Source organism: Clostridium sp. Cult3, from assembly GCF_021655115.1.
In the GTDB taxonomy this organism is placed as follows: Bacteria; Bacillota; Clostridia; order Tissierellales; family Tepidimicrobiaceae; genus PPXY01.
Genome location: NZ_PPXY01000019.1, coordinates 115,343 through 173,013 on the forward strand (window position 1 = coordinate 115,343; position 57,671 = coordinate 173,013).

Annotated in this window: 59 protein-coding genes and 1 riboswitch (2 of these 60 running past the window's edge); of the genes, 11 read left to right on the top strand and 48 right to left on the bottom strand. The window is 33.6% G+C overall.

Annotation, left to right across the window (positions count from 1 at the left end; all coding sequences use genetic code 11):
* A protein-coding gene (locus C3E88_RS04635) for a response regulator transcription factor (protein ID WP_236908994.1) crosses the window boundary here: on the top strand, positions 1-600 show its 3' portion. It extends 63 nt beyond the left edge of the window; 600 of the gene's 663 nt are visible here — the last part of the coding sequence; the start codon falls outside the window, past its left edge; it ends in the stop codon at positions 598-600.
* The gene (locus tag C3E88_RS04640; protein ID WP_236908995.1) at positions 597-1,958 is read left to right on the top strand and encodes a sensor histidine kinase; all 1,362 of its coding nucleotides are present in this window, start codon (positions 597-599) and stop codon (positions 1,956-1,958) included. The genes C3E88_RS04635 and C3E88_RS04640 overlap by 4 nt, the downstream gene beginning before the upstream one ends.
* A gap of 25 nt (positions 1,959-1,983) precedes the next feature.
* Here C3E88_RS04640 and C3E88_RS04645 read toward each other — a convergent pair whose 3' ends face one another.
* From C3E88_RS04645 to C3E88_RS04655, 3 genes are all read right to left on the bottom strand, one after another.
* Entirely contained in the window at positions 1,984-5,229 is a 3,246-nt protein-coding gene (locus C3E88_RS04645) for an ABC transporter permease (protein ID WP_236908996.1), read from the bottom strand.
* Position 5,230: 1 nt separating this feature from the next.
* The gene (locus tag C3E88_RS04650; RefSeq protein WP_236908997.1) at positions 5,231-5,938 is read right to left on the bottom strand and encodes an ABC transporter ATP-binding protein; all 708 of its coding nucleotides are present in this window, start codon (positions 5,936-5,938) and stop codon (positions 5,231-5,233) included.
* A 230-nt stretch (positions 5,939-6,168) separates the two neighbouring features.
* Complete coding sequence (locus C3E88_RS04655) at positions 6,169-6,774, bottom strand: TetR/AcrR family transcriptional regulator (protein WP_236908998.1); 606 nt, start codon at positions 6,772-6,774, stop codon at positions 6,169-6,171.
* Positions 6,775-6,963: 189 nt separating this feature from the next.
* Here C3E88_RS04655 and C3E88_RS04660 point away from each other — a divergent pair, with 189 nt between their 5' ends.
* From C3E88_RS04660 to C3E88_RS04670, 3 genes are all read left to right on the top strand, one after another.
* Positions 6,964-8,241 (top strand): transposase, encoded by a 1,278-nt coding sequence (locus C3E88_RS04660; protein ID WP_236908999.1) that lies wholly within the window; start codon positions 6,964-6,966, stop codon positions 8,239-8,241.
* A gap of 359 nt (positions 8,242-8,600) precedes the next feature.
* On the top strand, positions 8,601-9,311 hold the full coding sequence (locus C3E88_RS04665) for a radical SAM protein (RefSeq protein WP_236909000.1): 711 nt from the start codon (positions 8,601-8,603) through the stop codon (positions 9,309-9,311).
* A complete protein-coding gene (locus tag C3E88_RS04670) occupies positions 9,298-9,774 on the top strand; it encodes a QueT transporter family protein (RefSeq protein ID WP_236909001.1) in 477 nt (158 codons plus the stop codon). The genes C3E88_RS04665 and C3E88_RS04670 overlap by 14 nt, the downstream gene beginning before the upstream one ends.
* A 101-nt stretch (positions 9,775-9,875) precedes the next feature.
* Here C3E88_RS04670 and C3E88_RS04675 read toward each other — a convergent pair whose 3' ends face one another.
* Complete coding sequence (locus tag C3E88_RS04675) at positions 9,876-10,406, bottom strand: DUF5698 domain-containing protein (RefSeq protein WP_236909002.1); 531 nt, start codon at positions 10,404-10,406, stop codon at positions 9,876-9,878.
* Positions 10,407-10,793: 387 nt separating this feature from the next.
* Here C3E88_RS04675 and C3E88_RS04680 point away from each other — a divergent pair, with 387 nt between their 5' ends.
* The 3 genes from C3E88_RS04680 to C3E88_RS04690 are packed head-to-tail and all read left to right on the top strand — an operon-like array spanning position 10,794 to position 11,932.
* The gene (locus C3E88_RS04680) at positions 10,794-11,318 is read left to right on the top strand and encodes an RNA polymerase sigma factor (protein ID WP_236909003.1); all 525 of its coding nucleotides are present in this window, start codon (positions 10,794-10,796) and stop codon (positions 11,316-11,318) included.
* Position 11,319: 1 nt separating this feature from the next.
* A complete protein-coding gene (locus tag C3E88_RS04685; protein WP_236909004.1) occupies positions 11,320-11,664 on the top strand; it encodes a hypothetical protein in 345 nt (114 codons plus the stop codon).
* 13 nt (positions 11,665-11,677) lie between these two features.
* Complete coding sequence (locus C3E88_RS04690; RefSeq protein ID WP_236909005.1) at positions 11,678-11,932, top strand: hypothetical protein; 255 nt, start codon at positions 11,678-11,680, stop codon at positions 11,930-11,932.
* Positions 11,933-12,277: 345 nt separating this feature from the next.
* Here C3E88_RS04690 and hcp read toward each other — a convergent pair whose 3' ends face one another.
* The 43 genes from hcp to C3E88_RS04905 form a co-directional block, all read right to left on the bottom strand.
* The gene (gene hcp, locus C3E88_RS04695) at positions 12,278-13,930 is read right to left on the bottom strand and encodes a hydroxylamine reductase (RefSeq protein WP_236909006.1); all 1,653 of its coding nucleotides are present in this window, start codon (positions 13,928-13,930) and stop codon (positions 12,278-12,280) included.
* Between the two features lie 148 nt (positions 13,931-14,078).
* Positions 14,079-14,492: a hypothetical protein gene (locus tag C3E88_RS04700; protein ID WP_236909007.1), complete on the bottom strand. Its 414-nt coding sequence runs from the start codon at positions 14,490-14,492 to the stop codon at positions 14,079-14,081.
* Positions 14,482-14,691, bottom strand: coding sequence for a helix-turn-helix transcriptional regulator (locus C3E88_RS04705; RefSeq protein ID WP_236909008.1), 210 nt, complete (start codon positions 14,689-14,691; stop codon positions 14,482-14,484). The genes C3E88_RS04700 and C3E88_RS04705 overlap by 11 nt, the downstream gene beginning before the upstream one ends.
* A 140-nt stretch (positions 14,692-14,831) precedes the next feature.
* The gene (locus tag C3E88_RS04710) at positions 14,832-15,074 is read right to left on the bottom strand and encodes a hypothetical protein (RefSeq protein ID WP_236909009.1); all 243 of its coding nucleotides are present in this window, start codon (positions 15,072-15,074) and stop codon (positions 14,832-14,834) included.
* A 90-nt stretch (positions 15,075-15,164) separates the two neighbouring features.
* On the bottom strand, positions 15,165-16,226 hold the full coding sequence (locus C3E88_RS04715) for an ATP-binding cassette domain-containing protein (RefSeq protein ID WP_336513060.1): 1,062 nt from the start codon (positions 16,224-16,226) through the stop codon (positions 15,165-15,167).
* Complete coding sequence (locus C3E88_RS04720) at positions 16,213-16,914, bottom strand: GTP-binding protein (RefSeq protein WP_236909010.1); 702 nt, start codon at positions 16,912-16,914, stop codon at positions 16,213-16,215. Before C3E88_RS04720 ends, C3E88_RS04715 begins: the two co-directional genes overlap by 14 nt.
* 11 nt (positions 16,915-16,925) lie before the next feature.
* Positions 16,926-18,152 (bottom strand): ABC transporter substrate-binding protein, encoded by a 1,227-nt coding sequence (locus C3E88_RS04725; protein ID WP_236909011.1) that lies wholly within the window; start codon positions 18,150-18,152, stop codon positions 16,926-16,928.
* Between the two features lie 132 nt (positions 18,153-18,284).
* Positions 18,285-18,755: an HAD family hydrolase gene (locus C3E88_RS04730; protein WP_236909012.1), complete on the bottom strand. Its 471-nt coding sequence runs from the start codon at positions 18,753-18,755 to the stop codon at positions 18,285-18,287.
* Positions 18,756-20,528, bottom strand: a complete 1,773-nt coding sequence (locus C3E88_RS04735; protein ID WP_236909065.1) for an ABC transporter ATP-binding protein — start codon at positions 20,526-20,528, stop codon at positions 18,756-18,758.
* Positions 20,529-20,574: 46 nt separating this feature from the next.
* Positions 20,575-22,323, bottom strand: a complete 1,749-nt coding sequence (locus C3E88_RS04740; protein ID WP_236909013.1) for an ABC transporter ATP-binding protein — start codon at positions 22,321-22,323, stop codon at positions 20,575-20,577.
* 110 nt (positions 22,324-22,433) lie between these two features.
* Positions 22,434-23,672 carry a metal-dependent hydrolase family protein gene (locus C3E88_RS04745; protein ID WP_236909014.1) on the bottom strand — a complete coding sequence of 413 codons (1,239 nt, stop codon included), beginning with the start codon at positions 23,670-23,672 and terminating at the stop codon, positions 22,434-22,436.
* Between the two features lie 77 nt (positions 23,673-23,749).
* Positions 23,750-23,977, bottom strand: a complete 228-nt coding sequence (locus C3E88_RS04750) for a MoaD/ThiS family protein (RefSeq protein ID WP_236909015.1) — start codon at positions 23,975-23,977, stop codon at positions 23,750-23,752.
* Positions 23,978-24,116: 139 nt separating this feature from the next.
* Positions 24,117-25,949, bottom strand: a complete 1,833-nt coding sequence (locus C3E88_RS04755) for an aldehyde ferredoxin oxidoreductase family protein (protein WP_236909016.1) — start codon at positions 25,947-25,949, stop codon at positions 24,117-24,119.
* Positions 25,950-26,109: 160 nt separating this feature from the next.
* Positions 26,110-27,927, bottom strand: a complete 1,818-nt coding sequence (locus tag C3E88_RS04760; protein ID WP_236909017.1) for a sigma 54-interacting transcriptional regulator — start codon at positions 27,925-27,927, stop codon at positions 26,110-26,112.
* Between the two features lie 3 nt (positions 27,928-27,930).
* Positions 27,931-28,371 (bottom strand): MOSC domain-containing protein, encoded by a 441-nt coding sequence (locus tag C3E88_RS04765; protein ID WP_272878419.1) that lies wholly within the window; start codon positions 28,369-28,371, stop codon positions 27,931-27,933.
* Between the two features lie 16 nt (positions 28,372-28,387).
* Positions 28,388-28,861: a cyclic pyranopterin monophosphate synthase MoaC gene (gene moaC / locus C3E88_RS04770; protein ID WP_272878420.1), complete on the bottom strand. Its 474-nt coding sequence runs from the start codon at positions 28,859-28,861 to the stop codon at positions 28,388-28,390.
* A gap of 2 nt (positions 28,862-28,863) precedes the next feature.
* Entirely contained in the window at positions 28,864-29,820 is a 957-nt protein-coding gene (moaA, locus tag C3E88_RS04775; protein WP_236909018.1) for a GTP 3',8-cyclase MoaA, read from the bottom strand.
* Positions 29,821-29,919: 99 nt separating this feature from the next.
* Positions 29,920-30,213, bottom strand: a complete 294-nt coding sequence (locus tag C3E88_RS04780; protein ID WP_236909019.1) for a hypothetical protein — start codon at positions 30,211-30,213, stop codon at positions 29,920-29,922.
* A gap of 91 nt (positions 30,214-30,304) precedes the next feature.
* Complete coding sequence (locus C3E88_RS12425; protein ID WP_236909020.1) at positions 30,305-31,630, bottom strand: ATP-binding protein; 1,326 nt, start codon at positions 31,628-31,630, stop codon at positions 30,305-30,307.
* A gap of 2 nt (positions 31,631-31,632) precedes the next feature.
* A complete protein-coding gene (locus tag C3E88_RS04790) occupies positions 31,633-32,343 on the bottom strand; it encodes a LytR/AlgR family response regulator transcription factor (RefSeq protein WP_236909021.1) in 711 nt (236 codons plus the stop codon).
* Between the two features lie 140 nt (positions 32,344-32,483).
* Positions 32,484-32,609 (bottom strand): AgrD family cyclic lactone autoinducer peptide, encoded by a 126-nt coding sequence (locus C3E88_RS12430; protein WP_236909022.1) that lies wholly within the window; start codon positions 32,607-32,609, stop codon positions 32,484-32,486.
* Positions 32,569-33,195 carry an accessory gene regulator ArgB-like protein gene (locus C3E88_RS04800; protein WP_236909023.1) on the bottom strand — a complete coding sequence of 209 codons (627 nt, stop codon included), beginning with the start codon at positions 33,193-33,195 and terminating at the stop codon, positions 32,569-32,571. The genes C3E88_RS12430 and C3E88_RS04800 overlap by 41 nt, the downstream gene beginning before the upstream one ends.
* 167 nt (positions 33,196-33,362) lie before the next feature.
* Positions 33,363-35,249 carry a molybdopterin biosynthesis protein gene (locus tag C3E88_RS04805; RefSeq protein ID WP_236909068.1) on the bottom strand — a complete coding sequence of 629 codons (1,887 nt, stop codon included), beginning with the start codon at positions 35,247-35,249 and terminating at the stop codon, positions 33,363-33,365.
* A 47-nt stretch (positions 35,250-35,296) separates the two neighbouring features.
* Positions 35,297-36,523 carry a molybdopterin molybdotransferase MoeA gene (locus C3E88_RS04810; protein WP_236909024.1) on the bottom strand — a complete coding sequence of 409 codons (1,227 nt, stop codon included), beginning with the start codon at positions 36,521-36,523 and terminating at the stop codon, positions 35,297-35,299.
* A 1-nt stretch (position 36,524) separates the two neighbouring features.
* Positions 36,525-37,157 carry an ABC transporter ATP-binding protein gene (locus C3E88_RS04815; RefSeq protein WP_236909025.1) on the bottom strand — a complete coding sequence of 211 codons (633 nt, stop codon included), beginning with the start codon at positions 37,155-37,157 and terminating at the stop codon, positions 36,525-36,527.
* Position 37,158: 1 nt separating this feature from the next.
* Entirely contained in the window at positions 37,159-37,848 is a 690-nt protein-coding gene (locus C3E88_RS04820) for an ABC transporter permease (protein ID WP_236909026.1), read from the bottom strand.
* A 76-nt stretch (positions 37,849-37,924) separates the two neighbouring features.
* Positions 37,925-38,758, bottom strand: coding sequence for a substrate-binding domain-containing protein (locus tag C3E88_RS04825; RefSeq protein WP_236909027.1), 834 nt, complete (start codon positions 38,756-38,758; stop codon positions 37,925-37,927).
* Positions 38,759-38,832: 74 nt separating this feature from the next.
* A riboswitch (molybdenum cofactor riboswitch) is annotated at positions 38,833-38,952 on the bottom strand.
* The gene (fdhD, locus tag C3E88_RS04830; RefSeq protein ID WP_236909028.1) at positions 38,920-39,702 is read right to left on the bottom strand and encodes a formate dehydrogenase accessory sulfurtransferase FdhD; all 783 of its coding nucleotides are present in this window, start codon (positions 39,700-39,702) and stop codon (positions 38,920-38,922) included. Its footprint overlaps the riboswitch before it by 33 nt.
* A gap of 2 nt (positions 39,703-39,704) precedes the next feature.
* Complete coding sequence (gene mobA / locus C3E88_RS04835; protein WP_236909029.1) at positions 39,705-40,334, bottom strand: molybdenum cofactor guanylyltransferase; 630 nt, start codon at positions 40,332-40,334, stop codon at positions 39,705-39,707.
* Positions 40,324-40,812 carry a MogA/MoaB family molybdenum cofactor biosynthesis protein gene (locus C3E88_RS04840; protein ID WP_236909030.1) on the bottom strand — a complete coding sequence of 163 codons (489 nt, stop codon included), beginning with the start codon at positions 40,810-40,812 and terminating at the stop codon, positions 40,324-40,326. Before C3E88_RS04840 ends, mobA begins: the two co-directional genes overlap by 11 nt.
* A gap of 1 nt (position 40,813) precedes the next feature.
* Positions 40,814-41,314, bottom strand: coding sequence for a ferritin-like domain-containing protein (locus tag C3E88_RS04845; RefSeq protein ID WP_236909031.1), 501 nt, complete (start codon positions 41,312-41,314; stop codon positions 40,814-40,816).
* A gap of 4 nt (positions 41,315-41,318) precedes the next feature.
* A complete protein-coding gene (fdhF, locus tag C3E88_RS04850) occupies positions 41,319-43,997 on the bottom strand; it encodes a formate dehydrogenase subunit alpha (RefSeq protein WP_236909032.1) in 2,679 nt (892 codons plus the stop codon).
* A gap of 16 nt (positions 43,998-44,013) precedes the next feature.
* Entirely contained in the window at positions 44,014-44,949 is a 936-nt protein-coding gene (locus C3E88_RS04855; protein WP_236909033.1) for a 2Fe-2S iron-sulfur cluster-binding protein, read from the bottom strand.
* Positions 44,950-44,959: 10 nt separating this feature from the next.
* Positions 44,960-46,750 carry an NADH-quinone oxidoreductase subunit NuoF gene (locus tag C3E88_RS04860; protein WP_236909069.1) on the bottom strand — a complete coding sequence of 597 codons (1,791 nt, stop codon included), beginning with the start codon at positions 46,748-46,750 and terminating at the stop codon, positions 44,960-44,962.
* Positions 46,751-46,867: 117 nt separating this feature from the next.
* Positions 46,868-47,353, bottom strand: a complete 486-nt coding sequence (gene nuoE, locus C3E88_RS04865; protein WP_236909034.1) for an NADH-quinone oxidoreductase subunit NuoE — start codon at positions 47,351-47,353, stop codon at positions 46,868-46,870.
* A 337-nt stretch (positions 47,354-47,690) separates the two neighbouring features.
* Positions 47,691-48,131: a hypothetical protein gene (locus C3E88_RS04870; protein WP_236909035.1), complete on the bottom strand. Its 441-nt coding sequence runs from the start codon at positions 48,129-48,131 to the stop codon at positions 47,691-47,693.
* Between the two features lie 11 nt (positions 48,132-48,142).
* Positions 48,143-48,493, bottom strand: a complete 351-nt coding sequence (locus tag C3E88_RS04875; protein ID WP_236909036.1) for a hypothetical protein — start codon at positions 48,491-48,493, stop codon at positions 48,143-48,145.
* Between the two features lie 3 nt (positions 48,494-48,496).
* Positions 48,497-48,676 (bottom strand): hypothetical protein, encoded by a 180-nt coding sequence (locus C3E88_RS04880; protein WP_236909037.1) that lies wholly within the window; start codon positions 48,674-48,676, stop codon positions 48,497-48,499.
* A 317-nt stretch (positions 48,677-48,993) separates the two neighbouring features.
* Positions 48,994-50,316, bottom strand: a complete 1,323-nt coding sequence (locus C3E88_RS04885) for a glutathionylspermidine synthase family protein (RefSeq protein ID WP_236909038.1) — start codon at positions 50,314-50,316, stop codon at positions 48,994-48,996.
* 1 nt (position 50,317) lies between these two features.
* Positions 50,318-51,619 (bottom strand): glutamate--cysteine ligase, encoded by a 1,302-nt coding sequence (locus C3E88_RS04890; protein ID WP_236909039.1) that lies wholly within the window; start codon positions 51,617-51,619, stop codon positions 50,318-50,320.
* A gap of 110 nt (positions 51,620-51,729) precedes the next feature.
* Entirely contained in the window at positions 51,730-52,206 is a 477-nt protein-coding gene (gene ybaK / locus C3E88_RS04895; protein ID WP_236909040.1) for a Cys-tRNA(Pro) deacylase, read from the bottom strand.
* Positions 52,207-52,233: 27 nt separating this feature from the next.
* A complete protein-coding gene (locus C3E88_RS04900; RefSeq protein WP_236909041.1) occupies positions 52,234-53,877 on the bottom strand; it encodes a hypothetical protein in 1,644 nt (547 codons plus the stop codon).
* 3 nt (positions 53,878-53,880) lie between these two features.
* A complete protein-coding gene (locus C3E88_RS04905; protein WP_236909042.1) occupies positions 53,881-54,669 on the bottom strand; it encodes an ABC transporter ATP-binding protein in 789 nt (262 codons plus the stop codon).
* A 168-nt stretch (positions 54,670-54,837) separates the two neighbouring features.
* Between C3E88_RS04905 and C3E88_RS04910 the strand changes: the two genes are divergently transcribed.
* On the top strand, positions 54,838-55,041 hold the full coding sequence (locus C3E88_RS04910; protein WP_236909043.1) for a TOBE domain-containing protein: 204 nt from the start codon (positions 54,838-54,840) through the stop codon (positions 55,039-55,041).
* A gap of 81 nt (positions 55,042-55,122) precedes the next feature.
* Here C3E88_RS04910 and C3E88_RS04915 read toward each other — a convergent pair whose 3' ends face one another.
* Positions 55,123-55,809, bottom strand: a complete 687-nt coding sequence (locus C3E88_RS04915) for a phosphoribosylaminoimidazolesuccinocarboxamide synthase (protein WP_236909044.1) — start codon at positions 55,807-55,809, stop codon at positions 55,123-55,125.
* A gap of 186 nt (positions 55,810-55,995) precedes the next feature.
* Here C3E88_RS04915 and C3E88_RS04920 point away from each other — a divergent pair, with 186 nt between their 5' ends.
* Together C3E88_RS04920 and C3E88_RS04925 are read left to right on the top strand one after the other, a co-directional pair.
* Positions 55,996-56,667: a response regulator transcription factor gene (locus tag C3E88_RS04920; RefSeq protein ID WP_272878421.1), complete on the top strand. Its 672-nt coding sequence runs from the start codon at positions 55,996-55,998 to the stop codon at positions 56,665-56,667.
* Positions 56,642-57,671, top strand: partial view of a sensor histidine kinase gene (locus tag C3E88_RS04925; protein WP_236909045.1) — the 5' portion only. It continues 380 nt past the right edge of the window; the window shows 1,030 of its 1,410 coding nt (coding positions 1-1,030); its start codon is at positions 56,642-56,644; the stop codon falls past the right edge of the window. Before C3E88_RS04920 ends, C3E88_RS04925 begins: the two co-directional genes overlap by 26 nt.

A 57,671-nucleotide genomic window follows, 5' to 3' on the forward strand; every position in this document is an offset into this window, starting at 1 on the left:
TTAGAAAAGGAAGGATGGCAAGTATCTTCCTTTTTAACAGGAGAGGATGCTAAAAAAAACATTGGTAATCCTCCTGACCTTTGGATACTGGACATCATGCTTCCAGATATAGATGGATACCAACTTTTGCAAGAAATAAAGTTGACATCACCAGATATTCCTATAATATTTATATCTGCAAGAGATGCGGATATAGATAGGGTATTGGGCTTAGAACTAGGTAGTGATGATTACCTACCTAAACCCTTTCTCCCTAGGGAGTTGGTCATTAGGACCCGTAATCTATTAGAAAGGGTATATGGTTCTAGTCCTCAAGTTTTAAACATCCCCCCCTATACTATAGATGAAAATAGTAGGAGAGTAAAATCACAAGATGGTTTAATAAACTTAACATCTAAAGAATTCGATCTATTGATCTATTTTGCTAAAAACCAAGGCATAGCCCTTTCAAGGGAGCAAATCCTTAAATCCATTTGGGGCTCCGATTATTTTGGAACGGATCGAGTAGTAGACGATCTGGTAAGACGGTTACGAAAAAAAATACCTAAGCTTAATATTGAGACTATTTATGGATATGGCTATAGGATGATTAAATCATGAATATAAAAAACTTACCATTATCTATTCAAATATGGCTAGTATTTGCTATTATAACCCTATGTATATCCATATTGTTAGCTATTATTCTACCATTGACTTTACGAAACTTTTTTACTAAAGAGATCTATGCTAATATCGAAAGTGCCCAAGATTTAATGTTGAATCGGTTTAATAGTCAGTCCTTTCGGGATTTTTTCGAATCGGAATTTATGAAGGATCCTAGACAAGCTATGGAAAATATCCGTACAGTCAATCATTTTATAATTTATGATGACAATAAAATTATATTATCTTCATCTTTACCTATGGACTTCTTAAATGGGGTAATAAAAGAAGCAATGGTTCAAAAGGATACCAGTAAACGATATAGTGGGCAAGTTAGCAATGAAAAGGTGTTTTATGTTATTACTAAGGGACAATCTTTAAATCAAGATGTTTATTTAGTATCCTATATGTGGGATTCCTATAGGGAAGACTTAGTACAGACCTTGTTTAAAAAGTTAATACTGCTTATGGCTATAGTTTTTCTATTAAGCTGGATACCAGCTATTGGCTTATCTAGATATTTATCTAGTCCCTTGGTAAATTTAGAAAGACGAGTTGGAAAACTTGCAAATCATGAATGGGATGAACCAATAGAACTGGAAAGAGGGGATGAAATAGGTAGATTAGGTGAATCTATAGAACAGCTTAGAAATCAGCTAATATATCAAGATGAAATGCAACAATCCTTTCTCCAACATGTATCCCATGAATTAAAAACCCCTGTAATGGTTATCCGTAGCTACTCCCAGGCTATTAGAGATGGTATATATCCTAAAGGGGATTTGGATAACTCAGTTCAGATTATTGATGAGGAGGCAGCGAGACTAGAAAAGCGTATACGAAACCTACTCTATTTAACTAAATTAGACTACCTATCTAATCATGAAATCTCTAAAGAAAACTTTTCTCTAGATAGATTGATAGAGGATGTGGTTGAAAGACTAGCCTGGAGTAGGGTTCAATTAGATTGGCATTTAGACCTATATCCTATAGATATAGATGGGGATATGGAACAGTGGAGGATTGCCATAGAAAATCTACTAGATAATCAGATACGATATGCCGATAGCAAAATATCTATATCCTTAAAGCCTAAAGATAATGACAAGGTCCTACTGACATTTTGGAATGACGGCCCCAATATCGAACCTAAGGTTATGGATTCCCTATTTAGTAAGTTTAATAAAGGATATAAGGGAGAGTTTGGTCTTGGATTGGTCATAGTATATAGAATTATAAATCTACATCAAGGCAAGATTTGGGCTAAAAATGAACAAAAGGGCGTATCCTTTTATATGGAAATACCAGTATAAAAACCCAGTGGATTTTCACTGGGTTTTAATCTACAGATTTTAACGACTCAACCATATCTATTTTCTTCAATTTAAAATACATTACAAAATCAACCAATACTGCAAACACCAAGGTTAATACAGCTGAATATAGGAAGGATACACCTCTTATTTCCCTTCCAAACATTATGAATTCTATCTCCGTAGTAATTATGATAAACTTGTGCAAAAATACTCCCAGTGCCAATCCCAAAAGGGTCCCTATTATGGTCAATATCATATTTTCCCTATCTACATATCTAGAAACTTCCTCATCATAAAAACCTAAAACCTTAATTGTGGCAATCTCCCTAATTCTTTCTGAGATATTTATATTGGTCAAATTATATAATACTACAAAGGCTAAAGCTCCAGCAGAGAATATCAAAACCATGATTACCTTATCTAAACTATCTAATGTATCATTAAAATCCTTGCTAATTCCAGTAATAAATTCTATGGAGCTTATATCATCATTTTTCAACAGATACCTGGACAATTTATCTTCAAATTCCTTATCTACTTCAAGAGTTCTAGCTAAAATCCTTTTATATTCTATATCTTCCCCAAACACTTCTTCATACAGATTAGATGATATATAGACATAGTGATTAGTATAGTTTTCTGTAATGCCTGTGATCTTAACTGTTCTCTTTATATCACTTTCATCTTTTATATATATTTCATCACCAATTTCTGCATCTAATAGCTCAGACATTTTCTCCGTAAGTATTACCCCATCGTCTTCTATAGACAAGCTTTCTCCAGTTTTCCTATCTCGAAGTATAATAAAATCTTTAAGCCTTTTAATATCTTCTGGTACTATAATATTAGCAGACTCTTCAATATTTCCTTTTCCTATATCCATTAACTGTTCTTTTATTAATATATGATCTTCTATTCTTGAGTCTTGTTTGAGTGTATTAATGGATTTAGTGCTTTCTCCTGCTCCAAGACTGTCTTTTAAATCTATAATCATCTCATATTTGTATATCTCATCAAATTGTTTACTAGCAATGGCTGTGATAGAATCCTTTAGACCAAATCCTGCTACCAATAGTGCGGTACAGCCAGCTATACCGAGTATAGTCATAAAAAGCCTTCTCTTATATCTAAACAAATTTCTTGCAGTTACCTTTTGGGAAAATTTAAGTTTTGACCAGATAAAATCTATTCTTTCCAATAAAATTCTCTTCCCAGGCTTTGGGGCCTTAGGCCTCAATAAATTGGCCGGGGTATCCCTTAGCTCTCCATAGGAAGCTATTAAAGCTGCCAAGGTTGTAGTAATAACTGCCACTAAAGTAGATAATATAGCATAATGTGAATTATACTCTATAATAATATCTGGCATAATATACATAATCCTATAAGCATTAAATATAGTAGTAGGTAAAGCCCAAAATCCTATGGCTAATCCCACTATACTACCAGCAATACTTGCTATAGCTGCATATATTATATATTTGGAAGCTATGGCTATATTTTTATATCCTAAACCTTTTAAACTACCTATATAAACCCTTTCCTCATCTACCATACGAGTCATAGTAGTTAAAGATACTAAAATAGCTATCAGGAAAAAAAATACTGGAAACACCTTAGCCACTGCATCTATCCTATCAGCAGCCATCTCATATTCAATAAAGTCCTTAGTTTGGTTTCGCTTTATAATATACCATTTAGGTTTTTCTAGCTTACTTAACTCCTCTTCCCCATCAGCTATTTCCTTTTTAGCCTTAAGAATTTCTTCATCAGATTCTTTTTTGGATTTTAGATATTCTTCATAGCCTTCATCATACTCTTTTCTTCCATCTTCCAATTCCCTGCGGGCTTTTTTAAACTCCTTCAAAGCTGATTTTTTAGAATTTTCCAGCTTGACTCTTTCACTTTGTAATCTAATCTTCCCTTCATCTATAGCTTTTTTAGCATTTTTTAGTTCCTGTTCTCCTGCTTGTAATTTGTCTTTGTTTTTTTGTAATTCTATTTTAGAGAGGGAAATTTCTCTCTTTCCATTTTCTATTTCCTCTTCTCCTGCTTTAATCATAGCCAATGTTTTAGCCTTTTCTTCTTCATCAGTAATATAGTCTAAACCTAGTTTGGCTTGTTCTAATTCTTTTTCTTTTGCTGCTAATTCCTTTTCTCCATTGGCTATTTGTATTTCTGCCTGTTTAAATTTTTCATTTGCTAATTTTTTAACTTCGTTAAAGTCATTGAGATTTTTATAGTATTCATCTTCACCAGTTTTAAGTTTACTTTCTTCTTCTTTTAATCTTTCTTCTGCCGATGTAATGGTTTTATTAAATTCTCTTTCCTTATCTTTTAATTCTTTTTCGCCTTTAGATATCTTCTCTTTTGCATCATTTAATTCTTTTTCTGCCTTAGCTAATTCTTCCTTCTGTTTTTTTTCTCCTTCTTTTAACTCTTTTCTTCCTTTTTCTAATTTTTCATTGACTTCTTCTTTTATTTCTTCATATCTAACCTTTTTCCTAATATCCCCAACATCCTCTAAATTCTTTTTCATAGGACTTAGTAAATCATCATATTCCTCATCAAAAGTCAAAATATCCCTAGCACCTTTTACCGTTAGATAAACATCAGTATAAACTGGTAACTTAAACTCTTCTTCTGGAACCATAATATAACTGTGAACCTTACCATTGCCAATGGTACTAGTACCCCTATCGAAGGCGATGTAGAGAGGATTTTCTACAAGACCTACTACTTTATATTTATCATTTTCTAGATTTTCCAATATATCTTCATCGGTACCAGAATCCAGCTTAATAGTAGAACCTAAAGGGATAGATTCCATACCTAAACTACCTCTTTCAGCCAGACATTCTCCAGATTTCTCTGGAAATCTTCCCTCTACTAACTTTGCTCTATTTATATAATCTTCATCTTTACTTTTAGCTTTATCCATAGATACGGAAATTAACTTTATCACCTTTTCATTATCTCCATCTTGAAATATTGCATCCATGGAATAGCTTGGGGCTATCCCTTCAATTCCTTCTAGTTTGGTAATTTCTTCTATATCCTTTTCATTAAATCCTAAAGTGGAAATTAACCAAAAATCCATCAATCTATAATCATCAAAGTATTTATCTGCAGTAATCTTCATGTCTGGTGCTGTAGCCTTAACTCCAGCAAAAAAACCAGTTCCTAATGCTACAATGGCAAATATAGCTAAGAAACGTCCTAGGGAATTTTTTATTTCCCTAAAGGTATCCTTTATTAGAGAGATTTTCATATTACCATTCTATCCTTTCTACTGGTAATGGATTTAGGTTTATTAGCTCTTCCTCTACCTGCCCATTCTTAATTTTTATCACCTTGTCTGCCATAGGCGCAATAGCTTGATTATGAGTAACTACTACCACTGTCATATTATGTTCACGGCTTGTATCTTGCAATAATTTCAGTATAGCCTTCCCAGTATTATAATCTAATGCTCCTGTAGGTTCATCACACAGTAATAGTTTTGGATTTTTAGCTAAGGCCCTAGCTATAGCTACTCTTTGTTGTTCCCCTCCAGATAATTGGCTAGGAAAATTATCTCTTCTATCCCTGAGGCCTACCTGTTCTAAGACCACCTCTGGTTCAAAAGGATCTTTGCAAATCTCAGTAGCTAATTCTATATTTTCAATTGCAGTTAAGTTTTGAACTAGATTATAAAATTGAAATACAAATCCTATATCATTCCTTCTATAAGTAGTTAATTCCCTAGAAGAATACCCGCTTATATCGTTTGCATCAACTATTAATTCCCCATGAGTTGGAGTGTCCATCCCTCCTAGAATATTTAATATAGTGCTTTTACCTGCTCCACTCGGCCCTGCCACTACTACAAATTCACCTTTACCTATGGAGAAAGATATATTATCCAAGGCTTTTATCTCCACTTCCCCCATTCGGTATATCTTTTCCACATCATTTACCTCAATATATTCTTGTGTCATAATATACTTCCTCATCCTTCCACACTAAATTTATAATCTTATACTCTCCTTTTTATTATCTATTAGAACATGCTGTTTGTTATATATTGTTATAGTTTTTTCCTCCTTATGCCTTATTTCTCATAAAATTTTTTCTTTGATTATCAGAAATAAGAATATACTTAAACAACCGTTTTAAACTTCTGTTTAAGTATATTCTATTCCTTTTATAATATAAAATCAACATATATTTATTTTTTCACTATAGTATCCACTAAATTTTCTATATATCTTTTCCTCTCACCTTCATTATTTAAATCCATAAACACCTTATTGGTATCCTTAATATTCGGTATCATCTGAAAAACAATAGGTCCAATTACTCCAGAAAATAACTGCATATATTTAAAATTTAAAATTTCTTTATCGTCTATATTTGTAATGGAATATATTGTTCTTTGAATATTATCTTTAGATTCTTTACTTCCTAAAAATTTATTTATAATCTCTGGATTATAGCTTTCATCTTGTAAAACTAAGCTGGTAACTAACATTATCAAAGCAGGATAATCTAATACAAACTTCATCAACGCCTCTGCCCAATCTATCAACTTTTCTCTAGGCTCTTTCACCTCATCAATTATTATTTCATTTTGTATATCATATAATAATCTAGAATAATGCTTCTCCACTTCCTTCAATAAATTATCTTTTGATCCAAAATGATAATTTATTGAGGCCACATTTACTCTAGCTTTTTCACAAATTTCCCTTACGGTTATATCCCCTTTTCTTCCATATAATTCAATAGTAGCCGATAATATTTTTTCTTTGGTATTTAAATTTTTATCATCCATCTTAATCACCTCTGTTGTTAATATTATATCATAGCGTTAATCATAATTCATAACGCTTGAAATCACTGTGTTGTAAACAGTGATTTTCCCCTATCACTCAAAATATTTCTATTTTCAAAAAGGATTTTCGCCCCACTATGTCGAATAATATAAGTACCACCAAATATTATATTAAGGAGGCGAAAGCCCTTGTATGAACGTCAATTAATCTTTAATAACATTGATTTGTTTGCCTCTAATAGCAAGACAAAGTTTTATGAAAAAATCTTTGATACCATTGATTTATCCAGCTTTTCAAAGTATATGCCATCAAAACTTGGACCTAAAGGCTACAATCGGCATGCTCTTTTTAGATCCTTTATTGTTATGAGAGCTGAGAAGTTATGTGAGGTTACTGAGTTGTGTAATTTCCTTGATACAAATCCATATATTGCATACCTTTGCGGATTTGAACCTTTTAAACCTCTACCATCTTACTCTGTATTTCAACGATTTATTAAGAATTTAAATAATGAATCTTTAAAAGAAATTATGAAATCTCAAGTGTTAGAACTTACAGAACTTGGATTTATTGATAATTCTTTTGTATCATGTGATGCCACCCCTGTATTTGCTAATACCAAACAAAATAATCCTAAGTCTTTTGCATCTAATAAATTTAGTAAGAAAAATCATCCCAAATCAGATTCAGACTGTAAATTAGGTGTTCATACTGCATCTAATTCTCATAACGAAAAGAAGTATGAATTCTACTGGGGTTACAAGAATGTTGTTTTAACTGACGCTATTTCTGGACTTCCTATTGCAGAAATTACAACAACTGCCGAAGTTTCTGAATCCTCTATGATTATTGATTTTCTAAAAGATACTAATCAATGGTTTTCTCTTAAAGAAACTTATTTTATTGGTGACAAAGCCTATGACACTAAAGATATTCATAATTTTATTCGTTATGGCCTTGATGGCCATGCCTTTATTCCACTCAATCCTCGTAATTCTAAGGAAAAGAAGATGTTAAATGATTCTAACGTCATCTGTGAAGCAGGGCTAGCCATGCACAAGGATGGTAAACAGTATTTCGATTCTTATATTAAGCAAAAATTTTGTTGCCCTTTTAGAACTAAGAAAGATGATTCTTTATGTCCTTGTAAACATCCTAAATATTTTAATGGTAAGAAAAATAGAGGATGCACCAGCTACATTACAATAGGTACTGATTATCGAGCTTCTATAAACCGAGAATCTATATTCTTTAAAAAAATTTATGCTTTAAGAACAGAGTCAGAAAGATATAATTCAAGATGGAAAAATCTTAATCTTGAAAAACCTACAGTACGCAATATTAATTCTATTACTAATTTAAATACTTTAGGTCACATAACATTATTATCTCTGGCTCTTGCGGCTATTGCTGATAATCAAAAGGATAAAATTAGATCTCTATCTAAGTTTAAAAAAGCTTCATAAGTTAATATGCATTTTTTTAAAAATTTAAGATTGGGATTCTTAACCCTTAGCTTTACTATGCCCTTTTTTCTTCATTTACCTTGTTAAATTCTCAATTTCCAAGATGTAAACAATTTCTTTCTATCTTTTCTAGATGAGTATATATTTGATGCTTAGTTTTATGGTTTTTATATTTAAATTTTATTAATTATGCTCATCTCTAAATATTATATCATTGAAAATGAAAATATTTCTATATAAAGTTAATGGATAGTATCTCCTTGTATTTTTACTTTACATATGATAAATTATAATAGCCTTTTAATATATACTTTAGTGTTTCCTTGGTACCCACTGAAAAAAACAAGGGAGTGATGTTAATGATAAGATACAATAGGATTTTGAGAAAAAACCCACGAGAAATTGTACTTTTAAAATCACGTCCCTGTCAATGGGGACGTTGTTTGTTTTGCGATTATATTAAAGATAACTGGGACGATGACAATCATATTAATCAATTTAATAAGGATATTTTAAATAATGTAACTGGAGAGTTTAAACAATTGGAGGTTATTAATTCTGCATCTGTATTTCAATTACCAAAGGAGACCCTTGATGATATAAGGGATATTGTCTATTCAAAGGGCATAGAAAGACTATATTTTGAAAGCCATTATAATTACAGACATAGGCTCAGTGAAATAGTAGATTATTTTAAGGGCATAGATATCGTATTTAAATGTGGAATTGAAACCTTTAATAACAACTTCAGAAACAATTGTTTAAACAAAGGAGTGTACTTTACTGACTATAGGGATGTGGCTAAATACTTCAAATCAATATGTTTATTGGTGGGAATCAAGGGGCAAACTAAGGAAATGATCTCAAAGGATATGGATATTCTGCAAGAGCATTTTGACTATGGATGTATCAATATCTATGTAGAAAATTCTACTCCTGTAAAAAGAGATGAGGAATTGATCCATTGGTTTAAAGAAAATTACTCTTATTTAGAGGAATATGATAATATTGAAATACTATGGAATAATACGGATTTTGGAGTAGGAGGAGATGCAGATGAACACAAATAGACTTGTAAAGGCGGGAATTATTGCAGCTTTATATGTGGTATTGACCTATGCCTTGCCTTCGTTAGCCTATGGTCCATTACAATTTAGATTCTCTGAAATATTGACACTGCTAGCTTATATAGATCCTTTTTATGTATTACCTCTTACTTTAGGTAATGCCTTGGCTAATATAGGTAGTCCTTTTGGAATAATTGATGTTGTATACGGTACTTTTTTAAGTTTCCTAGCATTGTATTCCATGAGTAAGACTAAAAACATATATATAGCTAGCCTTTGGCCAGCTGTATTTAATGCTTTCATAGGCTTGGAGATATATTTACTATCAGAAACTCCTGTTAATTTTTTTATAGTAGCTGGGCAAATAGCCCTTTCTGAATTTATAATAGTAAGTTTAATAGGTGTACCCATTTTTAAAATTATGGAAAAAAATGATTATATTATGGATATTTTAAAAAATAATTAATCAAAAGAGTATGGTGATTTTAACCATACTTTTTTTATATAAAAAAAGATACCCTTATAGAATATCTATCTCTTATTGGCAAATTTAAAGTTTCGATTTTATTAACTACTAGTTGTGGTGATCTTCCCATCTACTTTACTTAGATTCTTTACCTTTAAGGTAGGGGTATTTATGCCGCATTCCTCTATAATATCCTCAAGTATCCTAAATTCTTTTCGATTGATTACCACTTCTACTTTGTATCTCTTATTCCCATTGTTGCCACTAACTGAATAATTGTTTACCGTATATCCTTCCTCTCTAAGGTTTTCTGCTAATTCAATCATTTTATATTTATGATTTAAAAATACATCTACTTCTAAAATCCCTAAAGCTAATCTATCTTCTAATTTATTGCCTATGAAAACTCCCATAGATCTTCCCAAGGCATAGGCAATTGTAAACTGTATTCCATCTCCACTAGTTACCTTGCCAACTATTGTTGCAAAAATTATTGCATCTACAAATACTAAAATATATACTGGATTCATAATTTTCTTAGATATAAACATAGTTTTTAGCGTAGATAAAACATTGGTAAACGCAGTTATCAAAAATAAACCTGCAAGTGAAACTATTAAATTTTTTGTCATTCTAACACCTCCTCTATAAATTAATTTCAATTTCAATACAAAAATCTAACATAAAAATATGTTAGCAAATTATTCTTAATATTAAATATAAAATTTTATTTTTTATTTAATAATTAAAGTTTTGGTGGATTTCTATAAAGCAAGACAAGTATGTATCTCTTTGCCATAGATATTATACATGATAGGATAAAATTATGAAAAATATTTGTTTATACTATAATCCATTCCTTAACTAACTTGAATAGTGTATCATATGTATACACTTTTTGCAAATTGAACTAAAAAATATATTAAAAACAATTCTTAGTGCATTTTTATAATCTGAACTTATTTTGCTAAATATTTAAAAAAAATTGAACCTTTTCCACCTTTTATCCGACTAAGTATATGAAAGTAGCTTTTAGGGGGTATGTAGATGGGATAGAATTCGAACAACTAATATGGCCTTATACTAAAATCCTATATAATTATATCCTCTCAAAGGTTTCAAATGCAGAAGATGTTCAAGATATATTACAAGAAACTATGTTGGCAATTTGGCAGGGCATGGATAATTATAAAGGGAACTCTTCTTTTAAAACATGGGCTATTGGCATAGCTAGAAGAAAAATCGCAGACTTTTATAGGGGGCATTATAAAGATAAGGACTTTCATAATTTAGAAGATCTGGATATAGGAAGAATACCTGGCGAATCTAATCCCATAGATCATGCAATAAATTCCATAGATATAGAGAATAGCCTTAATACATTGCCATTAGAAGATAAGGAACTATTATTTTTAATTTTTAATGCTGGTCTTAACTATAAGGAAATAGAAAGTATAACTGGAATTTCGGAAGGAACTATTAAAAGTAGGGTCTATTGCCTAAAGAAAAAGCTTAGGCCACTATTAGTAGAAGGAGGGATTTAGGATGAGTGATGAGTGTAGATTAATGGAAGATTATATTATTCAATATACAAATAAAACTATAGAAGAACAGAACAAAATGGAGCTAATTAATCATCTTAAATATTGTCCTCAATGTAGAGAAGAATTAGCCTTTACTTTAAAACTATCTGAAATAGTTTCCAAAGATATGAAAGAGATTCCTGAGGAAATTTTAAACAATATGTTTTCTAAAATTCCAGAATCTAATGAGAAAGAAGATATTATAATTGTATCCAAGTTTAAATCTGCATTAGAACCTTTAGAAATTGTTACCCAAATATTGTCTACTGCTAAAAAGTCGGTAAATCTTGCATTTCAATTTGTTTAAGGAGGTTGTATAAATGGGCGAAGTTCACGCAAATGATGTAAAGGAATTAGCTGAAATACTAGACACAATTACAGATAAAATACCACAATTAATCACCGGGGTGGTTAATACTCTTTATTCTGCAGAGGCTGGTAAAAATATAGGTCAGGCTGTAGGGAGTTTATACAAAGAATTAGTAGATTCGGGAATACCTGAAGAGGCAGCACTAGATATGGCAAAATCCTATATGCTTTCCATGAAGGATATTTCTGCCATGACTAATAAATAAGCTATGAAAGCTAATGTAATTAAGGTTTTTTCCTGGATAAAGCTAATTATAAAATTTCTATTATATTTAATAATTCTCCCTTTTTGGCTTATTAATATTTTGATTAGGTATTGGAGTTTTAAATGTAATTTTAAGAAACAATTAAAATTAGCTGGATTGGATAATAAGGAAAGAAAATATTTAGCCAATGAATTAAATTTTACCATGCCTTTTAAAGAATTTATTTGATGCACCAAGGTTCGCCCTTGGTGCATCTTTTTGATTACAACTCCCACCCATATTCTTTACTTTCACTAACTCTTATATTAATTCCTCTTGTTTTCCATTCAATTCAGAATCAATTTATTATGCGTTCATAAACATTTCTATATCATCTTCCACATTAGAAATAGTTCCAATTCCGAAATTTTCTACCAATACTTTAGCCACATTTGGTGAAAGGAAAGCTGGTAGTGTTGGTCCTAGATGTATATCCTTAACTCCTAAATATAGCAATGCTAACAACACTATTACTGCTTTTTGTTCATACCATGCAATATTATAAGCAATTGGCAATTCATTTAAATCTTCTAATCCAAATATTTCTTTTAATTTTAATGCTATTAAAGCTAGTGAATAACTATCATTACATTGCCCTGCATCTAGTACTCTTGGTATACCATTTATATCTCCTAAGTTTAATTTATTATATTTATATTTTGCACATCCAGCTGTTAATATTACTGTGTCCTTTGGTAAGGCTTTTGCAAAATCTGTATAATAATTTCTAGTCTTATGTCTACCGTCACAACCTGCCATTACGAAGAATTTCTTAATAACGCCAGTTTCAACTGCTTCTACTATTTGATCTGCCAATTCAAATACTTGATTGTGGGCAAATCCACCTACTATTTTGCCTGTTTCTATTTCCGTTGGTGATGGTAATCTTTTAGCATCTTCTATTATTTCTGAAAAGTCCTTAGATTGTCCATCTACTCTATCTGGAATATGTCTAAATCCTGGATATCCTGAACTACCTGTAGTATATACCCTATCTGCATAGGATTCCTTTGGCGGTACTATACAGTTAGTAGTAAATAATATTGGCCCATTGAACTTTTCAAATTCTTCTTTTTGTTTCCACCATGCATTTCCATAGTTTCCAACAAAGTGATCATATTTCTTAAAGGCTGGATAGTAATGGGCTGGTAACATCTCACCATGGGTATATACATCTACACCAGTTCCCTTAGTTTGTTCTAGTAATTCTTCTAAATCCTTTAGATCATGGCCAGATATTAATATAGCTGGATTGTTTCTAACTCCTATATTGACTTCCGTTATCTCTGGATTACCATAAGTAGATGTGTTTGCCTTATCTAATAATGCCATAGTATCTACACCATATTTACCAGTTTCTAATGTCAATGCTACTAGATCATCTAATGTTAGACTATCATCTAATGTAGCTGCTAAAGCTTTTCTAATGAATTTTCCTATTTCAGGATCATAATATCCTAGATTGTCTGCATGTTCTGCATAGGCAGCCATACCTTTAAGCCCATAGGTGATTAATTCCCTTAAAGATCTTATATCTTCATTTTCTGTAGCTAAAACTCCTACCTTTTCTGAACTAGCCTTATACACTATTTCATCTTTGGAGTTTACCGTAAATGTAGCTGCATCAGCTAGTTCTTCTAATTCTACTCCCTTTTCTATTAACTGGGCTTTAAGCTCATCTCTTAATTTAAGAGCTTCTTTTATCTTTTCAAAAAATCTTTCCTTATCAAAATTGGCATTGGTGATAGTCATAAATAAACCTTCTATTATGAATCTATCTAAGCCTTCCATATCCATACCTATCTCATCAGCTTTAACCCCTAGTTCTGAAATTCCTTTTAAGGAATAAATCATCAAATCTTGAAGAGCTGCTAAATCCGCCGTCTTACCACACATACCTACCTTTGTGCAACCCTTCCCTTGAGCTGCCTCTTGGCATTGGAAACAAAACATATTCATAATTATTACCTCCCTATCTATACTGTAACAATATGATAATATATAATCCCTAGTATTTCGGTAACCTATGTTACAGAATTGAGGTTTAATTTTATCTTTATTCATCATAAAAGATAATAGATAGGATTTTCATTAAGTAATAAATATATTACATTTTTCTACTCCAGTAAAGCTTACTTAACTCCATTAAAATAATAAGCACAACTATTAATCCAGATATTAAATAGCTTAATTCATCATTTTGTTTGATTACGTTAACAAACCATAGTATTACCAAAATAGTTAATGTCATATTGTGAGTAAAGTAAGCGGCTTTATCCCTAATAATTATTAACCTTTCATCCTTTTCCAGTTGTTTTTCTTTCTCCCGCATTTTAGGATGTTTTCTATATTCATAAAGATCCAATAATGCACGCACTACAATAACAAATAGGATTCCAGATAATACCCTTAAGGTACTATTTTCATTACCTAATAAATCATATATTGTTACACCTAATAAGTAACCAAGTAGATTATAAATAAAATGTTTTACTTTTTTCTTCTTCAATCTATCTTCCATTTTCATCCTCCTCATAAATAAATATATCCTCTATGCTTCTTTCAAAATAACGGGCTATCTTAAACGCTAGTAGGATAGAAGGATTGTATCGTCCATTTTCTAATGAACTAATAGTCTGTCTAGAAACTCCTAGTATATCTGCTAATTCCTCTTGACTAAGCCCTTTTGATTTTCTAATCTCTTCTAATCGATTCTTCATCCAATAAATCCACCCCTTAATGTCAAGCTTACTTTACATCCATTATATCTTTTCTATGAGTTTTGTCAAGGAAACTTTACATGTTGTACACAAAAAAACAAACTGATAGATTTAAATCCTTCAGTTTGTTTTTTGATATATCAATAATCCTTTCCTGCTGCCATTACATTGTCAGGATCAAAGGCGTGGCAAGGGGTTACTCCATATACCATACCACAGTTTGGACATTTTCCCTCATGGCATTCCATTTCGAATTCTTCATCACATTCTGTGCATTTTATATATAATGGCATAGCCATAGGTTGATTGGCAAAGCCCATCATCCTTATCTTATCCACCACTTGTTTCCCGTTTTCAAAACTTCCTGAACATCCTTCGTGCATCATAATCATCCTTTCCTTAGGCGATCAAAAATCACCCCTGTTATTTGTCAAGCAAAGATCTATTTTCAGTAATCCCCAACTGTTTTTTCTTCAATAGGTTAGTAAGTTAGTGCCAGGCATCAATATTTGTTTTGTCAATTTTTCATTATCAATTGACAGACCATTTCTCAAATCATTTCTCATATTTTGAATTATGCCATCCACCTTTTCCAGTTCTCTTAAAACTTTCTTTTCGTCTTCACTAGTCTCTATAATCCTATCTATCCCACCATTTTTTATCACTATTCTCTTGTCCGCCATAAGGGCTAAAATTGGATCATGGGTTGCCATTAGAACAATTTTGTCGCTACTTACCAATAGTTCTAATGCTTTCTTCCTATCTATTCCTGCATTTTCAATCTCATCTATTAATACTATAGGCGAAGAGCTTAATATAGCTGTATCAGCAATCATAAGGGCCCTAGATTGTCCACCGCTAAGGCTGGTAATATTGGTATTTAACTGAAACTCTTCTCCCGCTAGACTATTGGCTGCCTTAATGATTTCTTGAACTACCTTATCTATATTTTCTACCATCCTACTTTGGGCATGGAGTTTTAAAAATTCTTCTACTGTTAAATCCATTACAAAATTCATATTTTGAGAAAGCTGTGCCACCAATCTATTGTTAGATGAGAATCTCCATTTAGTATCTGGTATCTCCCCATTTACATATATGGTTCTTCCTGTAGGAGTATCTCCTCTAGCTGCCCATTCTATATCAGCTAATAACCTAGATTTTCCAGAACCAGTAGGTCCCACTATAGATATAATCTGGGATTTATTTATGGTTAATTCCCCAAATTCCTCTGCTTTTCCATCCTTATTTCTACCTGATACTATAGTTAAGGACTCTACACTATTATTTTCTTCTATTCCTAAAAACTCTCTCATTCCATGGATATATTCCCATAAATCCTTTGCTATTTTTTCTTTATCTATAGCCCATTCTTCTATTTCCTCTTGGGTAAAATGATTTAAATACTCAACAAAGGTATTGTCTTCAAAGCTTTCTACATTTAACCTGTTTTCTTCAAAATAACTTATTACAAAGGGGTATTTTTGTTGTAATTGTCTTATTGACATGGTTTCTAGTATATTATTCATCTTCATCACCTAGTTTTATCTTCCTTACATTACCCATTTGATAATCCTCTCCTATGCGTGTCTCCCCTAAACAATAGGAACATAATGCTGATGGCATTGGGAATCTAAGTCGTTTACCTTGTACTGCATCTATATTTTGTTCTTCTTCATATAGCAGGGTACTAAGTTCAAATGCCCCTTGTCCTGTTAAACCATTTATATGCATAGCAATAGCCTTAGGGTTTACGGAGTTTACTCGAGATAAAAACACTTCCCTTTCAGCTTGGGATACTATATCTCCTTTGGTTATCACGACTATATCCGCTGCTTTTAACATAGGTCCTATTTTTTTAGGAGTATTTATTCCCGATAGATTGTCTATGACACATATGGATTTTATACCATCTATATAAGGGGAGCATCTATTACATAGTCCTGCAGATTCAGTAATCAAAAGGTCTAACTTTTCTTTCCTTCCCCACTGCACCACCTCTTCGATATTGGATACAAAATAATGGTCCGGACAAAGGGAGCCTGATAATCCTTTTATTACAGGAATATCTGCTTTTTCATACAATATATCATCATCAGTATAAAGACAGTCAAATTTCACTACTCCAACATCCATATCCCTAAGTTTTAATGCCTCTATAACCTTTAGTATAATAGAGGTCTTCCCCGATGAGGGAGGACCAGATACTGTAACTAAGTTCATATATACTCCTCCTATATTGATTCATTAAATATCCTTTCACATTTAGTAATCAAACTTCCAATATCATTTCCCTGTATAAAATCCCAACCAATCCACATATATTTGTTATCCTTAGATATTCTGTTATCCACTTCTGGATTGGTGCTTGGAAATCTTCCATTGTGAGATAGTATCTCCCCTACTTCTCTGGAGACAAAAAAGTTTACAAAAGGCTTTAACTTATCCTTCTTTGATTTCTTACTTAATAAGAATATTGGACTTATAATAGCTCCATCCTCTGGCCATACAGCTACCATAGGTCCACCTCTTTTGGTCATCTTCGTAAAGAAATAGGGCATAATGGTAATGGCTGGCCTTTCAGTCTTCATATGGGACTTTACCATCTCCGATGGGTGCATACTCTTAAGCAGAGATTTGCCCAGCCTCTTAATTCCTTCTTCTCCATATTCCTTGTATATGGTCAAAAGCATAGCATTAAATAGATCAAAGTCCTCTATTGGCAGGGATACAGAGTTTTCAAATTCAGGCTCTAAGATATCCTTCCAACTGCTAGGGATTTTTCTCCCCTTTAATTCTTCAGTATTTACAAGAAATACCGCTGGAACCACCCCTATTACCGTATATTCCTTCCTTGGATCTTGTAAACTTATATATTCATTTTGAAAATCTTCATTTAATCTATCCAAATCCGATATATCTTCAAAAGTTCCCTTTTCTTTAAATTTACCCATCAATTTCTTATCGAAGAATAGATCAAAACCAGCAGATATAAATAGATCTGATAAATCATCTTCGGATTCTGATTTTTGAATATCCCCCTTTATCCAGTCGATACCTCCAGCGGCAGCCTTAAGTTCATAATCGATCTTAAGACCTAATTTCATACCTTCTTCCTCCAGCCAAGTATTAAAAGCATCCATCAAGGGAACTCTAACAGGACAGGGAAGGATTCCATCAATTCTTATATCCGTATCTTCACCTTTCCTCTTATGAATTAAATCATAGTCTACCATTTGCCTATTTTGTTCAATAGCCTCTGTAAGCTTTTGTGTAAACACTTGAATATTCATATTTTTACTCTTTAAGGCCATTTCCAAGGAAATGGTCTTTCCCATAAGCTTTCTCATATTTTCATTACCTATTTGTTCAAATCCATTGGCTACAAATACATCTATAGTTTCTGGATACTTTTCTGTAATATGGTATATCTTATCCTTCATATCGAAATATTTAGTCATATTCAACCCTCCTAACCTCATCCTCATCTATTTTATGCTTTTTATTGGATATAGTCGGTAACCTATGTTACAAAAATAAAAAAAGCGCTGTAATTCTTATAATAATCACAACGCAGTAAAATTGACATACTATCAATTCCTCAAAGTAGCTTTAACCTTGTTTTCACTTAGTATAATCTCCAAGGCTTCCTTAATAGACCTTGCTACTATATGAGCATGAGATAACAATTTCCCACAAGCCCCTTCCCCTTCAATAACAGCTATGGATAATATGGACTCCTGAAACATGGGTATATCGTTAAACCCGTTTCCTACAACTAAGGTATTCTGTCCTCCTAATCTTTTAACTATATCCCTTTTGGATTCACCAGCATTTTCCTTTGGAAAAGTCCATACCTTTCCTGGAAGCCTGCTACATTCCTTTGCTACGGTACCATAGGTATCGGCAGTCAGTATGTAAATATCTACATGCTTATCAAGTTCTACGAAGAGTTCTTCTACACCTTCTAAAACCTTACCATCTACAGCTATAGTACCATTGTAGTCAAATACTACATTTTGAATCTCTATTTTTTCTCTTCCTGGTATTTCATATACTAACATTTATACCACCTCTCCTATATTCATAAATTGGCTCATATATAGATTATAATATTTGCCCTTTTTATCTATAAGTTGGTCATGATTTCCCTTTTCCACAATTTTACCATCATCTATAACCATTATTATATCTGCCTCTCTTATGGTACTAAGCCTATGGGCTATTATAAAGGTTGTACGCCCTTTCATAAGTTGAACCATAGCTTCTTGGATTTTTAATTCTGTCCTAGTATCTACACTGGAAGTTGCCTCATCTAGTATAAGTATAGATGGATCGGCTAATATGGCTCTTGATATGGCTATTAATTGTCTCTGTCCTTGACTTAAATTCATACCCCCTTCAGAAAGGATGGTATCATAACCCATAGGCAATCTACTTATAAAATCATGGGCTTTGGACATTTTTGCAGCCCTTTCTATCTCTTCATAGGTGGCATCTAATCTACCGTATCTTATATTTTCCTCTATGGTACCTGAAAACAGATAGGTATCCTGTAGTACCATTCCAAATATTTCTCTTAAACTATCTTTTTGATAGTCCTTTATGTTTATTCCGTCTATCAATATTTCCCCTTCTTCTATTTCATAGAATCCTGTCAATAAATTTACTATGGTAGTCTTCCCAGCGCCAGTAGCCCCTACTAAGGCTATATTGGTTCCTGGTTCCACCTTAAAGGAGATATCCTTGAGGACTGGTTCACCTGGCTCGTACTCAAAACTAACAAATTTGAATTCCACTTCCCCTTCAATATCTGTTGCTAGAATGGCTCCTTCCCCATCCTTTCTTTCTTCTTCTTCATCTAATATTTCAAATACCCTTTCTGCTCCAGCTATACCCGATTGTAGAGTATTAAAGGTGTTGGCCAATTCATTTAATGGCCTTGTAAACTGTCTCGAATAGAATATGAAGCTAGCAATTATACCTACGGATATTTTTCCCTTTACTGCTAATGCACCGCCCAATATAGCAATAACACCAAAGCCAAAGTTATTTATTACATTCATAAGGGGCATGATAAAGCCTGACCAAATTTGGGCCTTGACTCCAACCTCCCTTAATATATGGTTTTGTCGTATAAATTCATCTACCACCTTATCCTCCTTGTTAAATGCCTTTACTACATGGATTCCCCCTATAGTTTCCTCAATATGTCCATTTAACAATCCTAGGGCTTCCTGTTGTTCTTTAAACAACACTTTAGTCCTTTTTGCGATAGTTTTAGTTAGAAGATATACCATAGGTACGGTTATTAAACTAGCTATGGTCATAAATCCACTTAAACGTATCATCATAATTAAGGAGCCTACGATGTTTACCACCGAAGCCATAAATTGAACTGTAGATTGGGATATAGTATTACTAATATTATCTACGTCGTTAGTAAGTCTACTCATTAATTCCCCATGGGTCTGAGTATCAAAATAGACTATTGGAAGGGATTGGAGTTTGCCAAATAAACTTTTCCTTATATCGTGTACCACCTTTTGAGCAATTCCAGCTACTATATACTCCTGTAAAAAGGTTAGTCCACTATCCAATATATATATTGATAACAATAGAGCTGATATAAACTTTAATCTTCCAAACTCTACAAGATTAGGCCCAGGAAATATTGCATCTACAGCCTTCCCAATGAGAAATGGAACAAGTAGCCCCAATATTCCTGAGGTTAATACCAATAAAAAGGTAGCAGACAGTCCTATTTTCTCTTTCCTAAAAAAATCCCATAGCCTATTCAATGTATATCTGATATCCTTTGCTTTCTCTACAGGCATAATAGCTCTTCTTCCACCTGAAATACCTGCAGGTCTTCTACTACGTCTAGGATCCAATATATTCTAACCCCCTTCCCATCTGAGAATGATAGATATCCCTATAAACTTGAGAATTGTCTATAAGCTCATTATGGTTCCCTAATCCTACTATTCTACCTCCATCCATTACAAGGATTTTATCTGCATCCATTACAGAAGTTATCCTTTGGGCTATAAGTATAGTAGTGGTATCCTTTAGATAATCTTTTAATCCTTTTCTTATTTCCTTTTCCGTAATCATGTCTACAGCAGAAGTGCTATCATCTAAAATCAATATTTTAGGTTTCTTCAATAAGGCCCGGGCTATGGAAATCCTCTGTTTTTGTCCACCAGACAGATTAACCCCTCCCTGCCCTAAATAAGTATTATAGCCCTCATTAAAGGATAGGATGAAATCATGGGCTTTTGAAATTTTAGACACCTTTTCTACTTCTTCATCGGTGGCTTTTTCATCTCCCCATTTAATATTCTCCTTTATGTTCCCAGTAAACAGCAGGGTCTTTTGGGGGACTATGGCAATATTTTCCCTTAACTCATGTAGGTCCATATCCTTTATATCTATTCCATCTATTTTTATGCTTCCTTCCGTTGGATCATAAAATCTAGGTATTAAATTGATTAGCGTAGATTTTCCCGATCCAGTGGAACCTATAATCGCCAAAGTTTCACCTGGATTTACTGAAAAGCTTATATCTTCCAAAACATATTTGTTGTTTTCATGATATTTAAAATATACATTGTGTAACTCTAGCTTTCCCTTTATATCCTTAAAAGGAAAGGGCGTTTCCTTTGTATATATAATATTTTCCGTACTAAATACCTCTCCAATTCTCTCAGCAGAGGCTTTAGCTCTAATATACATATTTAATATTCTAGTAGTCATAACTAGAGAAAACAATAGCCTGTTCATATAGTTTACAAAAGCCATTATCTTACCAACTTCTAAATTCCCACCATTGACCCTTAGTCCTCCTACCCATAGGATTAATACAATACCTATATTAACTATCAAGGCTACAATAGGATTAAACAAGGCCACTATTCTCATACCCTTTAAGCTTACATCCCTCAAATTATTATTTACTTCCTCAAAACGAGATTCTTCATAATCAAATCGATTAAAAGCTTTTACCACTCTTATACCTGCTAGGTATTCCCTCATAACTCCATTGACCTTATCTAAAGCCTTTTGAATCCTTGTAAATATAGGATAGGATATCCTAAGATTTATCAATATGGTAATCCCTACTATTGGAACAATTCCAATGAGTATAAATCCCATTTTGGAATCCAGTAAAAAGGTCATCACTATAGCCCCTATTCCAAGTATAGGGGCTTTAACAAATACCCTCATCATTCCATGGGCAAAATTTTGCACCTGATTTACGTCATTGGTAAGCCTAGTAATCAAGGTAGCGTCTTGAAACTTATTTATATTTTCAAAGGATAGACTCTGTATCTTAATATACAGGTCTTCCCTTAAATCTGCACCAAAGCTTTGAGACACTTTAGAAGACACTATATTTCTAACTACTGCAGAAATAGCCCCTAATCCAGTGACCAAAAACATTAGTCCTCCTAGTTTAAGCACATAATCCATATCTTTGTTTTTTACACCAATATCTATTACCTTAGACATGATAGTAGGCTGAATTAAATCCCCCATGGCTTCAAGTATCAAAAAAATAAGGGCTATAAAAAACTCCTTCTTGTACTTTTTTATATATTTATTTAAATAATCCATATTTCCATTCATAAGCTTCTCCACCTATGTCTTTTTATTATATTATATTATTTAGATACCCTAAATACAAATAAAACCGAGTTGATTTTACAACTCAGTTCTATTATCACGCTGTAGTATTATTAGATTTCCTTCTTTACAAAATGTCCCTCTTTCATAATCACTTTCATATTTTCAACAGTTATGTGGTGAATATCTTCAAGGGGATTTCCTTGGATAACCAATAAATCGGCAAACTTACCTTCCTCAATGGTTCCAGTAATATCATCTATCTTAAGCATCTCTGCACCGTTCTTAGTGGCTGCTACTATTACTTCCATCTCCGTCAACCCCGCCTTGTTTAAAGCATACATCTCAGTAATAGCATACTTTCCATAAGGAGTTAAACTGCTACAGAAGGAGTCCGAACCTACGGTTATTCTAATGCCTTTACTATTAGCATTTCGAAGATTGTCTATAATACGGTTTAATTCTTTTTCAGCAGTAGTTTCTCCTGGATATTTATCGTGGATAGGCCTATAGGGTGGCTCATATACTGTAAACCATTCGTAAAAAAACTGCAGCGTAGGACAAAAGGTAATGTCCTTTTCTTTCATTATATCTAGACATTCTTCATTTAACTCTTGACCATGGATAATTGCAGATACACCTGCTTTACAAGAATTCAATGCTCCTTCATAGCCTTCTGCATGGGACCAAACTGGTAATCCTACCATATTACATTCATCTACTACCGCTTGGATTTCTTCCATGCAGTAATGGGTATCTGCCTTAGCGTCATGTCTCCAGATGCCTCCCCCTGTGGACCAGATCTTAATGGCATCTGGGTTTTCTCGAATTCTCCCTCTAATGGCCCTTCTCAACTCCCAAGGTCCGTCTACTCTTTCTGCCCAAGGATGGGAATCATCATTGTATTCCAGTGGTAACTTATGAGAGTCCCCATGACCAGCAGTCCTACAAAATCCAAGACCTGTTGCAACAACTCTAGGACCAGGGATTATTCCCTTTTCAATCATATTTCGAATATGTATACCTGATCGAGAAATTTCACCTACAGATGTAAGGCCATGTTCTAGTGCTTCTTGAGCTTGGGCAACTGCTACTATTGTCTTCTGGATAACAGGTTCCAAAACCCATTCCGTATCATCATCGCTAAGATTTCCACTAAAATGTAGATGGGTATCGATTATACCTGGCATAATAGTTTTCCCTGTAATGTCAATAATTTCACAATCCACATCTACATCTACCTTTGGTCCTGCATATTGAATCTTTTTACCATCAATTATAATAAGGGAATCTTCTACTGTTTCTCCAGTCCCATCTATCAACATCCCACCCTTAAATGCAACCTTAGTCATCCCATTACCTCCCTATACTTATATTAATTTGTCCATATATATTTTATATTATATTTTAAACCTTATCAAGAAGTGTATTAACCTCCACCAACAGGAGGAAATAGGGCTACAATATCTCCATCTTCTATTTGTCTATCTAAGGAACCATCTATTCCATTGAGCAAGGCTATGCTTACCTCTTTTTCATCTATGTTTAAAGCCTCTATTACCTGGGATATAGTAGTACCTTCTTCAAACTCCATTATCTGTTTCTTTTCTCTTCCTTCCCTAAAGTAGGCAAATAACCTAACTTCTGCTTTTATCATAATACGCCTCCTTTCACCATTATTATATAATATAGACTTGCATAATGCATCAATTAATTGACTCAAAATCTATATGAATAAAATAAGATGGCAGACCATCTTTATAGCCTGCCACCCTTTTTATGGATATCTACCTGCTTTATTTGTCAGCCAAACCTAAATATTTCTTGTAATCTTCAAGACCTAATCTCTCTAAAGTATCTTCCGTTGGTATACCCTTCTCATCCCAGCCTCGTACAGAGTAGTATTCAGGAAGTAATTTATCAAGATGGTGTACATGGCCTTTCGTAGGTCCATTTACTACAGGGTCTTCTAATAGTCTCTTTGGAAGTTTGTCATGAGAACTATCTATACCTTCTCTTAAGTTAAATAGTTTTTCTAAGTTCCAAACCCTTTCTCCTGCTTCTAACAGTGTTTCGTCATTATATATATCCCCGCATACTGCATTATACATATCTACATAGTCAGGTAAACCTAATCCAAAGGTACTGAATACGCAAAGTCCTATAGAGTCTATAACAGCAGTTAAGTCATGGAAGGTCTTAGCATAAGCTGCTTTTCCTTCTAAGGATAGTCTATCTAACTTTTCTGGATATCCTAATATTTCAGGGCTTATCATATATCCTTTAATATGACAACCACCTCTGTTGTTTACAGCGTAGGTAATACCATGTCCTTGAACTCCTCTTGGATCATATGCAGGAAGTTCTTGTTTCTTAACGGTCATAGATATTTCTGGAGCGCCATAGGATTCTGCTAATCTATAAGAACCTTCAGCTAACTTGTCACCAAAGCCTTCCCTTAATACCATCTTCTTTGTCCAGCCTAATACAGCGTCTGCATCTCCCCATTTTAGACTTAGACCATCTGCAGCTATCTCTTCATCTTTAATATATCCTTTTTCATAAAGTTCCATAGCAGCGGCTATAGTTGCACCAGCTGAAATTGTATCCAATCCATATTCGTTACAGAGCATATTACATTCATTGATTACATCATAATCATAAACATCACAGTCTGCTCCAAAGGACCATATAGTTTCGTATTCTGGCCCACCGACTACAGTGCCATCAGCTAATTTTACTATTCTACCACAAGCAATAGGGCATCTAAAACAAGGATGCTTTCTAACAAGATGTTTCTCCGTCATAGTTTCCCCACTTATTAGATCTGCCTTTTCAGTATAGGATTCTTGGAAATTTCTAACTGGCATTACACCAGATTCATTTATTATATTTACTAAAACTGCACTACCATAGGAAGGTAATCCACCACCAGCTACTGGATCTTCTCTTAATATTTTAATCTTCTCTTGGGAAACCTTCTTAGTCCTCTCTTCGTCAAATAGAGAAACTTTATTCGTCCCCTTTACTACTACAGCCTTTAAGTTCTTTGAACCCATAACAGCTCCTACGCCACCTCTACCTGCTGCTCTGTCTATATCATTCATTACTGAAGCCATTGGAGATAGCTTTTCTCCTGCTGGGCCAATGCAGAGGACTTTCACCTTCTCATGTTCCTTTTCTAACGCTTCTGTAACTTCTGATGAGGTCATTCCCCAAAGATGAGATGCATCTCTAATTTCTACTTTATCATCTTCAATATATAAATATACTGGCTTGTCAGCACGGCCTTCAAATATTATTGCATCATGTCCTGTGGATTTGAAATTAGGTCCCCAATATCCACCAGAGTTTGCAATAGCAATAGTACCAGTTAATGGAGATTTAGTTATAACCATATACCTTCCACTGGTTGGTACCGGTGCGCCTGTTAAAGCTCCTGTAGCTATTATCATCTTGTTTTCTTCGCTTAGTGGGTCAACATTAACAGGAACTTCATCCATCATTACTTTTACTCCTAATCCTCTTGCACCTAAATACTTTTGTGCTATTTCTAAATCTAGAGGTTCTACTTCAACGGTTCTCTCCGTTAAATTGACTCTTAAAATCTTCCCCATATATCCATTCATGATAATCCTCCTTTATATGTTGTATAGTTGACTTTGTAATTAATAATATTTCTTCTATAAATAATATATGCATTTTTCATGCCAAATAATAAAAGCTTAGACATGCCTTCGATGTCTAAGCTTTTATTATGGTTGTTCCATTATGGATCATTTATTTATTTTATGGCTGTTCTAAAGTGGAGCATCGTTCGAACTTAGAACAGTCTATTTGATACTTTTCTATTTTTCTATATAAGGTATTCCTCCCAATACCTAATGCTTCTGCCGAGTGGGTAATATTACCAGAATGCATCTCCAATACACTTTTTATATGATTTTTCTCAACATATTCTAAGGATAGATCCTTGTTTTGTATAATATCTTTCCCCTCTATAAAGCTTTCTAATTTACCGTCTACTTTAATAGGTACATGTTCCATATTTATAATTAGTTCAACATAATTTTCCAATTCCCTTACATTGCCGGGCCAATCATAGTCCATAAGTTCTTTCATCTGTTTTTCTGATATGGATACTACCCTTTTGTTTAATCTTTTAGATATCTTAGCCATAAAATAATCTATTAACAAAGGTATATCTTCTTTTCTCTCCCTTAAAGAGGGTAACTGAATAGGTAACACCTTTAGTCTATAGAATAAATCCTTTCTAAAGCTACCCTTTTTTACTTCTTCTTCTAGATCCCTATTGCTAGCTGCTATTATCCTAACATCTACAACTTTCTGATCCAGACCTCCAATTCTTGAAACTGTGCCTTCCTCTATCACCCTTAGAAGTCTAGTCTGCATATCATAAGGCATCTCACCTATTTCGTCTAAAAAAATAGTACCTCCATCGGCAATTTCAAACTTTCCAGGCTGACCGCCTTTTTTAGCACCAGTAAAAGCTCCTTCTACATATCCAAATAATTCTGATTCGATTAAATTTTTTGGTATAGCCCCACTGTTTATGGCTACAAAAGGTTCATCCCGCCTATTGCTATAATTGTGAATAGACTGAGCAAATATTTCCTTTCCCGTTCCACTTTCTCCAGTTATTAGTATGGTAGATTTGCTATCAGCTATCTTCTTTGAAAATTCTATTGCATTTTTAAACTTTTGATTTTCGCCTATTATCTTGTCAAAAGTATATATGGCCTGTCTCCCCATTATTCTATTAGCAAGTTTTCTTTCCTTTTTAAATTCGCTAAATATATATACTATATCCATTACTTCTCCATTTGCATCAAATAAGGGATAGGAAGTTAGATTAAATCTTAACTTATTAGTTCTTGCATTGACAAATACTTCTTCATCCTCAAAATTATGTTTTGATGCTACTACATTTTTTACCGTAGCCCAGCCTTTAAATAGCTGGGATGCCTTTATCTTTTTTATTTCTTCAAAGGTGTATCCAAACATTTCAAGTACATGACTATTTGCAATCTTTATATTGCCCTCTAAATCTGAAATGATAAGCCCCATAGGTATAGAATTGACAATATCATATATATATCTATTAACTATGTTGGGCTCATAATTATATAGAAGTAATTCAACTGTTTCTACTTTATCACCGATGTTTATTTTACCTCCCTTTAAAATCTTTGTAAATATTGCATTTTGGTGCAATGGGCAAGTTCCTCCACCCTTTATTATATTACATTGGGGAAAACAGCTTTTTCCCACCTCTGTAACTTCATGGATAGTTTCGCCAATTCTAATGGTAGAACCAGGAACTATATGGTCTAAATTCAAATTTTTTACCCTTATATTTTCATGATACCTATTAGTACAAAGTCCTTTAACTTCTAAGGATTTAATCTCATCCCAACCTTCTTCTGTAAATATGGAAACCTGCCTACTTCCTCCTTTTGAATGTATGTCTCCCACCAAGCCTAGGTCTTCTTTAAAATAACCTTCTTCAACCAATCTTATAGATTCATCTTCCTCCGTTTGAATATAGATTCCTACTACTTCCCCAATTGTAGTATATCTTCTCATATATTAAAGCACCTCAATAGTATCCCCTGGTCTTATTGTTCCACCTTTTATTACTTTAGTGAATATACCTTCTTTAGGCATAATACATTTTCCTACTGTCAATACAATGGCACAACCTGTATGACACTCTTTTCCTATTTGTGTTACTTCCTGGACGGTCTCCCCTATTTTGAGTCTAGTACCTACCGGAAGTTCATAAAGTATTATACCCTCTGTAGTAATATTCTCTGCAAAATCACCATGTTTTAACCCTTGTATTCCTTGTTCTTCCATCTTTCTAAAGCTTTCAATCCCTAAAAGGCTCACCTGCCTATGCCATTTGCCAGCATGAGCATCTCCTTCTAGCCCAAATCCTTCGATGAAAACGCCTTCATCAATAGGATGCTTAACCACTCCTTTTTTTTCTGATATATTTATATCCAATACCTTACCAATTTTATTCATATTATCACCCTTTCTATCAGTCCGTTTTTCTAATATACTCTCCAGATTTGCCTCCAGATTTTTTCATAAGTTTAATATCTTCAATTACCATATCCTTATCTACTGCCTTACACATATCGTATATAGTCAATAAAGCCAAAGAAACAGCAGTTAATGCTTCCATTTCCACCCCTGTTTTCCCAATAGTCTTTACTTCCGATTCTACTTCTATGGTATCTTCTAGTATATTAAATCTAATATCTACACCAGTTAAGTTTATATTGTGACACATGGGTATCAATTGGCTAGTCCCCTTGGCACCCATTATTCCTCCAACTTGAGCTACGGAAAGAACATCTCCTTTTTTAATTAAACCTTCTTTTACAAGATTTATAGTTTCTTCTTTCATGCGTATTTTTCCAGTTGCTATAGCTATCCTTCTAGTATCTTCTTTATGGCCTACTTCTACCATATGGGCTCTACCTTCTTCATTGAAATGAGTAAAATCCATGCCTATCCTCCTATTTGATACATTTTCTTAAATATATATTCTCCCTCTTCTAACCTATGGGATTCTGGCTTTTGTTTTATTGCCTTCACAATCAACCTCTCTATGTTCTCACCTCTTCTTAAAGCTGCTTTTAAATCTATCTCATCATTTGAATGAAGGCATAGCTTTAATTTACCTTGAGCTGTTAGTCTAACCCTATTACAATATGCACAGAATTTACAAGATATTGGATTTATCAATCCAACTTTTCCCCTTCCATTAGGTAATTTATAGTATACTGCAGGAGAGGATATATCCTCCCTTTCTATTTCCGTTAATCGGGGAACCTTTTCCAAAACTATTTGATTTGATACAAAGTGTTTCGATTCATATTTAATTGCTTCTCCTATAGGCATCAATTCAATAAATCTTACATCTATCTCTTCTTTTTCCGTCAATCTAACGAAATCCTCTATCTCATCATCATTAAATCCCCCTACTAAAACGGTATTTATCTTGATAGGAGTGAGTCCTACTTCTTTTGCAGCCTCAATCCCCTCCATTACATCTTTTAACTTACCACCTCTCGTAATATGGGAGTATTTCTTCTCATCTAAAGTATCCAATGATATATTTACCCTATCAAGCCCTGCAGATTTCAAATCTTTAGCATGTTTTTTCAAAAGGATACCATTAGTAGTCATGGCTAAATCCTCTATTCCCTCTAGTTTTCCTATTCCTCGAAAGATATCCACTATACCCTTTCGTATCAAGGGTTCACCACCTGTTATGCGGATTTTTTTAATTCCTAATCCTTCAAATACCCTTGCAATTTCTACTATCTCCTCTACCGATAGTATATCCTTATGGTTAGTTTTACATATACCTTCTTCAGGCATACAATATTTACATCTTAAATTGCATAGATCCGTTACAGATATACGTAAATAGCTTATATTCCTCCCAAATAGGTCTTTCATAACATCCACCTTCTTCCTTTGTCTGCAAAAGTTTTTTGAAATATTAATATAATTATACCACAAAAAAAAGCCCTTCCAAAATAACTTTGGATGAGCTTTTTAACCCTCTATGTAGTTGAAAGGATCAAACCAAATAGTAATTGGAAAGTATCGGGAACATAGCTCAAAATTATATACCCTTCCTTCCACATCCTTAAAGGAAACGAAATAGCTATTATGGATTGGAGAATAATCTATATTTAAAAAATCCAAATTTTTACTAGGATAATTTTTATTAACATAGTTTATTGCAAAAACTTTCCCTATCTGCTTAGGGATAATTCCACTTATCCATAAAACAACTATTAAGGCAATTATATAGATTAGGATCAATTTTTTAGCATCGATTATCATTTTCATCCCTGCCTTTTTATACTTCTTTTCATTATATATAACAATATTAGAGGTCCATTTGTGACAACTTTGTCTAAATTTTTTTAAATATTTATCCCATAGGTAACATCACACTTAAAATAAATTCCCCTCTATCATATTCATAGTTTAATATTCCATTATATTTTTCCACCACTGAATCCATACTTTTAATGCCAAAACCATGTTTTTCTTTATCTTCCTTAGTGGTCTTAAGCAGTCCTTCTTCATCTATTGGATTAAATGGTGTGGGATTGGATATTTCAATAAATAAATAGTCCTTATATGGGTTTATCCTAACTTTTATATTTCTTTTATCTATATCCTCTATCTTTTCATTAGCCTCTATTCCATTATCTAATGCATTTCCCAATATTACGCACAAGTCTGTTGGTTTAATACCCACATTATCTGGAATGGCCACTTTCATATCTATATCTATCTTTTTCTTAATCCCTTCTGACTTTTTCTGATTTAGTATGGCATCTATCACGGCATTTCCGGTTTTAATCCATGTGTGGACTTCAAATTTTTCATCTTTTAAATTTTCCATATACTCATTTGCTAATTCTAAATTTCCCTGTTTCAGTATTTTTTCTATACAAATAATATGATTCTTAAAGTCATGATGAGTTTTCCTAACCTCCTCATATATTTTTTCTTTTTCTTCAATTTCTTTTGTTAACATCTCATTTTTCATTTCCATTACTTTATAATTACTTCTCTCCCTGTAAAATTTATTTAATTTCATAAAAACATAGTATGTGATTACCACTATGAGTAAAGAGCCTATGTTTACAGTTATCATTAAATATTGAATACCTACGTTTAATTCGTTTAAAATCAAACCTATATTAAATATAACTAATAGATTTATCCCAGATATTAAATAGACAAATAATATCCAATACCAATAGTAGCGAGGTATGCCAGATTCTCTCTCTACATAGTTATTTTTTATTATCCTCAAAATTATAAATAAAAATAATTTTGATATCTGGGAAAATAGTATCCTAGCCCAAGTTTGTTCTACTATTATGTCCTTTACATCTTTGCCAATAAACTTGCTTATTATATTTACCGCTATGATATCGCCAAATATTAAGAAGAAATAGAACATGGTGACAAAAAATATTTTTTCTTTTAGATTTCCATTGAATAGTTTATATGCTATAAATAAAAAAATTATATATATTAATATCGTCCGTATCATTAAATAGATATCGATCTCAGTTAATATAAATATAAGAGTTGATAATGATATAATAGACAGATAATAATATCCATCTTTTATATTCCTATTCTTCTTTAACATAAATCCTAAAAAGTCGAAAAATAGAAGGACTTCGATTAGAGATAAAGCATATTCATATAAACTCCATAATATTGACTGGGACACTGCTATCCTCTCCTTGCAGTACTAATAAAACTTCTCTTCACTTCCTCTAGTCTATATCTACTAACAGGTAGTTTTTCTTCATTATCCAAGGTTATATCTAGATTTCCTATGCTCTTGATATATCTCTCATTTACTAGACAACTTCTATGTATGGGAATAAATCCTTTAGGGATAAATACATCTTCTACATCCTTAAATCTTCTAATAGTAGTCCTATGCTTACCATGGAAAGTTTGGATTTGAACAACCCGATCCATAAACTCAAAATACAATATATCGCTAATATATAGAGCCACATCTCCACAAATAGTTTTGAATACATGTTTTTCATCTTCAAGTTTTTCCACAGCACTATTTAAAGCTTCTTCTAATTCCATATCTATATGAGTTTTCCTAATATATCTAAAGGTATTATATTTAAAAACTTTATATACTTCGTCATCCATAGAGGTTATGAATATCAGCAAAACCTCTTCATCTCTTTTCCTAATAAGCTCAGCTATCTCTATACCATCCTTTTTTGGCATATCTATATCTAAAAAGATGATATCAAAAGGCTTGTCCTTATTATCATAAGCCCTAAGTAACTCTATTCCATCTACAAATTTGTAGGCATTAGCACAGATATTACCATATTTTAAAGTATTAATTATCCTATCTTCAATATAATCCAAAAAATAACTATTATCATCACAGATTCCAATGTTTATCATCATAATCATCCTCTATAAGAATTTTCTGATTATAGATTATCATGAATTATATGTGATGACAATGCAAAAACCTCCCACATCTACTTGGAGGTTTTTGTTCGTTATAGTAATAATCCCACACCCACACACTCTTGACTTTTCTATTTCTTCTTCGGCTTCTTAGGCTCGTAGGCTATAAATATTGACTGTTTCCCTTCTGCTGATATAGCCATCTTCTTTGATAGCCTAGCAATGTTTTTTAATACTTTCGTCTTTGTGTTTCCCACCCTGAACCCCCCTTTCTAAATATTTTTGCTTGATTATTGAATAAGCTATGGAAAACACCGTTATAGCTAACATAAACCATATATCTATTAAATCAGCCTTTACTATATATCCCAAAACCCCTGTTGCACTTAAGATTGATATTCTTATTCTGGATATTTTTTTATTTCTAACCATCTCCTCTTCTGTCTTTGGATTGTTCTTATTTTCAATTGGGGCAAATTTGAATATAACTAGCATAGAAATTATTAGTAATAGTAATCCTATAAATGGTTTATAAATATCTGATATTATACAATTTAAAATTACTAAAACTATATACGTAAATATGGAATAGATATAACATTCATAATAGTGTTTTGCATGGTATCCGCCTGTATAGGATTTTAAGAAGAAATGCACTAATAAAAATGTCACAGCAAAAATCAAGTTCCCTATTAAAAATCCTAGTATCAATATGCTAATGGATGTAAATAAAGTAGATATAAGCAATTCTAATCCATAAATATAAATTTCCCTATCCTCTATATCTATTATGTTATTGGTTATCAAATAAAAACTTATATCCTCCGCTAATTTATGTAACATATAAGCCCTCCATAAACCCCAATCTTATTTAGAATATACCATATTTAATGTAAGTTTTGCCAAAAACGGTACGAATGGTAGGAAAAACGGTACGAATAGCAAAATAAAGTTAGATTCTGTATAATCTAACTTTATTTGTTAACGACTATCCTATTTATCCACTCCTATTAACCTATCATGATGACTTCTCCAATATTTTCAAAACCATATCCCCCTAGATTATCAACTCTTTCTTTAAATTCTTCGGATTTTAATATATTTATAAATTGTTTAACCTTTTCATCTTCTAACGAATCTTGGGTTACTAAAAAGTCATAATCTTCAAAAGCAATATTTATAAAGTCTAAATCTAAAGCTTTAGCTGCTGAATAAATACCTAAGCCTGTAGTAGCAGACCCTGTTTTTACTGCTGTGGCTACTGCCATATGGGTAGTAAATTCCCTATCATATCCTTCTATAATAGAGGGATCTATTTGATTTCTACCTAGATGATAATCTAAAAGTATCCTAGTGCCCGCTCCTCTTTGTCTATTTACATAGATTATATCTTCTCTAGTCAAATCAGAAAAATCCCTTATATTCTTAGGATTTCCCTTTTCCACTATAAACCCTTGATGTCTCTTTACCCCTTTGATTAAAGCCATCTTTTCTCCTGGGAAGTATTTTCTTATATAGGAAATATTGTACTCTCCAGTTTCCAAGTCCAATAAATGGATTGGGGCAATGTGACATTCACCTCTTTTCATGGCTAGAATTCCTCCCATACTGCCTACATGACCAGAGGTTAGCCTCATCATATCCCCTAATATATCCATTATAATATCATGACTACCTATGGATACTAGGGTCCTTTTTATCTGAGATAAGGGCTTTAATAATCTTACATTAACCTTATCCCCAGCTTCCACTCCTTCTAAGTTTTGAGGGATTATGGCTATACCATCGGCTTTTACCAGGGACATAGTAACCCCTGCTCCACTAGATAAAGGTGTAGCCACTAATTTATCATCTACATATCCTAGATTAACCCTTGCCAATTCCCTATTCTTTAAAGAGGATACTATTTTTTTAGAGCTAATAGCTTCGACAATTAAATCCTCTTCCTCCTCTAATCCTATATATTTCAATATTAAAGGTCTAACGAAGGTTTCAAATACTATATAAGAAGATACAGGATATCCTGGTATACCTATTACAGGTTTACCATCTATGATGCCTAATATAGTTGGTTTACCAGGCTTTAATGCTACTCCGTGAATTGCAACTTCCCCTAATTCCTCTATTACATGAACAACATAATCCTTGGTTCCAGCAGAAGAACCTGCCCCTATTATTAAGATATCGTTCTCCTTTACACCTTTTAATACCGCCTTTTTAAGTTTCCCATAATCATCTTCTACGGGACTATATCTATTAGGGATTCCACCATCTTCCTGGACCAATGCTTCAAAAACCCTGGAGTTAGAATCTATTATTTTGCCTGGTTTTAATCTATCTACTTTTTCTATTATCTCCGTTCCCGTTGGTAAAATACCAACCTTTGGCTCTTTGTACACCTTTAGTTTTTGAATACCTCCCGATATCAACGCTCCTAAATCTATAGGCCTTATCTTATGTTTTGAGGGTGTTATCATCTCAGTAGCCACTATATCTTCCCCAATAGGCCTTATATGCTGCCAAGGATGGGCTGCTTTAAGTATTTGAACTTTTCCTTTTTCTACCTCTATTACATCTTCGATCATTATTACAGCATCATAGGGTTCTACTACCATATTGCCTGTATTTACATATGTAAAATCCTTATCTTCCTCTAGTATTTTAGGATTAGTAGTAGCGGCGCCTATAGTTTTAGAAGCCTGAACCAATATACCATCCATAGCTGCTGCATTATAATTTGGCGAAGAAACCTTAGCATATTGAGGCTCAAAAGTTATCCTATTCAAAGAATCTAGTACATCTATCTCTTCCCACTCAGGTTTTATAGCTAAACTTCTATAGTAGCTTTCTTTAGCCTTATCCACATCTATATTATCTATATAAATATTTCTCCTCATTTTATCCATATATATCACCTTTCAATTCTAGTATAAAATATATTAAACTACAGCAAATAGACTTCCCTTTCTTCTCCTTTATAAACCCCTTCTTCATGGGTTTTGATCACTATGTACCCATCTGCATCTGCTAGTAAAGTGATCATCCCCGATTCTCCAAAATTTGGAGTAGCATACAGCTTTCCATCCTTCTCCTTTAATTTAACCATCTGGTAGGTTTCCCGCCCAGGAGATGATGGGAAGTTAAAGTCCATTATGGCTTTGGTCTTAGGAGTAAAATCAATAATCCCCATCTTGTGCCTTACATAATATTCTACAATAGCTTTAAATACCATAATAGATGAAACTGGGTGCCCAGGAAGGCCAAATATTATTTTTCCTTCCCCTTCTCCTACTATAGTGGGTTTCCCTGGTTTAATAGACATGCCATGGACAAATACCCCTGCGCCTTCAAAGGAATCTATCACCTTAGCTGTATAGTCCCTAGTGCCTACAGAGCTTCCTCCCGATATAAGGACTATATCGGATATTCCTATAGCTTTTTCTACCTCATTTCTCAAAAGGTTATAATCATCCCTTACGATGGTCCTTTCCACTACTTCCCCACCTAAGCGGATTATGAGGGAATGAAGGGCATAGCTATTTATATCCCTAACTTTACCTAATTCTAGCTTTTCGTCTAAATCTATTATTTCATCTCCGGTAGATATGATATAAAATTTAGGTTTTTTATATACATTAACTTGCAATATACCTAGGGCTGCTAAAACACCTATGGATTCTGGGGTTATCCTTCTCCCCTTTTCCAAGGCTATTTCTCCTATCTTAATATCATCCCCTTTTAGTATCATATTCTCATTAAAGGATATAGACTTATATACCATAAGGGTGGACTCATCTAGTTTTTCCGTATTCTCTATCATCACCATCCCATCGGCTCCTTCTGGAACCATTCCCCCTGTAGGCACATATACTGCCTCACCAGATTTTATATTATACTTAGATACCTCTCCCATGTGAACTTCACCTATAATATTGAATAGGCTAGGCATGGATTCACTGGCCCCATGGCTTTCCTTACTCTTTATAGCATACCCATCTACTGTAGAACGATTAAATTCTGGTACATCTATATTGGAGATAATATCCTCCCCTAAGATCCTATGGGTAGCTTCTAATAAAGGTATATATTCCTTTTCAAATATATAATCCTCAAAAACTTCCACTACCTTTCTTTGGGCTTCCTCTACCGATACTACATTAAAAAAATCCACATCAATTACCTACCTTTCCCTCTTCAAGATATATAACATTATCACACAATCTTTTAGATTGATCTATATTATGGGTAACTATAAGTACAGTACCCTTACTTTCCTCATTAAATCGCAGTATTTCCCTTTCCATTATCTTAATGGATTCTGGGTCTATATTAGATGTGGGCTCATCTAATAACAATAGTTTAGGTTCAAATACTAAAGCTCTTGCTAAACTTACCTTTTGAGATTCCCCTCCAGAAAGAAGATGAGCTTTCTTATCCTTAAGATCCTCTATCTCAAATCTTTCAATAATATCCTGCACTCTTCTTCTCATTTCATCTTTCTGTACTTTCCTAATTCTTAAAGGGTATTCTATATTTTCATAAACCTTTCTTCTAAACAAATAAGGTTTTTGGGTCACCAGTGTCATTTCCTTATATATACCCTGGCTTAAGCCCTTCTCACCATATTTTACTTCCCCTAAATATTCCCTATCCAATCCCCCAATTATGTTCAACAAAGTAGATTTTCCTGAGCCATTAGGGCCTATTATTCCTGTTATCTTTCCTTTTTCAAATTGTAGTTCATCTATATTTAATACCAGCTTATCGGAATAATATTTTTTTATATTCTTAACGAATACTTCCATATCAATCCTCCCCACTGTAGGAATATATTATACTATTTATAACAAAGGATATGATGAGCAAAACTATTCCCAATGCTATAGCCATTGGATAATCCCCCATGGAGTTCATCATGGATATAGTAGTAGTAATCACTCTAGTATGACCCTTAATATTTCCTCCTACTATCATAACCGCTCCCACCTCGGATATAGCCCTAGAAAAAGCCGTTACTATATTGACCATTAATTCTATCCTTAGCTCTTTAATAGTTAAAATTATTATATCAAACTTTCCTGCTCCTAGGGTTAACCCTATTTTTTCTATAGTCTTTCCCCTGCTTTTAGCAAGGCTATAGGTTAGTCCTAGAATTAAAGGGGTTACCAGTAGGACTTGGGCGATGATCATAGCTCTTGGGGTATATAATAGCTCTAAATCGCCTAAAGGTCCTCGCCTTGATAACAATATGGCCACTACCAACCCAACTATTACAGAGGGAATGCTCATAAAGGTATAGAGAATCCGAGAAAAGAACCTTTTCCCCTTAAACTCCTTTATGCCAAGATGGATTCCTAAGGGAATAAAAATTAATGATGCTATTATAGTAGCTGTTGTAGATACCAGTAGCGATAAGGAAATTATACCATATACTTCCTTATCAAATCCTATAAGAAGCCTAAAAGCTTCCTTAAACCCTTCGTGAATATAGTTCATCTAGTTCACCACCTAAAATTCAAGCTGCATATTTTCTATTCATATGCAGCTTGAAAATCTACTTTCTATACATGGATTATTTTGCATTTGGTATAAACAAGGGCATTCCATATTCCTCTACACCAAATTCTCCTATTAATTCTTGAGTTTTGTCTGACAACATCCATTCCATAAATGTTTTTGCATCTTCAGCATTTATCTTATCATTTTTCTCTGGATTTACAGGAATTATACCATATTGGTTAAATAGGTTTTCATCCCCTTCTATTATTATATCCAAATCCAAATCGTCCTTCATGCTTAAATAAGTTCCCCTATCGGTAATAGTATAAGCCCTTTTCTCATCAGCAATTTTTAGTACGTCTCCCATACCAGAACCTGCAGATATGTACCAATCCCCTTCTGGTTCTATTCCTGCTTCTTTCCATATAGATAGTTCTTTTTTATGGGTACCCGAATCATCTCCCCGAGATACAAACTCCGTTTCCGTTTCAGCTAAAATCTTTAAACCTTCTAATATATCATTTGGGTGTTCTACCTTTAGATTTAATGGATCATCTCCTGGACCTACAAGTATAAAGTCATTATACATAACATCGTGTCTTTCTAAACCATGACCTTCAGCTACAAATTCCTCTTCTGATTCCTTAGCATGTACTAATAGTATATCTGCCTCTCCATCCTTACCCATCTGTAAAGCTTTACCTGTACCTACTGCTATTACCTTCACTTCAATTCCTGTCTCGTCCTTAAAAATTGGCAGTAGATAGTCTAAAAGTCCACTATCTTGAGTACTAGTAGTTGTGGATAATATAATGCTACCTCCATCCTTGTCCTGCTTTTGTCCACAACCTACTAACAATGTGAATATAAGTATAACACTTAAACTTACTGTTAAAAACTTTTTCATGAAACTTGCCCTCCTTAATTTTTAATTAAATAAAAAACCAGCCCTAGAAAGGACTGGAAACATACAATACAATCGTATGGATCTAATGTATTCCTTTCCAAACACGGGAGGCATAAAGATTTCTCCTTATACCCAAGACTTAAGTTTCATGGCCTATGGCTTTAGAAATTTAAGTTCGGAAAATTGGTATATATATTCATTTTTTCTCCTCTAGCAAAGCCTACTAAAGTAATTCCCAATTTTTCAGCCATTTCTACAGAAAGGCTAGTAGGAGCTGATCTAGAAACTATAATAGGTACCTGTCTCTTAGCTGCTTTGATGAGGATTTCAGAAGATATCCTTCCACTAGTTAGGATAACTTTATCTCTAGTATCTATATTCTCGGCCAATGCCCTTCCAAATATCTTATCCAAGGCATTGTGCCTTCCTATATCCTCTTCGAATATTATTATATCATCAGCACTACACAAAGCACAACTGTGGACTCCCCCAGTGTCTATGAAAAGTTGGGATTTTTTATTAAAACCTCTAACCAGTCTCTTTATACTTTCAATATCTATTGTTAGAGGTTTTTCTATCTTTTTAGACTTAAATGAATCTATCACATTGTAGAAAACCGTTCCCTTTCCACAACCAGAAGTAATAGTTCTTTTGCCCATAAATTTTTTACTAAACTCATTCATTTCATCTAGATACACATAACCTATTCCATTATCTTCATCAATGGTAATCCTTCTCACATTGGATAAGGAATTTATTAGCCCTTCAGAATATATAAAACCTAAAGCTAAGTACTCTAGGGAAGTAGGGCTACACAGTAGGGTCACAATCTCCATATCATTAATAAATATGGTGAATGGATATTCTGTTACTACTATATCCTCTTCTAAATTAGAAATATCTCCCTTAATCCTTAAAATTTCCACCTTTTTTGTATTATCCATGATTATATTCCCCAATTCTCACTTCCTATTATCTCCAAAAAATCTTCTAGATCTTCTTTAGTATTTAAATTCAAAAACATATCCCAATTCGGACTATATATTCTGGCTTCTTTTTCAGGAACATAATGAACTTCCAGCTTATCAAGCAATGAATTTACCGATCTTGCCCCTTTTAATAGATGCTGTTCAATATCCCATATCATATCCTTGGAATAAAAAGCATTGAAGGGCTCAATCCACTCTCCATATCTAGTTACACAGGCTTTAACCTCTATATCATCTAGTTTCCTCATCATGTAGTCTATATATTCCATACTTATATTGGGCATATCACAGGCTACAAAGTATACATACTGGCTACTAGCCTCTACTAATCCCACATGGATACCAGAAAGAGGCCCTTTCCCCACTATTATATCTTTAGTTATTTTATCGCTAAAACCTAGATAGTATTCAGATTTATTGGTTACTACTATTATTTCATCGAATACTTTGTTTAGCTTGTTTCTTAAATTGTCTATAAGTCTTCTTTCATCAATTTTTAGCAACTGCTTATCAAATCCCATTCGGGTGCTCTTTCCGCCAGCTAAAATAACAGCTGTTCCAAATTTTTTCATATTATCACCTAGCACATTCTCCTCCTTGCCCAGTGAGTATTTCTAATCCATGATGTATGCTATCCATTGCATACCCTAAGGATTCATTGACTGCCTTTGGGCTTCCCGGAAGATTTATTATTAAGGTTCCCCCACGTATACCGGATACAGCTCTAGATAACATGGCCCGTGGGGTAATGCTAAGGCTATAGTATCTCATAGCCTCAGCAATTCCATTAGCCATCCTATCACAGGCCTTTATAGTGGCTTCAGGTGTTACATCCCTACTACTAAAACCTGTACCACCTGTAGTTAATATCAAATCTACCCTCAATTCATCTGCCATATATGCCATCTCTTTGAAAAGCTTATCCTCATCATCAGGTAAGATCACCTTTCGTTTGACTTCATAGCCCTTTGATTTTACTATATCTGCTATAACCTTGCCACTTAAGTCTTCCCTTTCTCCAATAAAACCTTTGTCACTGGCAGTGATTATTCCCACTTTGAACATATTAACCACCCCAAGGAAGATTCATATATTCTTCCATCTTTCTGTCATATTCTTCCTTAAATAGCCTTTCATGGCCTTCTTCCCATTTAGCCAATCTTTCAAATAAACTTTTAGCATCTTCATCATCGGCTTCTTTTGCCGCCTTCTTATAGAACTCAGCATAGTCCCTTTCTATTAAATATGCCATCCTTAAGACAGTGATATCAGGCACATCAGATTCCACCAAGGTCTCATCTATATGCTCTGACCGTTCCCTCTTTTCAAATATGCTTTCCTCATCTCTATCAAATATATCCAAATCTAAATCGAAGGAATTCGTCTTTAAATAGCTTTCCAGCTGGGTCTTTACTAAATTATAATGATCCATTTCCACATCTGCTAACTTCAGGAATAAATTTTTAGTGGTAGGATCTACAAACTCACCAGCCTTCTCTTTAAAGAAATTGTAGCCATCTAATTCCATCTGCATGGCATATCTCAATATCTGTTCATACTTCTTCATAGGATCAACTCCCTAATTTTTCTATTCTAACAGCAGCTACCTTCAACTCGGGAATCTTTGCAATAGAATCCAGTTCTGTGTTAGTAAGGTAGTTAGCTGCTCCCTCAGCAAAGTGGAAAGGCATAAATAATACATTTTCATCTATTATATCGGTTATTTTCGCCTTCGTGATTATTTTTCCTCTTCTTGATGCTAATCTAACCTTTTCTCCATCAGCTATACCCAATTTATTAGCAGTTACCTCATTTATCTCTACATAGGATTCAGAGGAAATCTTATTTAGTCCCTCTACTCTACCAGTCATAGTTCTGGTATGGTAGTGATATAGTATTCTTCCAGTGGTAAATATAAATGGATATTCTGAATCAGCCAGCTCAGCGCTATCTCTATGATCTATTGGCATAAACAACCCTCTGCCTCTAGCTATAGCCGCTTTATGAAGATATTTAGTACCTGGATGATCTACATCTGGGCAAGGCCATTGTATGCCATCTTCCTCAATTCTATCGTAAGTAATACCTCCATATTGGGGTGTTACAGTTCTAATTTCCTCCATTATCTCCGAAGGATCTAAATACTTTTTGCTGTAGCCGAGTCTGTTCATAAGCTCCATCAATATCTGCCAATCAGGTTTAGAATCTCCTACTGATTCTATTGCCTTTCTTACCCTTTGAACTCTTCTTTCTGTATTAGTAAAGGTACCATCCTTTTCTGCAAAGGACGCTGCTGGCAATACTACATCAGCTAGTTCTGCTGTTTCCGTTAGGAATATATCTTGAACCACTAGAAAATCTAAGTTGTTTAAAGCTTTTCTCACATGGTTTATGTCCGGATCTGAAACCATAGGATTTTCTCCCATTATATATAGAAACTTAATATTTCCTGTCTCTGCTTCATCTAAAATTTCTGGTACTGTAAGTCCTACCTTGTTTGGAAGCTTTGATTCCCAAAGGGTTTCAAATTTCTCCTGAACTTCTGGTTTAAATACCTTTTGATATCCTGGCAAATCTGCTGGCAATCCTCCCATATCACAGGCCCCTTGAACATTATTCTGTCCTCTCAGTGGATTTACTCCAGCTGATTCCTTGCCAATGTTTCCACATAGTAGGCTTAAATTAGATACACTCATTACAGAATGGGTTCCTGTAGTATGCTGAGTAATACCCATAGCATAATATATTCCAGCCTTATCCGCCTGGGCATATATAAGGGCTGCTTTTATTATATCCTCCTCATCTACTCCACATATTTCTGCTACTAATTGTGGAGTATAGCCTCTTATAACCCTTTCAAATTCCTCAAAATTTTCCGTTCTTTCTTCTATATATTTTTTATCATGTAGTCCACGGCTAATGATTACATTCATCATGCCATTTAATAAAGCTATATTAGTCCCAGGTTTAATTTGAAGGAATACATCTGCATAGTCAGCTAATTCAATCCTTCTTGGATCAGCTACTATTAGTTTTGCCCCTCTTTTAACTGCCCTTTTCATAACCGTCCCTATCACAGGATGGTTCTCAGTAGTATTTGAACCAATTACAAATATAGCATCTGCATCTATTATTTCCTCTATGCTATTGGTCATAGCACCGCTTCCTAATGTAGTTGCAAGACCTGCAACGGTGGAAGCATGTCAGAGCCGCGCGCAGTGATCTACATTGTTGGTTCCAATCACTGCCCTGAACATCTTTTGGAATAAATAGTTTTCTTCATTGGTACATCTAGCTGAAGTTAATCCTGCAAAGACCTCTGGCCCATGATTACTTTTCGTTTCATTTACTTTATCTACGATGACCCTATAGGCTTCATCCCAACTAGCTTCTTCAAATTTTCCATTTCTCTTTATAAGAGGGGTTTTAAGCCTATCAGGATGATTAATAAAGGGATATGCAAATCTACCTTTTACACATAGAAGTCCATTGTTGGCCTTTCCCCTTGCTGGTTCTACTCCAACTACCTTATTCCCCTTAACCAATAGCTCTATTTGACAACCTACACCACAATAGGAACAAGTAGTCTTTACCTTTTCCAACTCCCAATGTCGAACTTTTTCCTTTCGCTTAGGCATTAGTGCACCAACGGGACAGGCAGCTACACAGTTCCCGCAGGATACACATTTTGAAGTTGCAAGCCCCATATCAAAGGGAGTAACTACCTTTGTATCAAAACCCCTGCCCTCTAAGCCAATAGCGTCAGTACATTGAAGCTCAGAACAAACTCTAACGCATTTACCACATAGAATACATTTATTAGGGTCATAGGTATAAAAATGATTGGAATAATCCGTATTATAATCCTTTTTCTCTCCTATATAGCTTCCTTCAAGAACTCCATATTCAAAACAATAATCTTGAAGACTACAATCTCCAGATTTTTCACAACTAAGGCAATCTTCCGGATGATTGGAAAATAGGAGATCTAATATATCTCTTCTTGCATTTATAACCTTTTCACTATGGGTTTGTATCTCCATACCTTCCCTTACCTTAAGGGAACAGGAAGTCTGAAGATTTTTCTTTCCCTTAACCTCTACTATACATAATCTACATGCTGCATAGGGCTCTAATCTATCATCATGACATAGGGTAGGGATATCTATCCCTAAGTCCCTACAAGCTTCAAGTACTGTAATATCCTTTGCCACTTGATGCTTTATGCCATTTATTATAATTTCCACCATAGCTTTCAACTCCTACTTACTTTTTATCTTCTGTTGATAATATCTTTTCAAACACACCTTCTAATCCTAAGGCTTCCTTCCAAGTAGTTTCTTTAAATTCCCCATCTTCTTTCTTATATGGAGTTTCTGGCTCATCTAAATACAATAGTTCGGTAGTTAATCTTCCCTTTAAGCATAGGGGTCTACCTTCTGTAGGGGACTTGGCCCTAACGGCTACGTTCTTACCATTTTTAGATAATACTTCAAAATTACAACCATAATCACAAGCCTTACACTTAACCCCTTTAATCTCTCCGTCCCATACTCTAGTCTTTCCTAAAAGTCTTTTATCTACAAGAGCACCAACAGGGCATACGGTAACGCATCTATTACATGATACGCAGGTAGATTCCTCTAAAGAAAAATCAGCGTCTGCGACTATCCTAGTATTAAATCCCCTATCTGCAAAGGAAAGAACTTTTCTATCATGAACTTGTGCGCAAGTTCTAACACACTTACCACATAGTATACATTTACTATCATCTTTTAATATATAAGGGCTTGAGGTGTCCACAAAATTTGGGCGCCTAGCACCATCATGCTCCCTAAACTTAACATCATATCTATAGGCATATTTTTGTAACAAACATTCACCAGCTTTTTGGCAAGTTAAGCAATCATTTGGATGATTGTCCAATAATAGCTGTAATATTTCCCTTCTCAAGCTTACTACTCTTTCTGACTCAGTATGAACTACCATACCTTCTTTAACCTTGGTAGAACAAGCAGTCTGTAATTTCCTGCTGCCTTCGATTTCCACTATACACAATCTACAAGCTCCCACTACCTCTAAATTTGGATCGTAGCATAGAGCTGGTATCTCTATACCTAATCTTTTAGCTGCCTGGATTATATTATAATCCCCAGGCACCGTTATCTTTTGCCCATCTATAGTAAGAGTTACATTGCTCATATTATACCTCCTATTTCTTAATTACTGCACCTGTTGGACATACTTCCATGCAGGTTCCGCATTTAATACATTTTTCAGTATCGATAACATGTCTTTCTTTTACCTTGCCACTTATGCAGGAGGCAGGACAATTTCTGGCACATTTTGTACAGCCAATACAATCTTCGGTAATAAAATACTCTAATAGGGATTGACACGTACCTCCAGGACATTTCTTCTCATTTACATGGGCTTCATATTCATCTCTAAAATATTTTAATGTGGATATTACGGGATTGGCCGCAGTTTGTCCAAGGCCACATAATGATGCTACAGTTATGGTTTCCGATAGAGATTCTAAAGTTTCAATATCTTCTGGAGTTCCTTCTCCCTCAGTTATCCTCTCTAGGATCTCTAACATCCTCTTAGTACCTTCTCTACAGGGAACACACTTGCCGCAGGATTCTTCTACAGTAAAATCTAGGAAGAACCTAGCTATATCCACCATACAGTTATCCTCGTCCATTACTACCATTCCACCAGAACCCATTATGGAACCAAGCTCTGCTAGGGATTCAAAATCTACAGGAGTATCCAAATGCTCTTCCGGGATACATCCTCCAGATGGTCCTCCCGTTTGAATTGCCTTAAACTTCTTGTCATTTGGTATTCCGCCGCCTATATCGAATATTATATCCCTTAATGTAACTCCCATAGGTATCTCTATAAGACCAGTATTTTTTACTTTTCCTCCTAATGCAAACACCTTAGTACCTGGAGAATCCTTAGTTCCAATGGACCTAAACCAATCTACTCCCCTTTGGAATATTACCGGAACATTTGCAAATGTTTCCACATTGTTTATTATAGTTGGTTTCCCCCACAATCCTTTGTGAGCAGTTCTATGGATTTTAGTCCTAGGCATACCCCTTCTACCTTCGATGGATTCCATTAATGCTGTCCCTTCACCACATACAAAGGCCCCGGCTCCTAATCTTAACTCTATGTCAAAATTGAAGTCAGTATCGAATATATTTTTGCCAAGCAAACCTTTTTCTTTGGCTTGTTCTATAGCTATCTCAAGTCTGTGAACTGCTATTGGGTATTCAGCCCTTACATATATATAACCTTGATCTGCACCAATAGCATAACCACATATAGCCATAGCTTCTAAAACGGAATGAGGATCACCTTCTAAAATAGATCTATCCATAAATGCTCCTGGGTCCCCTTCATCTGCATTACATATTACATATTTTTGATCTGATGGGTATTCAAAAGCCGATTCCCATTTTCGCCCTGTTGGAAATCCTGCTCCACCTCTACCCCTAAGATTAGAAGCCTTCACTAAATCTATTACCTCTTGCTGAGTCATTTCCGTTACCGCTTTTGCTAAAGCTTGGTACCCATCTAGGGCAATATATTCATTAATATCTTCAGGATTTACAAGACCACAATTCCTCAAAGCCACCCTAGTCTGTTTTTTATAGAAATTAACTTCACTTACAGGTTTAATAGCACCGTCTACATAGGATTCTTTAAATAGTAATCTCTTTACTATGTGCCCTTTTTGAAAATGTTCTTCTACTATTTCATCTACGTCCTCTAGCTTTACATGGCTATAAAAAATCCCTTCAGGATATACTACTATATTTGGTCCAGCTTCACAAAGACCAAAACAACCGGTTAATACTATTTTAATATCCTTGTCTAAACCTTTTTCTTTAACTTTTTTAGCTAATAACTCCCTTATCTTATCTCCATCCGAAGAATGACATCCTGTACCTCCACATACTAATACATGAGTAGGATGCAATTCCATATCCTTTTGACCATCTGCTATTTCCTTTTGTTCTTCTTGCCTTAATTTGATATTGGCTAACGTTTCCTCTTTGATTTTATTTAAATCTTCAATAGTTATCACTTTTACACCTCCAAATTACCTATACTTGTTTAATATTTCCGTGACGTCTTCTGCTTTGAGCCTACCATAGACATCTTCATTGACCACCAATACAGGTGCCAATCCACAGGCTCCTAAACATCTAGTGGCACTAATGGAAAACTTTCTATCTGGGGTAGTTTGTCCCACTGTAATGCCTAGCTCTTCTTCTACTTTGTCTAGCACCTCTTGGGCACCCTTCACATAACAGGCCGTACCTAAGCATACGCCAATCTTATATTCTCCCTTAGGTACCAAAGAAAATTGAGAGTAAAATGTAGCTACTCCATAGATTTCCGATAAAGGAATTCTAAGCTCCTCTGATATCATCTCTTGGATTTCTGTTGGAAGATAACCAAACTGATCCTGGGCTTCATGTAATACTGCCATCAATGCTCCCTTTTTACCTTTGTTTTCTCTCATAAATATTTTAAAATCCCTAATCTTTTCCTCATTTGCTTCCCAATCAAATGCAAATTCCATACCTAAGCCTCCTTTTTAATCATATATCAAGTAGTTGAATGGTTTTTTACCATTATAGTCATATTCAACAACTTAATATATTTGTTGTTAAAATATTTTTGTAGAAATTCCACATCTCTATAAAACCTACATCCCTATTAAATATATACGTATACCCTACTTTAATTTGATATAACAATAAAAATATAATATCAATTTAATGTTATTTTATTTGATTCTATTTGTCAATGTTAAGAATATCTAGTTGCAAATAAAAAATCGACCTATATTCTATTTGTTGTTAAAAATATAGATCGATCCATTATAGTGCTGTTATTATTTAAGGTTTAAATAAATACTATCTACCTCTTCTATTGTTAGTATTCAAGTCCCTAAGTTTGTTATCTCCTTTATTTACAATCATTTCAGGAAATACTTTCATACCATATACAGATATAACTGAAATACAAGCTATTGTTCCTAGTTTTCCTCCTATTCCTACAAACACATCCTTAGAAATTATATACAAAATGCTTAAGAAAACTGAAACCACTAGCATATCAACATAATTTTGTATACGATCTTTCTCCGACATTCCTGCATAAGAACCTGCTGTAATAGCTGCAGCCATAGTTAAACCCCAATCTCCAAATAAATAAGGAAATATTATACCACTAAAAAAAGCTACAATAGCTGAGGCAAATACGGGTCCTTTCCCAAGCTTATGATTTAAATAAAAAGTTAGGACTCCACCCGAGGCTATCATGATAGATATTCCCAAGATCATCATTCTATCCATCTATATCCTCCTTAAAGCATTTTAAATATTTCTAAGGTAAGTAAAACAGAAAAAGCTGCAATAGTTCCTAGTTTCCCCCCATAACCATTAAAGACAGATTGAACTAATAAAAAAATAATCCCCACTAATAGCCCGGCTAAAATGACCATGGAATAGTTCGTTAAAACTGCAGAAGAAGACATACCTGCAAAAGATGCTGTATAAAGCACTACCGATAATTCTTCAGATAAAAATAGTACCCCTAATAAACCAACAATTCCTGAAGACATCATAGGATTAAAATCTAGAGTAGCATTTAAAAAATAAGTAGCAACAGTCCCTATTAAAGCACAGATTAATACTTTTAAATCCTTGTTCATCATATCTTACTCCTTATGTTTTTTTATCTCCTTAATATGGCAATAAACTCCCGCCAAATAAAACAATCCTATGCCTATTATTAAAAAATTTATCAACCCACTATTACTGTTGGCAACAAAAGATTGATAAATTAAATATATGCCTGTAAAAAGTAATAATATAAGAGATAATAAATTAACAATCATATACACTGTCCCCCTAAACCTAAAACATGGAATACTTTGTCTGTTTTTTCACATAATACTTTCCACAGCAAGGAAAGACTTTTTACTTTACCATTATCCCCCACCAATATTACTACAAAAACTGCATATATTCAACCCTTATCATGATGTTATATCATAATAAGGGTTAGTTGTTATAGGATATTTAAGTGATTTCTATAATATTTTGAAATAAATCTCTATAAATTAATGTTCCAAAATTAACAATCTTTTGTGTTTTATTTATCTCTCACTATGTTATCCCCTATACCATTTTATGAAAAATAATTTGTTCATTTTTACATAATTAACAAATTTGGTATAGAATAGTATCCTTCCCTTCCGAATATAATATTTTCCCTACTTATCCTAGTATAAACTCCTGCAAATTGTTCATTATACATATATACTCCTATGTTTAATTTGAAATCTTCCACATCTATATTGCCTTCTTCATCAAATAAAACAAAAGGCCTAGTAGGAGGATCTATAAATTGTTGGAATAAATAATTTTTTCCCCAACAATCTTCTAATATCTTCACCCACTCCTCCGCAGCATAATCCCTTCCTGTATGAACTCCTTGGGACGCAAATGAATCCATGGGTTTCACTATATATTTATCTTTATTGTTTCTTACTTCTTCAAATACCTTTTTATCCCCTGCAAATTCTTCTGTATAGGGAATGTGTTTTTTAATAAATTCTACTTCTTCCTCCATTAAAAACTCTTGGGTATCCGCATCGTGGAGTATTTTAAATATTATCTTATTGTGCATTATTTGGGATCTTAGTGAACCGATTACACATACAGCTCCATCCCTATAAGCTTCTATTAAGTCTGGAATCTCCTGGCTTTTCTCAATAAATTCTACAGTAACTATCCTTCTATAGATCATGTCTATTCTCATATCTCCATAATAAAGCTTTCCATTAATATAGCGTAAATCCCTTGGGTCTACTATTTCTACATTATATCCTTTTTTCCTATAGGCCTCTCGAAAAGCTTGAAACTCAGCTGTTATACCTGTCTCCTTGAAATCCACAATTGCTATATTTGGATTTTCTACCTTGTTCTTATACCTACTATATATGTTAAGGCTTTCTTGAACCCAACTATTAATTAGTTCAAAATAAGTGATATTATATTTTTTTTGCATCTCCTTTATGGGTTTTGATTCTAGCATTATATTTGCAAATATATTGTCTTCATTCATCCCTGAAGATCCATCCGTATTCACTTCAATAAATTTAAAATCATCTCCACCATCATAGAAAAGGTCAAATCTACTTATAGGAATATTGATGTCATAACCTTGATCTACCAATATAAGCTCTTCTAATAGTTTAGGATATTTGAATTTTTCCCTATACTTTGGATAATGAATATATCTATCCGTCACCTTATTTGCAATAGACATTAATATATTTCCAGCCTTCTTAAAGTTTTCTATATCTTTCTCTGTAAAAAACATGGGTTGGTATAAAAATGGTACTGGTTTATCCTTATATCTAGCATTGGAATTCCTAGCTTTGTTCTTAGCCTTCTTGTAATCTTCATAGTATATATCCTTATGCTCTTTTACTATATCTATATATTCCTCCGTTAAAGATCTTCCATCCATATTACTTCACCTCACCTAAGTTGTTTAATATACAGCCCTTCAAAGCTTCTGCCTTTTCTATATGAGCTTTTTCACCTATCATGTCATAGGGGGTTTTCTTCTGTTGAACCATATCTGCCAAAGGCTCAATATATTTCGTTTCCTCTTCTATTAGTCCCTCTCTAGCTATATCTATCAACCACTTGCTTATTTCATGAACAGTTTTATCCTTTACTTTTCCGTCTAACCCCTTTTCAATGATACTCTCTTTAGCTTTATCCATATGCTCCATATTTATATCCTTAATACGGTTATATACCTGATTTAAATTATCCTCATCATATAGTATTCCCTTCCATAGGGCCATAGCAGATAAATTTAATGGATAAGGTACCGCATCCATCATCCGAATTTCTACATACTTTTTAGTCCTTACATCGGGGAAGAACATTGTAAGTGCATGCTCTAACTCCTCCATAGAATAATCTTCTGGATTAAATATTTCTTTATAAAGTTTACTTCCTGTAAAATACATATCCTTCCCATTATCCATGAAAATAGGTGGTCCATTTAATATATATTCTGCATATTTTCTATATCCAAAATCATCATCAAAAGCACTATACACTATGCCAGATCTATCCTTATCACAATTCTCCCATATATGGGCCCTTAGGTTGTGCCTTCCCCAAGGTTCCCCTTCAAAATAATAGGCATTGTCAAATAGGGCATATACTACTGGAGATAAAGCATTGGCTACCTTGAACTTTTTTATATAATCCTCTTCCGAACTATAATCAAAGGCCAACTGTAAAGAAGCAGTACCCTTCATCATATTGTGGGCATGAACTCCCTTGTCTTTAAAGTAATTAAACATATAATCGTATCTCTTCTTAGGGAGTATTTTTATATCGGAAATCTGTGTCTCTGGGTGATAGCCTACTGCAATCAATCCTTGATTCTTTTTTTCTAAAATAGGTAGTATCTCCTTTAAAAAGCTAAAATACTCCTTTTCTATATCCCTTATGCATCTTTGGGCTACTACACTGAGCTCTAACTGACTTCCTGGTTCTAAAGTCACCGTTTTGATTCCATTGTTTAATCCAAGTAAATACTTCCCTTCATATACCCCTTTCCACCCATTGGCTTCCAATTCCTTTAATGTTTCTTCCACGCCACCATCTCCATAATAGGAAATGGTTTCAAGGGTATTAAGATCTATTACAAAATGTTCCATTTCTATACCTATTCTAAAATCCTCTCTATCCTTTTCGTTGTCTCTAAAATATTTGGCTATCTCTTCTACTTGCCTTATATATTTCAATTTCAATCTCCTCTCTATCAACTTTCATTTTTATTCTGTATATCCATATAATATATTTATACCCATTGAAGGTATTATTAAAATAAAAAAAGCCTGATTCTAAAATCAGACTATTTTATTAAATCTACTATAGTAGCTTTAGTTATTTTCTTTAATTTCTCTACCCTCAACTCCATCTGAACTCCTATTCTCCCACCGCTAATCACCATGGTATCTAAACTTAAAGCTGATTCATGTATAAAGGTGAGATATTCCTTTTTCATTCCAATAGGTGAACAACCTCCCCTAATATATCCTGTATACTTGGTTATATCCTTTACATGAATCATCTCTACCTTTTTTTCTCCTGTTGCCTTTGCAGCTTTCTTAAGATCTAATTCCTCTGCTACAGGAATTATAAATACAAATATACTCCCACTGCTCCCTTGGGCTACTAAGGTCTTAAACACCTCTTTAGGATCTTTCCCAATCTTTTCAGCAACGGAAATTCCATCTATTTTCCCATCGATATTGGTATAAGTTATAATATCATATTCTATATGGTGATTATCCAATATACGCATAGCATTAGTCTTCGTTTTAGTCATTTGATTCTCCTTCTTCTATGATTTTATCTATCCTAATTCTTCTAAAGATATATCAAAGGATCTTTTCCATAAAACTAGATTCAAAGCAATCAACACAAATATCAGTATATATGAACCATATTTATATACTGTAATACCAAAATGAGCAAAAGCTAAAGCTGCCAACATAAAAAATAAGGGTATGATAATAAGCCCTCCACTTTGATTGCTCATTTCAAAAGGCTCGGAAAAAGGCAATATTTTCTTCATCATCTTAAAACATATTACAATATATAAAAGGATATTTAAAAACACTATAATTAAATCTAAAAATAACTTGCCTTTAAATGCTATCATAAATACTACACTTTGAAGAATATATAAAGGTAGCAAAAGGTTTAAAATAAAAGCTTTTATAGTACCTTTAAATATAGGTTCTGTACTATTCAACGGCATAGTCTTGTATACCCATGCTCCTTTGTACTTACTTGAATATCCTATAGTCATAAGTATAGTTGGAATCATAAGAGCAACAAAGTATATACTAAAATACCTTCTACTAGTCGATACATCTCCTACCCCTCCACTACTTGAATCCATAAGTAAGAATATAAATGGAAAGATCAATGAAAATCCTAGGGATGGATACACCCTGAGTTTAAATTCCCTTTCATTTTTCATCATATTGGTAGCAAATCTAAAGAAGGTTCTCTCCTCTTTAGTCCTACATATCCATTGGGATATTAAGTGTTTAAGGCCTTTATCCTTTGCCTTAACTTCTCCACTAATGTTGTTAAGTTTTTGCAAATTGCTTTCAAAACTAGGAGTAAGTTTTGTGTACATGATTATTGCCAAAATGGGAACCGCTAATGCTAATATGGAAAAGGATAATATATAGAATTCATTGTTATGGTTTAAAATCAGCTCAAAAGGCGCCCCAAACCACATCGGAGGTATTAAATATTGCCACCATTTTGGATTAAATTGTATGCCCATAATATCGCTAAAATCAAATAATCTTCCTATCAATTGATAGCCTATAGATAAAGTTATGGTCAGTAGTATTTGTACATAATTTATTATATCCTTAAGTTTTTCCCCATCGAAAAACTTGAGTATTAATAGATATAATAAAGCAGTTAACGCCACTATCAGCAAATCCATCAATATTATCTCAAATAAAAATATTATAAAAAAAGAAAATCCCCGTTGAAATAAAGAAACTATCAATGCCGGTCCAACAAAGAAAAAGGTTATAGATAACATATATATGATTATGTGTATAGTCTTTGCCATACTTAATGTTTTACCACTTACTGGCTTTGAAAGAATTATATCCTTATCCCTTAAATCCAATAATACAGATGAAAAATCTGAAATCAAAGTAGTCATCATCATGAACATGAGTATTCCAAATAAAAAGCTCATTTGAAATAGATAATTCCCTTCCATAAATACAAAGGGCACCAATATTATTCCAAATATTATATATATCCATAGGGATTTTATGAAACTATTTTCTTCATTTTTTTTCTTTTTGTTAGAGTTATTCATCATCACCGTAGGGGTTCTCCTACCATCTAAGGTGAATTTTACCTGGAGTATCTTTCGCATAATAGGATAGTCCACTCCAGTTTTTTCAAATAATGGTTTAAACTTATCCAATAATCTTAATACTTTAAAGTCCTTCATAGGCTACACTCCTTGTACTATGGATACTATTTCTTCTGCTATCTGCTTATGTTCCTTAAATCCAGTAAGCTCATTAAATATCTCCTCTAGGGAACCATCCATAGACTTTTCTTTTAATTCATCAAAACTACCATCAGCTACAATTCTTCCATCATCAATTAATATTATCCTACTGCTTATCTTTTCAACTACCTCCATTATATGTGAAGAATAGAATATGGTTTTCCCTTGAGTTTTAAGCTCAGCTAATATCTCCTTAAAAACCATAACACTATTAGCATCCATACCACTTAAGGGCTCATCAAAAAATAGTATATCTGGATCGTTTAGCAAACTAGATATTACAAGAACTTTTTGCCTCATTCCTTTGGAATAGGAAGATATTCTAGAATCATAAACATTCTTTAAACCAAATAACTCCATCATTTTTTTTGCTTTTTCATCAGCTTCATCGTAATCCAGACCATATAGTTCGCCTATAAAGGTTAAATATTCCCTTCCTGTTAAGTTGTCATATATCTCTGCCGTTTCTGGAACATAGCCTATTCTTTTCTTATATTGTACATTTCCATTAGATATATCATCCCCAAATATCCTTACTTCTCCCGTATATTCCTCAATAAGTCCCAGCATTATTTTAACCGTGGTGCTCTTTCCAGCGCCATTTGGCCCTATATACCCAATTATTTCCCCTTTATGAATGTCCAAATCTATTCCCTTCAATACCTTCTTAGTACCAAAGCTTTTTTGTAAATTCCTCATGGATATCACTGGATTGCTGTATAACTCCAACTATATCACCCTTTCCATATATATTTATTTTCATTTATTTTATCATATACAACTAGATAAATAAACGATGTAATTTAAATGATATTTTGATTATACTGTAAATCCTTTGTATATTTTTCATTAACTTACCCAAACTAATCTTAACTATAATTAACTGGAGGTTTTGAAATGCAGATATCAGCAAGAAATCAATTAAAAGCTACAATAAAAGAGGTGACCAAAGGACCTGTATCTACAGAAATTGTGCTAGATGTAGGAGGCCAGACAATGGCAGCTTCAATCACTACTACATCTGCTAACAACCTAAATCTAAACATTGGAGATAATGTAACTGCACTAGTTAAAGCATCTTCAGTTATGATTATGAAATAAGAACTATCAATCGTATAAAAAAAATGGCCATAGTCAAGTATGCCATCTTTTTATATATGATTGTGTAAATTGAACTCATTGTTAATTTTTTAAGATTAACCCTTCTAGCTCTAGGGGCTCAATATACTTACCCTCTTTATAGGCCCTCATATTCCCACCGGATATTTCATCGATTAAAGCAACCTTCCCTTCTTCACCGATTCTACCAAATTCTAATTTAATATCGTAAAGTTCAATTCCTTTTTTAGCTAATTCCTCTTTTATTAGATTACTAATTTTTATAGTAAGCTCCTTTAATATTTTGTACTCATCATGGGACAGTATTCCTAGCATATGAAGAGCATCTTCTGTAATAGGAGGATCTTGACGCTTATCATCCTTTAGGGTTATTTCTACGAAGGCATCTAAAGTTTGTCCCTCTGTGGCATATAATCCGTAACGTCGTATAAAGCTTCCTACTGCTCTATAGCGACATATAACCTCTAGACCATAGCCAAATACTTCAGCAGGTTTTACGGTCATTGTAGCATCATCAATATTGGCATCTATGTAATGGGTTGGTATTCCTTCCTTCTTTAATATTTCAAAAAAGTGTTTCGATAATTTAAGGCCTGATCTACCTGCCCCTTCAATAGTTAGACCTACAGTATTAGCTCCCGGATCAAATACCCCATCTTCACCAGTTACATCATCTTTAAATTTTAAAAGATAATTTCCATCTTCTAATTCATAAACATCTTTTGTTTTTCCCCTATTAATAAGTTTCATATATATTTACTCCTTCAAATTAAATTTTAGTACAATATACTATATATTATATATCAACTTTTTTTATATTATCAATTATATTTTAATGTCAAATTTATAAAATAACTAAGACTGTAGGAAAGAATAAAAAAAAATGATATAATAGAGTGAATCATATTAAATTCTCACTTAGAGAGGGTGATTAATATGAATATCCTAGTTGTTGATGATGAAAGACTTATAGTAAAAGGTCTTAAGCACAGTTTAGAACAACAAGGCTATAATGTACTTACCGCCTATAGTGGAGTTGAAGCTTTAGATAGTATACGGAACGATAAAGTGGATTTTATCATTTTAGATCTAATGCTTCCTGATATAGATGGGATGATGTTGTGTAAAAGGATTAGGGAAAACTACGACATACCTATACTGATGCTTACAGCAAAGGACGGGGATTATGATAAGATTTTAGGATTTGAATTTGGCGCTGACGACTATATGACAAAACCCTTTAATACACTAGAACTTATAGCTCGAATAAAAGCAATAACTAGAAGAGTTGAAATAAAAAAAGAAGATATGATATTATCATTAGGAGAGTTGACTATTAGCTGGGGTGAAAGAAAAATCTATATAGATGATGAGGAGATAAAACTAACCCAAAAGGAATTTGACATGCTCTATTTATTAGCTAAAAATCCTGGTAGAGTATTTACCAGGGAAGAGATATTTAACCAGATTTGGGAAGAAGAACCCTTAGACATAAGGACTATAGATGTCCATATTAAAAACCTTAGGGAAAAAATTGAATCAAATTTTAAGAAACCCAAGTACATTATGACAAAATGGGGGGTTGGCTATTATTTCAATAAGATTTAAAATGCTCATTATATATAGCATTATAATTTTATTAGTTTTTTCCATATTCGGTATAATGGTATTAAACAATTATAAAACTAAACGTATAAAAAACGAAGAAATACGGTTGTTTCAGACGGCTAATATAGTTGCCGATACCTATAAAGGAAATATGGAAGATATAGTATTTGCAAGGATCATGGTAAAAAGTTATGGGAAACAAGCCAATGCCAGAATACTGGTAGTGGATGCTAATAAAAAAGTATTAATAGATAATTATAATAGCTACATTGGTAAAACTTTAGACAATGATGAAATAAAATATAGTCTTAAGGGCAAATCTAAATCTGGACTGTATAGCATAGATCAGAAGACAGTCCTCCAACTATCAGTACCTGTAACCATGAATACCGGTCTTGAAACAAAAGCTATAGGCGCTGTACTCATATCCGCCTCCATGGAATCAATAGATTCTGATATTGAACATTTAAGAAAAGATATACTAACAATTTCAGCTTTTGCATTAGCAATAGCACTAATATTAACAGCTATTGCATCAAACAATATGACAAAGCCTTTGAGAAGTTTAATACATGGGGTAGAAAGAGTTTCGTCTGGCGATTTAGGATATAAAGTAGAGAAGAGCTCTAGGGATGAAATTGGTCAACTTGTAGATTCTTTTAACAATATGAGTCATAGGCTTTATAGTGTAGAAAAAAATAGGAAAAAGTTTATAAATAGTATATCCCATGAACTAAAAACTCCCCTTACTTCCATCAGAGTTTTGATAGAGTCCCTATCTATGGGGACTAATGATTTAGAAACCTACGAAGAATATTTAATAGATATATACGAAGAGACCAAAAGAATGGAAGATCTAGTTAATTATCTAATGGGCTCTTTGAAACTTGAAGATATTATGTTGGACATAGGTGAAGAAGATATTGGACAAATAGTTGAGGATACGGTTAAGCTTATGCAACCTTATGCTGAAAAAAATAATGTAATATTAAAACTGGATAATG

What these genes read in the sequence shown, in the direction of transcription:
- C3E88_RS04640 (WP_236908995.1), top strand. Translation starts at nt 597, where the DNA reads ATGAATATAAAAAACTTACCATTATCTATTCAAATATGGCTAGTATTT.
- C3E88_RS04645 (WP_236908996.1), bottom strand. Translation starts at nt 5,229, where the DNA reads ATGAAAATCTCTCTAATAAAGGATACCTTTAGGGAAATAAAAAATTCC.
- C3E88_RS04650 (WP_236908997.1), bottom strand. Translation starts at nt 5,938, where the DNA reads ATGACACAAGAATATATTGAGGTAAATGATGTGGAAAAGATATACCGA.
- C3E88_RS04655 (WP_236908998.1), bottom strand. Translation starts at nt 6,774, where the DNA reads ATGGATGATAAAAATTTAAATACCAAAGAAAAAATATTATCGGCTACT.
- C3E88_RS04665 (WP_236909000.1), top strand. Translation starts at nt 8,601, where the DNA reads ATGATAAGATACAATAGGATTTTGAGAAAAAACCCACGAGAAATTGTA.
- C3E88_RS04670 (WP_236909001.1), top strand. Translation starts at nt 9,298, where the DNA reads ATGAACACAAATAGACTTGTAAAGGCGGGAATTATTGCAGCTTTATAT.
- C3E88_RS04675 (WP_236909002.1), bottom strand. Translation starts at nt 10,406, where the DNA reads ATGACAAAAAATTTAATAGTTTCACTTGCAGGTTTATTTTTGATAACT.
- C3E88_RS04680 (WP_236909003.1), top strand. Translation starts at nt 10,794, where the DNA reads ATGAAAGTAGCTTTTAGGGGGTATGTAGATGGGATAGAATTCGAACAA.
- C3E88_RS04685 (WP_236909004.1), top strand. Translation starts at nt 11,320, where the DNA reads ATGAGTGATGAGTGTAGATTAATGGAAGATTATATTATTCAATATACA.
- C3E88_RS04690 (WP_236909005.1), top strand. Translation starts at nt 11,678, where the DNA reads ATGGGCGAAGTTCACGCAAATGATGTAAAGGAATTAGCTGAAATACTA.
- hcp (WP_236909006.1), bottom strand. Translation starts at nt 13,930, where the DNA reads ATGAATATGTTTTGTTTCCAATGCCAAGAGGCAGCTCAAGGGAAGGGT.
- C3E88_RS04700 (WP_236909007.1), bottom strand. Translation starts at nt 14,492, where the DNA reads ATGGAAGATAGATTGAAGAAGAAAAAAGTAAAACATTTTATTTATAAT.
- C3E88_RS04705 (WP_236909008.1), bottom strand. Translation starts at nt 14,691, where the DNA reads ATGAAGAATCGATTAGAAGAGATTAGAAAATCAAAAGGGCTTAGTCAA.
- C3E88_RS04710 (WP_236909009.1), bottom strand. Translation starts at nt 15,074, where the DNA reads ATGCACGAAGGATGTTCAGGAAGTTTTGAAAACGGGAAACAAGTGGTG.
- C3E88_RS04715 (WP_336513060.1), bottom strand. Translation starts at nt 16,226, where the DNA reads ATGAAGATGAATAATATACTAGAAACCATGTCAATAAGACAATTACAA.
- C3E88_RS04720 (WP_236909010.1), bottom strand. Translation starts at nt 16,914, where the DNA reads ATGAACTTAGTTACAGTATCTGGTCCTCCCTCATCGGGGAAGACCTCT.
- C3E88_RS04725 (WP_236909011.1), bottom strand. Translation starts at nt 18,152, where the DNA reads ATGACTAAATATTTCGATATGAAGGATAAGATATACCATATTACAGAA.
- C3E88_RS04730 (WP_236909012.1), bottom strand. Translation starts at nt 18,755, where the DNA reads ATGTTAGTATATGAAATACCAGGAAGAGAAAAAATAGAGATTCAAAAT.
- C3E88_RS04735 (WP_236909065.1), bottom strand. Translation starts at nt 20,528, where the DNA reads ATGCCTGTAGAGAAAGCAAAGGATATCAGATATACATTGAATAGGCTA.
- C3E88_RS04740 (WP_236909013.1), bottom strand. Translation starts at nt 22,323, where the DNA reads ATGAATGGAAATATGGATTATTTAAATAAATATATAAAAAAGTACAAG.
- C3E88_RS04745 (WP_236909014.1), bottom strand. Translation starts at nt 23,672, where the DNA reads ATGACTAAGGTTGCATTTAAGGGTGGGATGTTGATAGATGGGACTGGA.
- C3E88_RS04750 (WP_236909015.1), bottom strand. Translation starts at nt 23,977, where the DNA reads ATGATAAAAGCAGAAGTTAGGTTATTTGCCTACTTTAGGGAAGGAAGA.
- C3E88_RS04755 (WP_236909016.1), bottom strand. Translation starts at nt 25,949, where the DNA reads ATGAATGGATATATGGGGAAGATTTTAAGAGTCAATTTAACGGAGAGA.
- C3E88_RS04760 (WP_236909017.1), bottom strand. Translation starts at nt 27,927, where the DNA reads ATGAGAAGATATACTACAATTGGGGAAGTAGTAGGAATCTATATTCAA.
- C3E88_RS04765 (WP_272878419.1), bottom strand. Translation starts at nt 28,371, where the DNA reads ATGAATAAAATTGGTAAGGTATTGGATATAAATATATCAGAAAAAAAA.
- moaC (WP_272878420.1), bottom strand. Translation starts at nt 28,861, where the DNA reads ATGGATTTTACTCATTTCAATGAAGAAGGTAGAGCCCATATGGTAGAA.
- moaA (WP_236909018.1), bottom strand. Translation starts at nt 29,820, where the DNA reads ATGAAAGACCTATTTGGGAGGAATATAAGCTATTTACGTATATCTGTA.
- C3E88_RS04780 (WP_236909019.1), bottom strand. Translation starts at nt 30,213, where the DNA reads ATGATAATCGATGCTAAAAAATTGATCCTAATCTATATAATTGCCTTA.
- C3E88_RS04790 (WP_236909021.1), bottom strand. Translation starts at nt 32,343, where the DNA reads ATGATAAACATTGGAATCTGTGATGATAATAGTTATTTTTTGGATTAT.
- C3E88_RS04800 (WP_236909023.1), bottom strand. Translation starts at nt 33,195, where the DNA reads ATGTTACATAAATTAGCGGAGGATATAAGTTTTTATTTGATAACCAAT.
- C3E88_RS04805 (WP_236909068.1), bottom strand. Translation starts at nt 35,249, where the DNA reads ATGAGGAGAAATATTTATATAGATAATATAGATGTGGATAAGGCTAAA.
- C3E88_RS04815 (WP_236909025.1), bottom strand. Translation starts at nt 37,157, where the DNA reads ATGGAAGTATTCGTTAAGAATATAAAAAAATATTATTCCGATAAGCTG.
- C3E88_RS04820 (WP_236909026.1), bottom strand. Translation starts at nt 37,848, where the DNA reads ATGAACTATATTCACGAAGGGTTTAAGGAAGCTTTTAGGCTTCTTATA.
- C3E88_RS04825 (WP_236909027.1), bottom strand. Translation starts at nt 38,758, where the DNA reads ATGAAAAAGTTTTTAACAGTAAGTTTAAGTGTTATACTTATATTCACA.
- fdhD (WP_236909028.1), bottom strand. Translation starts at nt 39,702, where the DNA reads ATGGATAATACAAAAAAGGTGGAAATTTTAAGGATTAAGGGAGATATT.
- C3E88_RS04840 (WP_236909030.1), bottom strand. Translation starts at nt 40,812, where the DNA reads ATGTTCAAAGTGGGAATAATCACTGCCAGTGACAAAGGTTTTATTGGA.
- C3E88_RS04845 (WP_236909031.1), bottom strand. Translation starts at nt 41,314, where the DNA reads ATGAAGAAGTATGAACAGATATTGAGATATGCCATGCAGATGGAATTA.
- C3E88_RS04855 (WP_236909033.1), bottom strand. Translation starts at nt 44,949, where the DNA reads ATGAGCAATGTAACTCTTACTATAGATGGGCAAAAGATAACGGTGCCT.
- C3E88_RS04860 (WP_236909069.1), bottom strand. Translation starts at nt 46,750, where the DNA reads ATGGAATTGCATCCTACTCATGTATTAGTATGTGGAGGTACAGGATGT.
- nuoE (WP_236909034.1), bottom strand. Translation starts at nt 47,353, where the DNA reads ATGGAATTTGCATTTGATTGGGAAGCAAATGAGGAAAAGATTAGGGAT.
- C3E88_RS04870 (WP_236909035.1), bottom strand. Translation starts at nt 48,131, where the DNA reads ATGGATAGAATGATGATCTTGGGAATATCTATCATGATAGCCTCGGGT.
- C3E88_RS04875 (WP_236909036.1), bottom strand. Translation starts at nt 48,493, where the DNA reads ATGATGAACAAGGATTTAAAAGTATTAATCTGTGCTTTAATAGGGACT.
- C3E88_RS04880 (WP_236909037.1), bottom strand. Translation starts at nt 48,676, where the DNA reads ATGATTGTTAATTTATTATCTCTTATATTATTACTTTTTACAGGCATA.
- C3E88_RS04885 (WP_236909038.1), bottom strand. Translation starts at nt 50,316, where the DNA reads ATGGATGGAAGATCTTTAACGGAGGAATATATAGATATAGTAAAAGAG.
- ybaK (WP_236909040.1), bottom strand. Translation starts at nt 52,206, where the DNA reads ATGACTAAAACGAAGACTAATGCTATGCGTATATTGGATAATCACCAT.
- C3E88_RS04900 (WP_236909041.1), bottom strand. Translation starts at nt 53,877, where the DNA reads ATGAAGGACTTTAAAGTATTAAGATTATTGGATAAGTTTAAACCATTA.
- C3E88_RS04910 (WP_236909043.1), top strand. Translation starts at nt 54,838, where the DNA reads ATGCAGATATCAGCAAGAAATCAATTAAAAGCTACAATAAAAGAGGTG.
- C3E88_RS04915 (WP_236909044.1), bottom strand. Translation starts at nt 55,809, where the DNA reads ATGAAACTTATTAATAGGGGAAAAACAAAAGATGTTTATGAATTAGAA.
- C3E88_RS04920 (WP_272878421.1), top strand. Translation starts at nt 55,996, where the DNA reads ATGAATATCCTAGTTGTTGATGATGAAAGACTTATAGTAAAAGGTCTT.